General features: G+C 45.3%; 51 protein-coding genes and 2 pseudogenes (2 of these 53 cut by a window edge). 26 read left to right on the top strand and 27 right to left on the bottom strand.

Annotation, left to right across the window (positions count from 1 at the left end; genetic code table 11):
• On the bottom strand, positions 1-77 hold the start of the coding sequence (locus BM283_RS04455; RefSeq protein WP_090690085.1) for a transposase. Its footprint begins 241 nt before the window's first position; the window shows 77 of its 318 coding nt (coding positions 1-77); the start codon lies at positions 75-77; its stop codon lies beyond the left edge, outside the window.
• A 6-nt stretch (positions 78-83) separates the two neighbouring features.
• Complete coding sequence (locus BM283_RS18640) at positions 84-227, bottom strand: hypothetical protein (RefSeq protein ID WP_175492025.1); 144 nt, start codon at positions 225-227, stop codon at positions 84-86.
• 416 nt (positions 228-643) lie between these two features.
• Here BM283_RS18640 and BM283_RS04450 point away from each other — a divergent pair, with 416 nt between their 5' ends.
• From BM283_RS04450 to BM283_RS19245, 7 genes are all read left to right on the top strand, one after another.
• Complete coding sequence (locus BM283_RS04450; RefSeq protein WP_217646436.1) at positions 644-2,002, top strand: esterase; 1,359 nt, start codon at positions 644-646, stop codon at positions 2,000-2,002.
• A 608-nt stretch (positions 2,003-2,610) separates the two neighbouring features.
• On the top strand, positions 2,611-2,820 hold the full coding sequence (locus BM283_RS04445; RefSeq protein WP_139225189.1) for a hypothetical protein: 210 nt from the start codon (positions 2,611-2,613) through the stop codon (positions 2,818-2,820).
• On the top strand, positions 2,817-4,241 hold the full coding sequence (locus BM283_RS04440; protein WP_090690079.1) for a patatin-like phospholipase family protein: 1,425 nt from the start codon (positions 2,817-2,819) through the stop codon (positions 4,239-4,241). The genes BM283_RS04445 and BM283_RS04440 overlap by 4 nt, the downstream gene beginning before the upstream one ends.
• A gap of 893 nt (positions 4,242-5,134) precedes the next feature.
• Positions 5,135-6,532, top strand: a complete 1,398-nt coding sequence (locus tag BM283_RS19260) for a peroxidase family protein (RefSeq protein WP_090690076.1) — start codon at positions 5,135-5,137, stop codon at positions 6,530-6,532.
• On the top strand, positions 6,442-7,113 hold the full coding sequence (locus BM283_RS19255) for a peroxidase family protein (protein WP_090690074.1): 672 nt from the start codon (positions 6,442-6,444) through the stop codon (positions 7,111-7,113). The genes BM283_RS19260 and BM283_RS19255 overlap by 91 nt, the downstream gene beginning before the upstream one ends.
• On the top strand, positions 7,098-7,754 hold the full coding sequence (locus BM283_RS19250) for a peroxidase family protein (RefSeq protein ID WP_254776157.1): 657 nt from the start codon (positions 7,098-7,100) through the stop codon (positions 7,752-7,754). Before BM283_RS19255 ends, BM283_RS19250 begins: the two co-directional genes overlap by 16 nt.
• A complete protein-coding gene (locus tag BM283_RS19245; RefSeq protein WP_090690070.1) occupies positions 7,754-7,984 on the top strand; it encodes a hypothetical protein in 231 nt (76 codons plus the stop codon). Before BM283_RS19250 ends, BM283_RS19245 begins: the two co-directional genes overlap by 1 nt.
• Positions 7,985-8,006: 22 nt before the next feature.
• Here the strand turns inward: BM283_RS19245 and BM283_RS04415 are convergent, their stop codons facing one another.
• Complete coding sequence (locus BM283_RS04415) at positions 8,007-9,944, bottom strand: GMC family oxidoreductase (RefSeq protein WP_090690068.1); 1,938 nt, start codon at positions 9,942-9,944, stop codon at positions 8,007-8,009.
• 233 nt (positions 9,945-10,177) lie between these two features.
• Positions 10,178-12,895 carry a c-type cytochrome gene (locus BM283_RS04410; protein ID WP_090690064.1) on the bottom strand — a complete coding sequence of 906 codons (2,718 nt, stop codon included), beginning with the start codon at positions 12,893-12,895 and terminating at the stop codon, positions 10,178-10,180.
• Between the two features lie 461 nt (positions 12,896-13,356).
• Between BM283_RS04410 and BM283_RS04405 the strand changes: the two genes are divergently transcribed.
• The 6 genes and pseudogenes from BM283_RS04405 to BM283_RS04380 form a co-directional block, all read left to right on the top strand.
• Positions 13,357-13,812, top strand: coding sequence for a hypothetical protein (locus BM283_RS04405; protein WP_090690062.1), 456 nt, complete (start codon positions 13,357-13,359; stop codon positions 13,810-13,812).
• 35 nt (positions 13,813-13,847) lie between these two features.
• Positions 13,848-15,152, top strand: a complete 1,305-nt coding sequence (locus BM283_RS04400) for a hypothetical protein (RefSeq protein WP_090690059.1) — start codon at positions 13,848-13,850, stop codon at positions 15,150-15,152.
• A gap of 15 nt (positions 15,153-15,167) precedes the next feature.
• Positions 15,168-16,700 (top strand): Dyp-type peroxidase, encoded by a 1,533-nt coding sequence (locus BM283_RS04395; protein WP_090690058.1) that lies wholly within the window; start codon positions 15,168-15,170, stop codon positions 16,698-16,700.
• Positions 16,697-17,908 carry a catalase family protein gene (locus BM283_RS04390; RefSeq protein ID WP_090690055.1) on the top strand — a complete coding sequence of 404 codons (1,212 nt, stop codon included), beginning with the start codon at positions 16,697-16,699 and terminating at the stop codon, positions 17,906-17,908. Before BM283_RS04395 ends, BM283_RS04390 begins: the two co-directional genes overlap by 4 nt.
• 210 nt (positions 17,909-18,118) lie before the next feature.
• A complete protein-coding gene (locus BM283_RS04385; RefSeq protein WP_175492024.1) occupies positions 18,119-19,921 on the top strand; it encodes a patatin-like phospholipase family protein in 1,803 nt (600 codons plus the stop codon).
• 119 nt (positions 19,922-20,040) lie between these two features.
• A pseudogene (locus BM283_RS04380) lies at positions 20,041-20,217 on the top strand (IS5/IS1182 family transposase); the annotation flags it as partial.
• Positions 20,218-20,381: 164 nt separating this feature from the next.
• On the opposite strand, the gene BM283_RS04375 reads toward BM283_RS04380, so the two are convergent.
• The 10 genes from BM283_RS04375 to BM283_RS04330 all read right to left on the bottom strand — a co-directional run bounded on the left by BM283_RS04375 (position 20,382) and on the right by BM283_RS04330 (position 29,451).
• On the bottom strand, positions 20,382-21,317 hold the full coding sequence (locus tag BM283_RS04375) for a CysB family HTH-type transcriptional regulator (protein WP_090690050.1): 936 nt from the start codon (positions 21,315-21,317) through the stop codon (positions 20,382-20,384).
• Between the two features lie 36 nt (positions 21,318-21,353).
• A complete protein-coding gene (locus BM283_RS04370; RefSeq protein ID WP_090690048.1) occupies positions 21,354-22,427 on the bottom strand; it encodes a sulfate/molybdate ABC transporter ATP-binding protein in 1,074 nt (357 codons plus the stop codon).
• Complete coding sequence (gene cysW, locus BM283_RS04365; protein WP_090690047.1) at positions 22,417-23,298, bottom strand: sulfate ABC transporter permease subunit CysW; 882 nt, start codon at positions 23,296-23,298, stop codon at positions 22,417-22,419. The genes BM283_RS04370 and cysW overlap by 11 nt, the downstream gene beginning before the upstream one ends.
• Positions 23,299-23,308: 10 nt before the next feature.
• Positions 23,309-24,142: a sulfate ABC transporter permease subunit CysT gene (gene cysT, locus BM283_RS04360; protein WP_090690045.1), complete on the bottom strand. Its 834-nt coding sequence runs from the start codon at positions 24,140-24,142 to the stop codon at positions 23,309-23,311.
• A complete protein-coding gene (locus BM283_RS04355) occupies positions 24,139-25,035 on the bottom strand; it encodes an EAL domain-containing protein (protein ID WP_090690044.1) in 897 nt (298 codons plus the stop codon). The genes cysT and BM283_RS04355 overlap by 4 nt, the downstream gene beginning before the upstream one ends.
• Positions 25,032-25,904 carry an EAL domain-containing protein gene (locus tag BM283_RS04350; protein WP_090690041.1) on the bottom strand — a complete coding sequence of 291 codons (873 nt, stop codon included), beginning with the start codon at positions 25,902-25,904 and terminating at the stop codon, positions 25,032-25,034. Before BM283_RS04350 ends, BM283_RS04355 begins: the two co-directional genes overlap by 4 nt.
• A gap of 187 nt (positions 25,905-26,091) precedes the next feature.
• Positions 26,092-26,406, bottom strand: coding sequence for a DUF2325 domain-containing protein (locus BM283_RS04345; protein WP_090690038.1), 315 nt, complete (start codon positions 26,404-26,406; stop codon positions 26,092-26,094).
• Positions 26,407-26,457: 51 nt separating this feature from the next.
• A complete protein-coding gene (locus BM283_RS04340; protein WP_090690037.1) occupies positions 26,458-27,456 on the bottom strand; it encodes a sulfate ABC transporter substrate-binding protein in 999 nt (332 codons plus the stop codon).
• Between the two features lie 41 nt (positions 27,457-27,497).
• Positions 27,498-29,081, bottom strand: coding sequence for an alginate export family protein (locus BM283_RS04335; protein WP_254776155.1), 1,584 nt, complete (start codon positions 29,079-29,081; stop codon positions 27,498-27,500).
• Positions 29,082-29,211: 130 nt separating this feature from the next.
• Complete coding sequence (locus BM283_RS04330; RefSeq protein ID WP_254776153.1) at positions 29,212-29,451, bottom strand: YezD family protein; 240 nt, start codon at positions 29,449-29,451, stop codon at positions 29,212-29,214.
• 416 nt (positions 29,452-29,867) lie between these two features.
• Here BM283_RS04330 and BM283_RS04325 point away from each other — a divergent pair, with 416 nt between their 5' ends.
• A complete protein-coding gene (locus BM283_RS04325) occupies positions 29,868-31,238 on the top strand; it encodes a toll/interleukin-1 receptor domain-containing protein (protein WP_090690034.1) in 1,371 nt (456 codons plus the stop codon).
• A 3-nt stretch (positions 31,239-31,241) separates the two neighbouring features.
• Positions 31,242-34,766, top strand: coding sequence for an nSTAND1 domain-containing NTPase (locus BM283_RS04320; RefSeq protein WP_090690032.1), 3,525 nt, complete (start codon positions 31,242-31,244; stop codon positions 34,764-34,766).
• A gap of 415 nt (positions 34,767-35,181) precedes the next feature.
• Here the strand turns inward: BM283_RS04320 and BM283_RS04315 are convergent, their stop codons facing one another.
• Positions 35,182-36,042: a DUF4231 domain-containing protein gene (locus BM283_RS04315; RefSeq protein ID WP_090690028.1), complete on the bottom strand. Its 861-nt coding sequence runs from the start codon at positions 36,040-36,042 to the stop codon at positions 35,182-35,184.
• Between the two features lie 286 nt (positions 36,043-36,328).
• Here BM283_RS04315 and BM283_RS04310 point away from each other — a divergent pair, with 286 nt between their 5' ends.
• Positions 36,329-37,747, top strand: a complete 1,419-nt coding sequence (locus BM283_RS04310) for a TRAFs-binding domain-containing protein (protein ID WP_090690026.1) — start codon at positions 36,329-36,331, stop codon at positions 37,745-37,747.
• A 174-nt stretch (positions 37,748-37,921) separates the two neighbouring features.
• Here BM283_RS04310 and BM283_RS04305 read toward each other — a convergent pair whose 3' ends face one another.
• The 3 genes from BM283_RS04305 to BM283_RS04300 are packed head-to-tail and all read right to left on the bottom strand — an operon-like array spanning position 37,922 to position 40,279.
• Positions 37,922-39,676, bottom strand: coding sequence for a patatin-like phospholipase family protein (locus BM283_RS04305; RefSeq protein ID WP_090690023.1), 1,755 nt, complete (start codon positions 39,674-39,676; stop codon positions 37,922-37,924).
• A 9-nt stretch (positions 39,677-39,685) separates the two neighbouring features.
• Positions 39,686-39,856, bottom strand: coding sequence for a hypothetical protein (locus tag BM283_RS18635; protein WP_175492023.1), 171 nt, complete (start codon positions 39,854-39,856; stop codon positions 39,686-39,688).
• A gap of 33 nt (positions 39,857-39,889) precedes the next feature.
• On the bottom strand, positions 39,890-40,279 hold the full coding sequence (locus BM283_RS04300) for a tetratricopeptide repeat-containing protein (RefSeq protein WP_368086403.1): 390 nt from the start codon (positions 40,277-40,279) through the stop codon (positions 39,890-39,892).
• Between the two features lie 691 nt (positions 40,280-40,970).
• On the opposite strand from BM283_RS04300, the gene BM283_RS04295 reads away from it, so the two are divergent.
• On the top strand, positions 40,971-41,906 hold the full coding sequence (locus BM283_RS04295) for a zinc metalloprotease HtpX (RefSeq protein WP_090690019.1): 936 nt from the start codon (positions 40,971-40,973) through the stop codon (positions 41,904-41,906).
• 13 nt (positions 41,907-41,919) lie between these two features.
• Here BM283_RS04295 and BM283_RS04290 read toward each other — a convergent pair whose 3' ends face one another.
• The gene (locus tag BM283_RS04290; protein WP_090690017.1) at positions 41,920-43,071 is read right to left on the bottom strand and encodes a S1C family serine protease; all 1,152 of its coding nucleotides are present in this window, start codon (positions 43,069-43,071) and stop codon (positions 41,920-41,922) included.
• A 266-nt stretch (positions 43,072-43,337) separates the two neighbouring features.
• Here BM283_RS04290 and BM283_RS04285 point away from each other — a divergent pair, with 266 nt between their 5' ends.
• On the top strand, positions 43,338-43,781 hold the full coding sequence (locus BM283_RS04285; protein ID WP_090690015.1) for a DUF2147 domain-containing protein: 444 nt from the start codon (positions 43,338-43,340) through the stop codon (positions 43,779-43,781).
• A gap of 150 nt (positions 43,782-43,931) precedes the next feature.
• On the opposite strand, the gene BM283_RS04280 is transcribed toward BM283_RS04285, so the two are convergent.
• The 6 genes from BM283_RS04280 to BM283_RS04255 all read right to left on the bottom strand — a co-directional run bounded on the left by BM283_RS04280 (position 43,932) and on the right by BM283_RS04255 (position 50,155).
• A complete protein-coding gene (locus tag BM283_RS04280; protein WP_090690127.1) occupies positions 43,932-45,854 on the bottom strand; it encodes a GGDEF domain-containing response regulator in 1,923 nt (640 codons plus the stop codon).
• 484 nt (positions 45,855-46,338) lie between these two features.
• A complete protein-coding gene (gene greB, locus BM283_RS04275; RefSeq protein WP_090690012.1) occupies positions 46,339-46,932 on the bottom strand; it encodes a transcription elongation factor GreB in 594 nt (197 codons plus the stop codon).
• A gap of 25 nt (positions 46,933-46,957) precedes the next feature.
• On the bottom strand, positions 46,958-48,256 hold the full coding sequence (gene hisD, locus BM283_RS04270) for a histidinol dehydrogenase (RefSeq protein ID WP_175492022.1): 1,299 nt from the start codon (positions 48,254-48,256) through the stop codon (positions 46,958-46,960).
• Positions 48,257-48,321: 65 nt separating this feature from the next.
• Positions 48,322-48,969, bottom strand: coding sequence for an ATP phosphoribosyltransferase (hisG, locus tag BM283_RS04265; RefSeq protein ID WP_090690010.1), 648 nt, complete (start codon positions 48,967-48,969; stop codon positions 48,322-48,324).
• A 12-nt stretch (positions 48,970-48,981) separates the two neighbouring features.
• Complete coding sequence (locus BM283_RS04260) at positions 48,982-49,623, bottom strand: superoxide dismutase (protein ID WP_090690007.1); 642 nt, start codon at positions 49,621-49,623, stop codon at positions 48,982-48,984.
• Positions 49,624-49,711: 88 nt separating this feature from the next.
• Positions 49,712-50,155, bottom strand: coding sequence for an ExbD/TolR family protein (locus BM283_RS04255; RefSeq protein WP_090690005.1), 444 nt, complete (start codon positions 50,153-50,155; stop codon positions 49,712-49,714).
• 151 nt (positions 50,156-50,306) lie between these two features.
• Here BM283_RS04255 and purE point away from each other — a divergent pair, with 151 nt between their 5' ends.
• Genes purE through BM283_RS04240 form a run of 3 tightly spaced genes read left to right on the top strand, consistent with a single transcriptional unit; the run spans position 50,307 to position 52,855 of the window.
• Entirely contained in the window at positions 50,307-50,798 is a 492-nt protein-coding gene (gene purE / locus BM283_RS04250) for a 5-(carboxyamino)imidazole ribonucleotide mutase (RefSeq protein ID WP_090690002.1), read from the top strand.
• Positions 50,795-51,931 carry a 5-(carboxyamino)imidazole ribonucleotide synthase gene (locus tag BM283_RS04245; RefSeq protein ID WP_090689999.1) on the top strand — a complete coding sequence of 379 codons (1,137 nt, stop codon included), beginning with the start codon at positions 50,795-50,797 and terminating at the stop codon, positions 51,929-51,931. Before purE ends, BM283_RS04245 begins: the two co-directional genes overlap by 4 nt.
• Positions 51,932-51,964: 33 nt before the next feature.
• A complete protein-coding gene (locus BM283_RS04240; RefSeq protein ID WP_090689996.1) occupies positions 51,965-52,855 on the top strand; it encodes a phosphoribosylaminoimidazolesuccinocarboxamide synthase in 891 nt (296 codons plus the stop codon).
• Between the two features lie 12 nt (positions 52,856-52,867).
• Here BM283_RS04240 and BM283_RS04235 read toward each other — a convergent pair whose 3' ends face one another.
• On the bottom strand, positions 52,868-53,665 hold the full coding sequence (locus tag BM283_RS04235; protein WP_090689993.1) for a sulfite exporter TauE/SafE family protein: 798 nt from the start codon (positions 53,663-53,665) through the stop codon (positions 52,868-52,870).
• Positions 53,666-53,740: 75 nt separating this feature from the next.
• Positions 53,741-54,196 (bottom strand): EVE domain-containing protein, encoded by a 456-nt coding sequence (locus BM283_RS04230; protein ID WP_090689991.1) that lies wholly within the window; start codon positions 54,194-54,196, stop codon positions 53,741-53,743.
• Between the two features lie 329 nt (positions 54,197-54,525).
• On the opposite strand from BM283_RS04230, the gene BM283_RS04225 reads away from it, so the two are divergent.
• From BM283_RS04225 to BM283_RS04205, 5 genes and pseudogenes are all read left to right on the top strand, one after another.
• Positions 54,526-54,726 carry a type I restriction-modification system subunit M N-terminal domain-containing protein gene (locus BM283_RS04225; RefSeq protein ID WP_217646434.1) on the top strand — a complete coding sequence of 67 codons (201 nt, stop codon included), beginning with the start codon at positions 54,526-54,528 and terminating at the stop codon, positions 54,724-54,726.
• A gap of 71 nt (positions 54,727-54,797) precedes the next feature.
• Entirely contained in the window at positions 54,798-55,016 is a 219-nt protein-coding gene (locus BM283_RS04220; RefSeq protein WP_090689989.1) for a transposase, read from the top strand.
• 228 nt (positions 55,017-55,244) lie between these two features.
• Positions 55,245-55,442, top strand: a pseudogene (locus BM283_RS20470) (IS3 family transposase); the annotation flags it as partial.
• Positions 55,443-55,986: 544 nt separating this feature from the next.
• Positions 55,987-57,294: a cardiolipin synthase gene (gene cls, locus BM283_RS04210; RefSeq protein ID WP_368086401.1), complete on the top strand. Its 1,308-nt coding sequence runs from the start codon at positions 55,987-55,989 to the stop codon at positions 57,292-57,294.
• Positions 57,295-57,570: 276 nt separating this feature from the next.
• On the top strand, positions 57,571-57,671 hold the beginning of the coding sequence (locus tag BM283_RS04205) for a glutamate-5-semialdehyde dehydrogenase (protein WP_090689982.1). Its footprint extends 1,165 nt past the window's final position; 101 of the gene's 1,266 nt are visible here — the first part of the coding sequence; its start codon is at positions 57,571-57,573; its stop codon lies off the right edge, out of view.

The following is a 57,671-nucleotide window of genomic DNA, read 5'->3' as shown; positions in this document are numbered from 1 at the left end:
TGACTACGATGCCATCCTGCCCCATCGAGCGCTAGAACAATTCTGTCATTGGGATAACGTAATGATACTTCATCCAGAAATAGCTATCTGCAATGGCTATTAACCTGCGGCAGAATAAGCGTATCCAGTTCACCATCAGCCACAGAGACAGAGACAGAGACAGAGACAGAGACAGAGACAGAGACAGAGACAGCGGCATAAGCATAGACATATTCCTGAGTGATCATAGCCTGGCATAATGGTCGTATAGGTTGAGAGCGCCAGCACTGGCGTGTATCGGAAACTCACCCAAAGCGAGCTTCATCCTGAAACATCCGGCGCAATTGCCCTTCTGCCTGTGTCTGTCTTAATTCTTCTATTGTGCTTGCATTAACCAATAATTCCTTTGCTTGTTCCAACACTTCTTTACCGCTGCTACTCGCGCCATCACCCTATCTCCTTTCATAAGCTGCTTCTATTATTTTACTTATGAAGTAGAGATGGAATTACAGCTTTTATACTATGTCGAACCCATGTCAGGTAGTTAAAACTTCATCTGGTCGGATCAATAAATAATACATGACCCAAATCCAGAGGTTGATAATCGAGTGTAATATGAAATTAGGATTTGAGAATGTGGATTCTTTCTTAAGAAGGAGAAGAAATGGTAAAAAATCCAACTAACATTAATACCAAATCATGTATTCAATTATATTTAATTTTTTCTGTTTTTCTCATTATTAATGGCTGTGCACAAAATGATGCCTATCGAATCAATTTTGCCCCTTGCACATTTAACCAACCGGGGGATTGTTCACAGAACGCCTTACAGTATTATGCACCCAGCCAAGCAGCAGAATATCGTTTGGGATTTGTTGAATTTGATGATCAGGGTCAATTACGTCAACGTGAGCAAATGGAAGCAGTGCTCGACAATTATTTTACCGTTGCAGCAAAAGAGGATGTGCTGCTCATTCTGTTTATCCATGGGTGGCATCATAGTGCCAGACCCGGGGATGATAATATTCATGAATTTCGAAAATTGCTGGAAAAAATTGCTCATATCGAAAATACTAGTGCTAATCTTAATAACCATGCTCCTCGAAAGATATTGGGTTTGTATGTAGGGTGGCGTGGGGAATCAATTGAAATTCCGCTTCTCAATAAAATAACATTTTGGGAGCGCAAAAATACAGCTCATGAGATTGGTTTGGAGGGCGTCACCGAGCTATTGTTGAAAATGGAAGAAATTACTAATGTTAAAATGGGGATAGCATCTACTGAAGAACCTAAAACCCGCAATAATCGTCTCATTGTCATTGGCCACAGCTTTGGTGGTACAGTACTGTATACTGCATTGCAACAAATTATGGCTGATCGTTTTATTGATAGTCGCCCGAACAAAACCTATAGCGATGATGCCAAGGGTTTTGGTGATTTGGTGATACTAATGAACCCGGCATTTGAAGCAATACGCTTTGCCACGCTTTATGACATCTCACAACAAGATTGCCGCAACTATTTCCCCAGTCAGTTACCACGCATGGCGATTCTGACTTCAGAAAAAGATTATGCAACTCGTTTTGCTTTTCCGCTTGGTCGTTCTTTCTCAACCATATTTGAAACCCATACAACATCCAAGCGGCATCATTGCACCGCAAATGGACCAAAAGAAATATTCATTGAGCAAGGCGAAGCAGACCGAAATGCAATTGGTCATTTTAAACCCTATCACACTCACGAGTTGGTTCCTGCTACAACAAAGCAATTACGTAGCGATGATGCCAAGTATAGCCATCTGAAAAACATTTGGTCAAAACAAATCAATGAAGGCACTTTGCATTTTGAAGATGTAGATTTGATCCATCTCGGAAATACGAAACCATTGAACCCGTATCTCAATATATATGTCAATGGCAAACTGATACCAGATCACAATAAAATCTGGGGTGATAGCATAAGTAATTTTATTCGTGACCTGATTGTGCTTTCTTCTTTGCCTGTGCAAAATGGAAAGCATTAAATGATGGTGTTGTTGTGGATTAATTTCTTCGGGCTCGTTTCCCCGCTACTGGGGCGCAAAGTACTCGTCTATACCAATATTTTGCACAAGCCAGAAAAAATATTACGGTGCTGATATACATACCATCAGGTGTTTGCAGCGAAATATCGGTAGGCTATTTGATAATGCTGTGGATAAGATGCTACAAGATATTTGTCTTGAGCTGGAAAGTCATTACCAGCTGAAATTTCTGGAGATAAAACAAATAAAAATCATGTGCATTTTCTAAAGCAATTGATTTCCACCTACAGCGGTACAAAGCGGGTGCTGCTGATTAAGAGCATCAGGGCGCGGGAAATATTACGCTTGTGTTCTCATGTAAAAAGAATCGTCCGGGGTCTACAGGAGACTCTATTTCTTGAGAGGATAATATAATGAAAAAATAAGTAGGATATTCACCGGAGATTCGTGAATGTGAAATGGTCTTTTAAAAACAGATTTTCAAACTGAAGGTACATTTACTTTCAACGGTCTGTTAGACAATCTCCCGTTGTGCAGGAATAATCAATTATTCAGAGGTTCTGTAAACAGGAATGAAGGAGGAAGTCAGGATGGCTTTGGAGTTCATCGTGGTGCAGTACCCAGAAAAGCGGGAAGTGTTCATTGACGGGCAACTGTGTGGTCTGACGGATGCTACCCTGTACATACAAACAGGAACGCATCGGTTCCATTTGGGTGAACCGAAAAACTATCAGCCGAGCGAAATCGTACAAACTATCCGGAATACGAATCCACTAGAGCCTACGTTCATTCTGTTTGAGAAGGAGGTGAACACATGAAGTCAGCTATTCGCCTTTGTGTTGGTCTTCTGCTCGTGGCTGGGCTTTTCGCCTGTGCTACTTTCCCCGAAGACCCAAAACTTGAAAAGCACAATCCTACACAAGGATACCGCTTCGATAACCTGCATCCAGATGCCAAGAATACAGATAGTCTGTTTGTCATTCTGACCTTCTCGGGCGGTGGTACCCGTGCTGCTGCTTTTTCCTATGGCATAATGGAGGTGCTGCGCGATACCGAGATTATATGGGCTAATCAAACAAAACGCCTACTCGATGAGGTCGACATCATTTCCTCCGTATCCGGCGGTAGCTTTACCTCAGCGTATTATGCATTATATGGCGATGGACTGTTTGACGGCAGCTTCGAGCGTAAGTTTCTCAACAAAGATATTGAGCATGATTTGTTTATGCGCACCCTGTGGCCGATTCATTGGCTCAAGCTGGCTGGCTGGAGTTACGGAAGGAGCGATTTGGCTGCCGAATACTATGATACATCAATTTTTCATGGCGCAACCTATGCTGATCTTATCAAGAAAAACAGGCGGCCGTTCGTCATCTTGAATGCGAGTGATATGAGTATTGGAGAACCGTTTGCTTTCATTCAGGATCAATTCGATCTGATTTGCTCCGACCTGACTAAATTACCTATTGCCCGTGCTGTGGCATCGTCGTCTGCTTTTCCGGGTATATTGACTCCCTTGACGTACCGGAACTTTGCTGGCACATGTGATTATCAGGAACCGCAATGGGTCGAGCTCGCTAATCAAGATCACCGCATTGCTCCAGAACGGGCGAAGATAGCTGAACGCCAGCGAAGCTATTACTCGAATAACCCATGGGAAGTAGAAAAACGTTACGTGCATCTCATTGATGGAGGCGTGTCTGATAATATTGGATTGCGTGGGATTCTATTTGCACTTCAGAGTAGCGACTCGCCCTACAGCCTGCAAAAACGTATTAACAGACAGGAAATACAAAAACTGCTTGTCATCGTTGTCAATGCAGCAACTGATCCCGAGGCAAATCGCGATACCAAAGCAAAAGTACCGGGGTTGATTGATACGCTAATGACGGCAGCAACTATCCCATTAGATAGATATTCGTTTGACACGGTGGAAAGGGCGCGTGCCATTGCAAAGGAATACAATGATGCAGTACGCACCCGCAAGGCATGTGAAAGCATTCTTCAAAACACCTGCCCAGAAGCAAAGCTTCCAGGAAAAGATCTCTACGCCGTGGATATATATGTCAGCCATATCTCATTAGACCTTATTGATGATCCGAAAACGCGGTTTTACTTTAAAAACCTGCCAACTACATTCAAGCTTCCTGTCGACACAGTTAAGGCATTGCGAAGTGCGGCTGCTGAGCTATTACACAGTGATCCTGAGTTCAATAGGTTAAGAGAGCAATTGAAATAAATCCATGCGTGAAATATACGAAGGGATAACAGAACAGGTTAGATGTTTACGTCAGCTCCACAGCCACAGGTCGACGGAAACACACGGGTATGTGCACGCTCAAACTCTTGCAAGTGCTCCAACAGCAGTAGAAGCTAAACGAATAACTGGAATAATCCCAGAATGATGGTAACGGACGAGCATGAAAGGTTCCTGCACAACTTACCCGTTAGCCAACTAAAATGGTGTTAGATAAAAGATGGCTGGAGCAAAAGATACAGATGAGTTTAGGATCAATATAATTGATGCAGCGCTGAGTCAAGACAACGTACTGATGAAGTGATGCACTGATTGATGGGGAGAAGTTGTGACAAAATCTTAGAAGTTTATGCAAGCACGAACTATCGAATGGTGGAATTGAGCCAGCGACGCAACCAAACGAGATCATCACGCTTGAAATGAATGCTGAATGCAACGCTGTTCAGTTTGAGAAAGGTAGTCAGCCTGATATTCCTTGTACCGAAGAGCAGAATGCAGACCCAGATGCTACCTGACGCAAAAAAGCAAAAAGTCGTATTTCGGCTACCGCAGCTAGCTGGTGGTTGATACGCAGACAGTTATGTGCGTGCAGTAATACACGTCCCTGCTAACCTAAGTAAAATGATGCATTTCGTGGTAACCATCGATAGCGCGTATATCAAGGCAAATCAGGCATATGCCGGTAAAAGTTCAGCCAGTCATACCAATTTGCTGGCAAGTTGCTGTATTTAGTATATTGCAGCGCGGTGGTAAATATACACAGAGATTGTAGGTGATACTAACGCTCATGATGGTGCCTCCACCCCGAAGAATTTCTAAGCGTAATGGGTAAATTAGAAAGATAGTTAAATAAAAGCAGTCCGGAAAAAGGGAGAATGGATATTTTCTTTCATGCTCGTAGTAATGATTATTTGATTTATCCCTACTTCAGATATTGCCACTCATCACTGCTTTCTGCAATGGCAGGACTGCTTCTGCTCAGCGGTTGCAATACTTGGGATTCGGATCTGTCCTGCTTTGAGACTCTCCTGCAAGTTGATATTCAGCATGTCGCACAAACCAGAGAGCAGCGGTTTCTTGGCAAGGTCCCTGAAAAGCGAGCGCATTGTCTTGGTGGAGATCGTGCTGTTACGCCCAACCAGAGTCCCTGGCTGGACTGGCCAAATTTCTGGGCTACAGGTAATGGCTCATCACTATTCCCGCTTATTTTACTAGATGGCACGTTTTTCGGTCCCAATGCGCGGGGCATCAATGGCGCACTCTATGAACTAGAGTTACAACGCATTGAACTCATCAAGCTCAACCTTTTCGACAATAGTGGAACATACCAGGCTTATATCACAGGCCGTGATGGCAAGGCGGGGCCCGTGTTGCAAGTCTGGCCAGAAATGCAGCTGCCGACTCATCTCAATTACCAGGATGTGAAGAGTGGTCAAGAACAAGTCTGTAGGGGGGATTTAATCCGTTTCCGCACTGTCACTGGCATCTGCAATGATATTTACAACCCATTGATGGGTTCAACTCATCAGCTCTTTGCGCGCAACGTTCAGTTTGACACGACTTTCCCTGACCTAGGCCTCCACGAGTTGACCAGAAATCGCCATGGCGAACGATTAGCATTGCTGAAGCCCGATCCACAGGTGATTAGCCGGAAAATATTGACACGTATGCAATCTCACCCTGACAAATGCCAGAACGGTTACGGCTTGCTCAACAGCCCTGAAGAAGCCGAGTGTGATTACAAAAAGGCTCCAACCTTTAACGTGCTGGCAGCTTTTTGGATTCAATTCATGACCCATGATTGGTTTTCTCATGTTGATGAAGAATCCAGTCAGCCAGAGTGGATGAAAGTTGGTTGCGCGACTCAACGGGTCGAAAACAGCGAACAACCATTAACGGCGGAGGAGATCACGCAACTGGGCTGTCGGCCGAGTGACAGAATCAATGTTGCGCCTGTTGCTGACGACACGCCGCCCGAATCGTTTATGCATAATGATCAAACCTACCTCACACGCGCACCGAAGACCACACGCAATCATGTGACAGCCTGGTGGGATGCTTCACAACTGTATGGCTATGATGAACGATCTAGTCAGCGAGTGCAGCGAAATCCCCGAGATCCCGCCAAAATACTGCTGGTACCGGTGAGAGAGGGGGAGGTGAGGGCGATAAGGTTGGATACTTGCCGATCTTCGACGCTAGCGATTATATCAAGCCAGAATGGTCAGGTCAGGAATCTACCGCTTTCCCCGATAACTGGTCTTTCGGGCTGAGCTTCTTTCACAACGTATTTGCGAGAGAGCACAATGCTTTTATTGATGAATTCCACAAGCAGGCAGTGAAAACTCCCGATGCTGACAGCGGTTTAAGAAACCCAGGCAGACCAGAGGTCATTGTTCGCTATCAAGATGTTACACCGGACGAATTGTTTAATGTTGCCCGGCTGGTTGTTTCTGCTGAAATAGCCAAGATCCATACCATCGAATGGACGACGCAACTGCTGTATAATGAACCATTGTATCGAGGCATGAATGCTAATTGGCATGGTCTTTTTAATGAACATGCAGCGGTATCTGAGGCGCTAAGAGAAATCATCCGCCAACTTGATGACTTAGATGCTGCCAACAACAGTCTCTATACAGTTTTCGCAGTCGGAGCGGGCATCTTCGGGCTAGTAACCATCGCTATGAAGAAACACCCTTTTATTCTTTATTCGATCGCAGCAGGAAGGATCTCTGGGCACTTTCCAGCGATGATGACATCAACGGCGGGGTCAACCATTTTGGCTCTCCTTTCAATTTTTCCGAAGAGTTTGTCACCGTTTACCGGTTGCATCCTTTGCTGCCGGATCTGATCGAATACCGAGAATGGAATAAGGATCCGAATGTCATTCAGCAAAAAATACCTATTATTGATACGTTTCGCGGAAAAGCAACTGAGGCGATACGGCAGAAGGGCTTGGCGAATTGGGCGCTCAGCATGGGCCGCCAGCAGGCGGGAGAGCTGACGCTTCAGAACCATCCGCAGTTTTTGCAAAACCTGAAGATGCCGCATTTGCAATCGTCCACACAACAGATTGATATTGCCGCACTCGACCTCCTCCGCGATTGGGAACGAGGTATTCCGCATTATAACGAGTTTCGCCGGCAGTATGGGTTAAAGCAACTGATTCGTTTTGAAGACTTTATCGATCCGCGTTTGCGCGAGGATTCGCCCGCTCGACGCGAGCAGGAGCAGCTCGTGAAGACGTTGCGCGAGGTATACGGGCAACACCGCTGTGATGAATCCAAACAGATTACAAAGGCTCAACTGAACAACGATAACTCACCCATCAATGATTATTTAGGGCATCCAAACGGCCGCATGGTTTTGCTATTTCAGAAACTCAATTTGTTGTGTTCATTCTCAATGCTTCACGCAGACTTTTCAGCGACCGCTTTCTTACATCGAGTTTTCGCCCAGAATTTTATAGTAATCTTGGGGTCGAGTGGGTAATGCACAATGGACCGGGTCCGGAAAAGCTGGAGCAGGGGATGCCAAATGGTCACCAGCAGCCGGTCTCTCCTTTAAAGCGTGTTCTTCTGAGAACATTACCAGAACTGGAAGGTGAACTTGCAGGAGTAATGAATGTATTCGATCCTTGGGCGCGAGATCGGGGTAAATATTACAGCACTGAATGGGAGCCTCGGCGTGGTGCTGAGGGAGATAGTGCGTTCGCTAAGTAATCCCATGTGCGCATAAAGAAAATTACGAAACACGCTTTCTTGCATCTTCAATAATGATTTCACTGGCTTTCTCGCTAATCATATAGACAGCGCATACAATAAAGAAACCGGGTATTTTAGGGAATATCGAAGCATCCACGATGCGCAAGTTACTCGTGCCATAAACCTGAAACCGGTTATCAACGACTGCCATTTCATCGCTTTCTGGTCCCATTTTACAGGTACAGGAGGCATGATGCCCCCAAGCTTGATCTTTAATGAATTGATGAATTTCATCGCGGCTTCTGACTTTTGTTCCTGGAAGAATCTCCTCGTCAATTAAATCTCTGCAATGTTCAATGATGTTACGGACAGTTTCTACTCCCTCTGCTACTGAATCTAAATCTTTCTTGCCATCGCTACTCTCTAGGTCTTCAGGAAAGTAATTGAAATGAATGTCAGGAACATCACGTGGATCGTTAGACCGCAAGGTAACTGCGCCTGTGTTGCTGGTGTGCGCTTTAAGAATGGCCCAGGTAAAGATATTTTCTTTGCAAGTATCAGAGTGGTCGCCAGTCTTATTACACAGAGCATTAGGATAGCGATTATTTTCCTTACAAATGTCATTAGAGTATCCTGGATAGTATCCACTAAAATTTCCGAGCAATCCAAAAATCAATAGATCCGGATCACCATTTGGACGCTTAGAAGAGGAACGTGTGATGAGGGCAATCGTGGCACCGTTCGTTGTATAAGGTCCTTTTTCCTGCAGCCACAGGGCATATTGTGGATCTGGTTCTTCTCCAGGTTCAGGAGGGCGTAATTTCATTCCTTTAATCAGTGGAATATCTTCTTTAAGTTTTGTTACCACTCCTACTTCATAGCGATCCTGCAAATTTTTTCCTACACCTGGCAATTCTACTTTTACCTCAATCTTATGTTTTTCCAGCTCTTCCCGCGGACCAATCCCGGATAGCATGAGTAGTTGCGGGGTATTGAAAGCACCAGCGGCTATAATGACTTCGCGTTCCACACAAACTGTTTTTGCTTCGGACACAACTGCCTCGTTGTGCCGAGGATCGGCTCGATATTGATGAGCACCTACACGGTACTCCACACCGTAAGCTTTGTTATGTTCGTTGAGCAAAATACGTTGAACCAATGAGTGGGTTCTTATGATCAATTTGTCAGGGCATTGTTCACGAACCCGCAGGATGTACTCTCTGGTGCCTACCCGCTTGCCGTGTTGAGTAGTCAACGGAATTTTGTATAAACCTTCAGGAATAATGCGAATTAAACGCCAATCATTGGGATCGAAGCGAATAAGAAATTTCAGAATTCCTAGAAAAAAACGTTTTAGCGGATTCATCATGCGCCGGGATTCTAGTACGGTAGCGACCGTCAGTTTTGTGAGTACTTTGTCCTTCAATAGCATCCAGCGATTAGCTTGGTTAGTTGCCAACCAGCCATCAAATCCATGATGACTCCAGATTTTCCATCTTGGAACATATTCACAGCGTTCCAAGCGCTGGAAGTGCTTTTGCATATTTCGGCTATCCCAGCTTGGGTCATTCATTAGTTTTGCAATGTAATCCCAATCACTATTGTGGGGATACATCAGAACCATAGCATTATGTGCGGTGCATCCACCGAGTGTTCCTGAGCGAGGGTAGAGCACCCCATCTTTTTCTTTACTAAACTTATAATCCCGCTCTTGCTGAGTTTTGTCGTCGTAATGACGCACGAAGTAATCCCAGCGAAGAGCCTCATTTTCAGATGCGCGGGCATGAAATGCCGGTACTTTATAATCATACGGCTCATCATCGCCACCCGCTTCCAGTAACAATACACGGAAACCTTTCAAGGCCAGGTTGCAAGCAAGCGGTCCTCCACCCGCACCGGAGCCTATTATGATGTAATCAAACTTTTCGCAATCGTTACTATCGCTCTGATGGTCTTGCAAAGGGCCAGGCTTATCCACAAATTATCTCCAATATTATTCCAAAATTTTTGATAGATTTTTCCGGAAGAGCGTCATTGTACCGATAAACACCACAATCAATTTGTGCTTAATTAATCAAGAGCTTGGTTTGCAATACTTAGATGATTCTTTCTTCCGAAGAAGAAAGCTGGTTGAAAACCAAATAAGCTTAGAAATTCAGAAACACAGTGAATACCCCGCTGCTTATAGCGGGGTATCTCATTTATGAAAAATTACATGGTTTTAAGAAACTCAATCAAAGCACGCTTATCACTGTCATTGAGCGCCGTTCTGTGTTCCTCTGATGGCAGGTAATCCGTACCAAAATAATGCCCCCGATTGACCACAAAATCGGGGCATTTATTCACTTCCAGTAGAGGATCGAGTATGCCACTCAGGATTTTGCGCAATTCTTCATCGGTAATACTCTTTGGGTCTTCCTGTGCTTTCCACAAAGTAAAGATATCCCATCCAACGTACTTTAAGACATCCCACGACAGGGAAATTTTTTGACCTAGGTCCATTTCCATATTGATATTGGAAATCAGATTCACCGGGATACCTTCAGGAAATGGACCAAGTTCCAGTCCATCCCCAATAGGAAACATTCTTATATACCAAGGAAGATAACTCTTTAGTATTTTTAACTCGCTCCTTTCTGTGGTGCGGTCGATAATCCCGGGAACTTCTTTGCCTGATCGGGTGAGGTAGGTTTTTCCTTCACAGCTGTTTGCTGTTTCCGAGCCATAACCATATGTTCCTTCCTCAGTGGATGCACTTTCCTTCCCATCGTACTCAGCAGCATATAAATCTTTTTGATCACAGTAACGCTTCTCGGGCCACAGCAATTGCTCTATGCTGATCCGGAAGGATTTCATACGGTCTTCTATCGAGCCTGACCAATAAAATTTACCTAGCGTATTGTTTAGCAGGAACGGCGCGGTAGACCATATACTGGTAAGAGAAGGTGGCCGGATATAGCCACGCCCACCCTTATTGTCCTTGTCGTTAGGCGGTATTTCATAAAATGTTTGCTCACGAGTAATTGGATGGTGAATGATGGCCTCGCCTACCGAAGGCAGATTTTTGTAAGAAGTAGACGAAAAATTATCCCAGGTGTCTCCCTCGATGGCATTGGTCGCTATAGAAGCGCAGATATTGGTTTCCAGCAAAGTAACCGGCACGCGCAATTCAGTGGAAAGGAAATTTTCCTTAAGAAAATCTTCCTCTAATACAATCTTTGTCATTTTTTCCTTGAATTCAGCGGAATTGGTCCATTGCCAGTATTGGTTCCAGCAATTCAGGTAATCAGGGCCGACACAGCCGTTATTTGGGAAAAACTGGTATGCTTCCTCTGGCAATTTGCTTGAATGACAAGCAGCGCAGTTCTCGGCAAATACTTTTTTGCCGCGCTCGAGAGTTTTTTCATCATCGGTCAGGTAGCGTTCACCCCCAGGCGCATTCTTCAGATAATCAGGCGGGGTTGCAGCGAGAAAAAATAACGCGCCATCCAGAGTTTGTTGCTCAGTCGCTCGCCAATAGCTGGAATTTTGTTCTGCTGCTTTGATCGGAAAAGGTGTAAAAGGCTTGCCACCTACCAAAGGAGTAATATGCTGTAGCCATTCTTCACTAAATAAACCAATATTAATGAAAACACGATTCAGTGCGCCCAATCCACCCACTGAGTCTGCCCCATCCTTAAGCACACGTGGTGTCAGCACTTTATCAACCTCTTTTGATGCTTGGAAAAATGCTCTAAGTGGGCTGTCAGCAGGAACCTCTTCAAAATGATTGAACTGTTTATTACCTCGTTCACCATCGGTTAATTCTTCTTCTCCCCAACGTAATGCATGCAACATGCGTGCAGGAAGATTATAAATCGCGTTCATAGTACGTGGGTTGTTGATATAGTCGGTGGAAACAAGCGAGGTATCCAATGCGCCTGGTCGATTGGTATGGAGAACCTGGTAAGCGAAACTAGCTTTATCCGCCTCATATGCAAACACACGGTCAAACCAGAAATATTGCGCGCCTGGGTTGGAATTGAGATTGGCCCATTGTGGATTTTCCGGGTCTTGGGGTGGATTGGTTGGATTGGGTCCCACATGGCAGAAGCCACAAGACATCCCTACCCGGTAAGGTTTAATTAATTTGGGATCATTGTAGTATGCAGGATCAGAATAATATTTTTCTGCATCCCAGCGTTTTTTTGCTGCCTCATCAAAATCAGGGTTGGGAAACAAACGAAGGCCTACAATTCCGGTTGCATAGCCATAATAGGATCCCACAGGCACAGTCTTACCACGTGCCCCGATTTTAACGCCTGAATATTTCTTTTCGTTCTCGAAAGGATCGGCAGCACAATTCGGGTCTCGTACATCCAGATATAAACCGAAGCGATCCTCGCGGCCAACCAGCTTCCCTTCCGCGTCAATATTTTTCATAAAACACGGTTCATTGACGAGACCAAACCACTCCCATCGATGATCACGACTGTGCTTCCGATTCTTCTCCTGGAGCTTAGGGTGGTTCGATAATACTTTTAGCAGATCAAAGCTGCCAAAGCTCTGCGCATTCATGTTATCCCAGAGCTTGTCATTACCGCCCGTCCAAACAATCCAGTTGTTGCGGCCTTTGACGATACGGTTGACAGCTTCCTCAGGGGATAAAGGGGTAGTAGGAGACCAAAATGGTTGTAACGCTGCGACTATTTCATCAGGTTTTTGACTGATTCCATAATCCATATCTTTGAAATAATCCTCATCTGCCGCGGGGAAGCTTTCTGCAGATCTGTTCACACATTGCGCCTCGTCCATGACTGATCCCGACTTGGCCTTACCACCTTTGATACATTCGGTCGCGATGTTTAGCGATCGGTCGTCTGAGCATCCTGCAAGAAATAAAACTAAACTGAATCCAATAAAGGGCAGGATTTTTTTAAATTTTTTCATGGCAGTCTCCAGAATTAGTGATTGATCAAACATACTGGAATTCGAAGTTACCACTAGCAAAACACTTAAAATAATCTCTCTTTTCTTTCAGTAACTATATTACTTTATTTACAATTTTTACTATATAAATTTTAATTAAATAATCAATATGCATTTTGCAGAGATTTTTTTATCGCCTATTAAATTCTTGCACATTAAACAAACTTGGAATAAAGTCACCTAAAATAAATCTTTACAGATAAGCATAAGCGAGAGCGGGCTGCCTGTTATAAAAAACCATTAACAATCAAATAGACAGAAGAGAGGAGTAAATCTAGATTATTAGTTTGAAAAATATTTAATTGATTCTGAGCCTTTATCATTGTGTACGTGCTTTAGAGTTTCTTGGATTATTACAAATCAAGTGTTGTCAGGCATTTTGTTTACTTGTTTTTGATATCACTCTATGAGGAGTAACTAAAATGAACAATACGGTAAGAACTTGGTTGAGTAAATCACGTGAGGAATTAGATGAAATTTATCGTAATGCCAACCCAGGAAACATTCCAACTGGCGATACACAAGGCACAGCAATTCTGGCAGGATCAATCTTCTCAAAACTCGTGGCAGCCTTTGCCCGTCTCTTTGCTTGGCAAGGTAAAGTATTTGATTTATTTTGCCCAGGCGGTCAGGCTGGTGTTCTTGTCAACAAGATTACACCGTTTGGCCTGACATTCATTATTGCCAAGGTATATCGTGACAAAAGCTGGTTAGATGGGAAAGATACTATTGTCATCGATTATTCTAAAACTTCCTTCGTTGCTAAAGTGATCCGCGATGAAATTCGTGAGATCGAGCCTGGTGTTTATCTTGGGAAAGTATGGTGGGGTAAAACACGCGTTCTGGATTTTGCCCTGACACGAAATGATGCTAAATAAGAAATCATGTAAATGTTTACTTGAGATAGAAAACTATGACACCTCAATCTACCTTCATGATTGCCGCGACTGTGCGTGTTGGGCAGTTGAAAAACCTACGTACTTTGTTGGCTTCAATGAACAAAGTGCCTGGTCATGCTGATCCCGATAATAGCTTGATTCCATTCAGTCGTTTTAATCGCTTGCATTTTGCGCGCTTTGTCATCATAGAAGCCACTACAACACACGAAATTAAAGAATTTGGCGTAAAACCAAGACTTTGGCGACCGACTCTCGCCTTTCTGGGCGACATTGATGGAAATATGCATACTTTTTTGGCAGAACTTGCGGAGCAAGCAGAATCAGGCCTGAAAAAAATCTTTTCCCATTGCGATGATTTTTCTGAGGAAGATCAAAATTTGCTTGAATGGATGCAAGCACACACTATCAATCCCAAAGCAAATTATGTTAACTGGATTGGCCGAACGGTCAAACAAATACATGAAGAAGCTGCACTCCATCGAAGCCTGTCTACCTATTTACAGAAAATTGTTGATGATGTTGGCCGGGAAAATATCCGTATCTTACGACAAAAGCTGTTGTCACATGTCGAAATGGAAAAATATAAAGGTAGATTGACATTGTCACCACCCGAACCGACACCCACAGACTGGAAAATCCGCAATCTGCTGCATATGATTGGGGTGCCGTTAATTCTACTTCTGCTATCCCCGCTGCTGTTAGCTATCGCACCTTTCTTTGCCTTACGTCTGAGAATGCTGGAGCGTTCCGATCCCGAGCTCTTTATCCGGCCTAGCTATGAACATATCAATGAACTCTCAAAACAGGAAGACTGGGATGTCAGTAATCAATATAGCGTGTTTGGGGATGTGAAGCCGGGGTTGTTCCGTCTGCTGACTTTCAAATTTATACTTCTGCTGACCAACTGGTTTGCAAGACATGTATACAATCGAGGTTTTCTCGCTCGGATAAAGACCATCCATTTTGCGCGCTGGGTGTTCATAGACAATAACCACAGAGTTTTTTTTGCCAGTAATTATGATGGTAGCCATGAGAGCTATATGGATGATTTCATTAACAAGGTTGGCTGGGGTTTGAATCTTACTTTCAGTAATGCGGTAGGCTACCCTACCACGAGATGGATCATTAAAGAAGGTGCTCAGCGGGAGCTTGCATTCAAATATACGCAAAGGCGGCATCAAATACCTACAGAGGTCTGGTATAAGGCTTATCCAGGGCTAACAGCCGTTGATTTGGCACGTAATAGTCGCATCCGGCAGGGTGTTGAGATTCGTCAATCCAACGATGCGGAAATCCGTGAATGGCTCAGTCTGATCTGAACTGGGAGTATGGAAATGAAAAAATCAAACGATTTTGAATTCGATGATCTGCAGGGGTTGTTGCGCTTTGGATATGGAAAATTAACCGATAGCTGTTTCATGTTGCTGAATATTGCAAATGTTGAGGCAGCTAAGCAATGGTTGAAGACGGCACCCATCAGTAATGCTGTTACGATGGATTCTCCGCCTGATACGGCGCTGCAGATTGCTTTTTCTGTGCACGGTTTACGTATATTGGGAATAGGTGAATCAATTATAAGCGATTTCTCTGATGAATTCATTTATGGCATGACCAGAAATGAAAATTGTTCTCGACGACTAGGTGATATTGGTCGTAATACGCCTGAACGCTGGGAGTGGGGGAATGATTCGGTAACAACGATGCCGCATATCTTATTGCTGCTTTATGCCAAAAAAGGAAAGCTCGAAGCTTGGCGAAAAACTGTTGAAGATGAACGTTTTTCACAAGCATTTCAGCTACTGAGACAATTACCTACTTCAGATTCAGGGCGATTTGAACCTTTCGGATTCGATGATAGTATCAGTCAGCCCACGATTGACTGGACTTATCGGCAAAGCACAGACCCACATGAACGTGATCGTTACTCTAATTTATTGGCTGTGGGAGAGATGGTGCTTGGCTACCCAAATGAATATGGGCAGTACACTGCGCGACCACTCGTTGATCCCAAAAAAGACCACCTTGCAACCGATCTGCCAGATGCTGAAGATGATCTCACGCTGAAGGACTTTGCGCGTAATGGCACATATTTAGTGCTGCGAGAGTTGAGTCAGGATGTTCCCGGTTTTTGGCAATTTCTCGATAAGGCATCGGATTCCAAGCCGAAAAAACGCGAACAACTTGCTGCTTCGATGGTGGGGAGAGAGCGTAATGGTACACCATTAATTGCGGAACACATTCCAGGCATTTTACGCAAAGATCATGGTAATCATTTTACTTATGACTTAGATGCCAAAGGAAATCATTGTCCGATCAGTGCCCATGTTCGCAGGGCTAACCCTCGTACAAGCGACTTGCCAGGTAATATAACGGATGTGGGTATCATCGGCTTTATCCGCCGGTTGGCTAAAATCCTGGGGTTTGGGCAAAAACCCGAAGAAGATCTGGTTGCTTCCTCCCGTTTCCATCGTTTGTTACGACGCGGTCGCAGCTACGGTAATGTGCTTGCGCCGGAAGAGGCGATCAAACCGGATATTCCTGCTGCCAAACATGGCCTCCAGTTTATCTGCCTGGTAGCCAACATATCGCGGCAGTTTGAATTTGTCCAGAATGCCTGGATTGCAAATAGTAAATTTAATGGGCTGCATGAGGAACCCGATCCCTTGCTCGGGAACCGTGAGCCGCTAATGAGTGGGGAAGGTACCGATCATTTTAATCGTCCTGATCCATCCGGGCCGATGCGGAAAACCTGCCATTTGCCGCAGTTTGTTGCTGTTCATGGTGGTGGATATTTTTTTATGCCTGGGTTGCGTGCATTAAAGTACATTTCAGCCTTACCTGCTAACGGAGGTAATAGTTCATCATGAGGACAATCAAGGGTCGAATACTGAAAGCTATTCACAATTTCCTGATTCTGCTGCTGCGTATTGAACGCCGGTTAGAACCTTGGTTTCGGCCGCAGTGGGATTACCTTTTCCGCGAACCAGGCTCAAGATTTATCCAGTTTTTGATTAATCGGCGGCGCAAGAACAAGGATCTTAATCTTAAATTGGCTGAGGAAAGATTTGATCCTGATGAAGAAGAAAGTCTCAATAAAATTATCGACCTCATGATGGATCAGATGCGTGGACGCTTCAAGCCAGGAGGGTATGAGCGAGGTGGTAATACCAAAACACATGGTATTGTGCATGCTACGGTAACCATACGTGATGATCTGCCAGAACATTGCCGTAAAGGTATTTTTGCTAATCCATGCAGTTATCCAGCCTATGTCCGCTATTCCGGACCGGGGCCGAATGTGCCTGCTGATATTAACGATGTCGGCTTTCTGAGTATGGCGGTGAAACTCATGGGTGTCCCAGGTGAAAAACTCATGAGTGAAGAAAAATTTACGCAAGACTTTATCGCCACCAGCGGGGGCGCGACGTTTGTTACCCCCAATACGCGCGAAAACGCCAAACTCCAATACTGGAGTCTGGTGGATATGACGCTTTATTATTTCCTCAATCCTAAAGACTCCCATTTGCTTGACTTCTTCATGCAAAGTCTGTGGACTGCTACTCAGTATAATCCATTGGGACAGCGCTACTGGAGTTGCACACCTTATCTGTTAGGTGAAGGGCAGGCAATGATGTATTCATTTGTACCACAAACAAAAGACGTGGAAAGACAGATTCCTGGCCTGCCTTTTGGCACACCGCCATTCAATTATCTGCGGGAGAATATGATCAAGACGCTGAATGAGAAAGATATTGAATTTGATCTTATGATTCAAATACAAACGGATCCTCATTTAATGCCTATTGAAGATAGCTCAGTACGCTGGCCTGAAAAGCTTTCTCCGTTTATCCCCGCTGCCACCATTCATATTCCGAAACAAAAGTTTGATTCGGATGCGCAGTTTGAGTTTGGTAAACGATTGAAAATGAATCCTTGGCATTGCCTTCCTGAACATCGGCCATTAGGCAATATAAATCGAGCTCGCTTTAGAATGTATTATGAGTTATCCAAATTCCGCCAAGAAATGAATGAGACTACTCATCTAGAACCTACCGGGGATGAGAAATTCGATTAGCATTTTCTATGCCTTAAGGGTCGATTAGGCTCTTATCTGAGCTCTTCTTTATTGAAAGAAACTTGCAAGTAGTTTGTATAAAGCTTGTGGAATGATAGGATTGATTTTGATTATATCAATCTAATCTAAGCCATTTCCAAAAATTATTAGGTATCTAAAGTATCTAGAAAATATATATTTTAGTGAAATTCTCACTAAAGGGAGGAAATGATGAAAGCTATAGAAAGTAATCAACGCTTGGGATTAGCTTTATCGGGAGGAGGATTTAGAGCATCATTCTATCATATCGGCGTTCTTGCGAGAATGTCAGAGCTCGGGATGCTGAAGCACGTTGAATCCCTTTCAACGGTATCGGGTGGTTCAATAGTAGGGGCAGCTTATTATCTATTACTGAAAAACTTGCTGGAATCCAAAACTGACCATGAGATTACTGATTCGGATTATATTGAAATAGTGCAAAAATTGGAAAAGCATTTCCTAAGCGCGATACAAAAAAATTTGCGTATGCGGACTTTTGCTAATCCACTCAAGAATATGCGCATGAGTATGCCCAATTATTCCCGCTCAGATACTATAGGTGAGTTGTACGAATACTACATTTACCGACCATTGATAAACGTAGATAATCGCCGCATACGGATGAGTGATTTATTAATTCAGCCAAAGGGAGTAAAACAGCCCTTCCATCCGTGGGATGATGTAAACGGTAATCCTAGGCGTAAACACAAAGTGCCTGTATTGATGATCAATGCAACCAGTCTGAATTCCGGTCACAATTGGTACTTTACCGCCATGAGTATGGGTGAAGTGCCTCCACGAGATTTAACTTTCCGTGATATTGATAAAAAGGATCGATATCGACGTATGAACTATGATGAGATTGATGAAGCCTCCACTGGAAGGAAACCTTACTTTCTATTAGGAAATGCAGTGGCTGCTTCGGCGGGTGTGCCAGGCCTATTTCCACCTATGGCCATTTCTAATTTATATAAAGATCGTAGAGTACAACTTGTTGACGGTGGAGTTTATGACAATCAGGGAGTGGCAAGTTTGCTCGATCCTGATTGCGTATGTTCTGATTTTATCCTCAGCGATGCATCTGGCCAAATTGAGGCGATTAATAAACCTCGAACCGATCTGTTACCGATACTTTCCTTGACTACCTCCATTTTGTTGAGGCGAGTGCGAGAGGAGGTAGTCAACAATCTAATAAAAACCCGAGGTAAACGCGTTGCTTATTTCCATTTAACGCGTGGGTTATCTGCCAGAAAGATCGATTGGGCGCCCAGCGACAAAATAGAGATAGAGGCTGATTCTTTAACCTCCCAATTTGATGTTTCGGAGGAAGCGCAACATGCATTGTCAAAAATCCGTACAGATCTGGATTCTTTCACCGATGTGGAGGCTGGATGTCTGGAAGCGGACGGTTATCAAATGTCAAAACCAGAGCTGTTAAAATTGAAACCGTATGTATCCGCTCAACCTCTTCAAGCAAACTGGCAATTCAGTCAGTATCAACCTATGCTAAAAGCAGGTGATCCTGAAATACTGAATCAGTTGGAGCAAGGCCGCTATAGAATTTTCAAACCGCTAATGTACGTCATCAAGGGAACGACAGGTATGATGCAGTCATTGGGTTTAATATTAGTAAGTTTGCCTGTTATGCTAAGCCTTGTTCTCATCTTCTTTCTTGTTCACTATTTTCTAGAGAGCATGTTAGATATCAATATATGGAAGATTATAAGTGACCCAAAAAGCTTCCAACAATTCATGTTTGATGTGGCACCCGCTCTTTATTTGTTTTTAGTCGTAGTTGTTCTATCAAAAATTGCTGATCTACTTCTCAAAGGAACGGGTAAATGGATTACTATCTTCTATAAAATATTGAAGAGTCCAATGAAGTTCATTACTGGTTTATTTACTCGTCTTATTTTTCCTTGGGTATTTGCTATACCGATCATTATCTATCTTCATACGGTAGATAGATACTTTATTAGGACAATGGGAAAATAACCAAATATCCTGATCTAATTAAAGTTGGTTGACATTTTGAGATAAGTATTTCATAAATAGAAGCAAACTTGTAATATTGAGAAGCTTATATCCATTAAAACGAGTTTGCCATGCTCTGATTGATCCTCAAAGAGGAGTTCTGGCCGAAGCTAGAGAAAATTTTGCTTCATGAAGTGATGTATGACAAGCGCAATCTGCGCATGACGGTAGGAGGCGTGTTATACCGGATATGGATGATTGGTTGCCCGTGGCGAGACTTACCTGAAGCGTTCAGATGCTGGAATTTCATTTATAAATGATTCAATGCTTGATCTCCAGTAATTCTATTTCCCAATCAAAAATGACGCGAAGGCGAGCCGCAGACAGTATCAATAATACCGCAAGGGGAAGCAAGCCGACAAAGTCAGTTTTGATTGGGAAATGGAATAAGGACTTGCTAAAATTTATTATTCGCTGCGGTTTAGGGTATTTCTGATCTCAACCAAACGAGAGGAGATTCACTGGATTCCCTGAGCGTAGGAATGCAAAGCTCTATAAAATAATAGGCAAAATCGCGTAGATAACGGTTCTGGCGAATCGAAATGTAAGTGGTATTCTGTTCAAATAAGTGGGAGGCATCCAATTTGACCAGCATGGAATCTCGCTCTGGCACAAACGCTCCCGATGCAATAATGCCAATACCCAGTCCTAGTGCGACATAGGTTTTAATCACGTCGGCATCCAAAGCAGACATGGCAAAATCAGGCGCTAGCCCTGCCTGAGCGAATGTTTTATCGATCCTTGAGCGCCCGGTAAATCCGTGGTGATAGGTAATAATCGGAAATTCTACAATGGCTTCGAGCGTAAGGGGAGCGACCGACTGCAGCGGATGTCCTGCAGGTACGATAATGGCATGGTGCCATGTATAGTAGGGAAAAGAGATTAAATCGGCTGTGTTTTCCAATGCTTCCGTTGCGATACCAATATCTGCCTGGCCATCAAGCAACATGGATACGATTTCGCTTGGACTGGATTGGTGCAGCACCAGGTGCACCTTGGGAAATGCTTGCTTGAACTGCCGCACCATGGGAGGTAAGGCATATTGTGCCTGGGTGTGGGTCGTAGCGATCGTTAGCTGACCTTGGTCGTGCTGGCTGAACTGCTCAGCCAAGCGTTTGATATTTCTCGTATCCAGCAGGATACGCTCAACGATCTTGATCAGTTCTTTACCGGGCTCAGTTAATCCAATCAATCGCTTGCCTTTGCGAATAAATAATTCAATACCTAATTCATCTTCCAAATCCTTAATATGCTTGCTGACCCCGGATTGTGAGGTGAATAAGGCATTGGCGACTTCCGTCAGATTGTAATGCTGGCGAACAGTTTCACTTATGATACGAAGTTGCTGGAAATTCAATGGTTAAATCCTTTGTTAATATCGAATTGCGCTATATTAATGCAGTTGATGGGGGAACAAATCAAGACGGCGTGGTTTAATAAAAACCTGGTCCCCCTTGACTAACTGCAAGTCGCGGAATCTCTCCTTGCTGATTTCAACTTGAATGAGATTCTTGTTTTGGTTACCTTTTTGCACCAATTCTAGTTTGACGACCGGACCTACCGAGAGAATATGAACAACCTGTGCTGGCAATGCCGATTCTCCATTCATGACGCGGTCAACTTCAATATCGTGTGGCCGTACGTAGGCAACCGCAGCCAGATCTTCGGCCTCGGCGTGTTCAGGCGCATCGATTTCCACATCACCTATCCAGGCACGGCCCTGATGTATGCGGCCATGGAACAGGTTCACGTGTCCTAGAAATTCATACACAAACGGATTGGCTGGACGCTCATAGACTTCATCAGGTGTGCCAATCTGCTCAATGCATCCTTCGTTCATGACCACAACGCGATCGGAGACTTCCAGCGCTTCTTCTTGGTCATGGGTGACAAAAATGCTGGTAATATGCATCTCATCATGCAATCTTCTTAACCAGGTACGCAATTCTTTGCGCACTTTGGCATCCAGCGCGCCGAATGGTTCATCCAGCAGTAATACTTTGGGTTCTACCGCCAAAGCGCGTGCCAAAGCAATGCGTTGACGTTGCCCGCCGGAGAGTTGGTGGGGATAACGATCTGCCAGCCAGTCGAGTTGCACCAGTTTCAGCAGGTTGGTGACGCGTTCATGAATTTCCTGAACTCTCAAACGATTCTGTCTGGGGCGAACACGTAATCCAAACGCGACATTTTCAAAAATCGTCATGTTACGGAACAGCGCATAATGCTGGAAAACAAAACCCACCTGCCGTTCTTGAATAGGTTGACTGGTGGCGTCTTCATTATTAAACAGTACTTGACCTGAATCGGCTGTTTCCAGCCCGGCAATGACGCGTAGTAATGTCGTTTTGCCAGATCCTGAAGGCCCCAGCAGCGCAAGGAGCTCGCCTGAATGAATGTTCAGGTTGATGTCGCGCAATGCAGCAAATGAGCCGAATTGCTTGGAGAGATGACGTATTTCAATGCTCATGATTTAATTCTCCTTTTTGATGAGCTACTTTTGCCTCTAAGAAAGTTTTGATGATAAGTGTGATCAGGGCCAGCAATGCGAGCAGAGATGCGACTGCAAAGGAGGCGGCATAGCTGTATTCGTTATAGAGAATCTCAACGTGCAGCGGTAAGGTATTAGTGCTGCCGCGTATATGCCCCGACACCACGGAGACAGCGCCAAATTCGCCCATGGCGCGTGCATTGCACAGAATAATGCCATATAACAAACCCCACTTGATGTTGGGGAGGGTAATGCGCCAGAAGGTCTGCCAGCCACTCGCCCCCAATGCCACAGCTGCTTCTTCCTCTTCGGTTCCCTGTGCCTGCATGAGTGGAATTAATTCACGCGCAATAAATGGGACGGTCACAAAAATCGTCGCCAGGACGATGCCGGGTACTGCAAAGATGATTTTGAGATCGTGCTCGGCTAACCATGGCCCTAACCATCCCTGTAAACCGAAAACCAGAACATAGATTAGACCGGCAATCACGGGCGAGACTGAGAAGGGGAGATCAATCAGCGTGATCAGGATGTGCTTGCCACGGAATTCAAATTTGGCGATCGCCCAGGCCGCCGCGATACCAAATACCAGATTAAGTGGTACTGCAATGGCACTCGCAGTCAGTGTCAGTTTGATGGCTGCAATTGCATCCGGGTCCGTGATCGCAGCAAAATAAACATCGACGCCTTTTTTGAGCGCTTCATAGAATACCAAAAGCAAGGGTACAAAAAGGAATACTGTCAGAAACGTAAGTGCTATCGCAATTAACCCCCAGCGTACCCATACCGGTTCCTGGGTAAGAGCCGTTCGTTGTACTTTACTGGGATAAGTGATGGTGATCGTGGTCATGGCAAAATTCTCATGCTAATGCGTTGCGGCGGCGACTCCACCATTGCAACAGGTTGATAATGAGTAACAGAATAAAAGAGATCACCAGCATGACGACCGCAATGGCGGTGGCGCCGGTATAGTCATACTGCTCCAGCTTGGTAATGATCAATAATGGGGTGATTTCCGAAATCATCGGCATATTGCCCGCGATGAATATGACGGACCCGTACTCTCCAATAGCGCGCGCAAAGGCCAAAGCGAAACCTGTCATCAGTGCGGGGAAAATAGTCGGGAAAATGATGCGCAAGAAAGTCTGCAGCCGATTGGCACCCAACATGGCCGCGGCTTCTTCCAGTTCCGTTTCGATATCTTCCAGGACAGGCTGTACTGTGCGCACCACAAACGGCAACCCAATGAAAGTCAGCGCCACGTAAACACCAAGCGGGGTAAAGGCAATTTTGATCCCAAGCGGCTCAAGCACTCGACCAATCCAACCGTTGCCGGCATAAAGGGCCGTAAGGGCAATTCCCGCCACGGCAGTCGGCAGAGCAAATGGCAGATCGATCAGCGCATCGACGACTCGTTTGCCAGGAAAATGATAACGAACCAACACCCAGGCTACCAGCAGCCCGAATACCGCGTTGGTGAGTGCGGCGGCAAACGAGGCGCCAAAGGTCAGCCGGTACGAGGCTAGCACACGTGGTGTCGTCACGGTCGCCCAGAATTCCGGCCAGTTCAGTTCGGCAGTTCGAATGAATGCCGCCGAGAGTGGAATGAGTACGACCAGACTGAGATAAAGTAGGGTAAAACCCAGCGCGAGGTTAAACCCGGGTAATACGCTATGCTGTTTGAATGTACTCACTTATACTCCTTCTTAGATTCAAATTTTCTTGCCTCTTCCGGTGTTTGTGTCAAATTGGGATTCAGGGTTTCTTGGATCAGTCGAGGTGAAATGGTGTGAATGGCGCGCACTGGCTCGCTGAGAAAATGACCTTGCAAATAGTCAGCACCAAGACGTTTGGCAGTGGTTAACTGCTCAAATGTGGCAATATCCCATATCAGAACTTTCGATCCGAAATGGTGAGCAGCTTTAATGATGGCATCGATGACACGATAATTGAACAGATAGGATGCTTTGATCCGTATGATTTCCGGATATAAGCTACCTAGCTCTGGCATCCAAGCGTTATTCGAACTACTATGATAAGTAACTGCAATGGTGTAGCCGCGTAAGTGATAGTTGTTAATTACTTTCTGCAGTAACTCCCGGTTATGATTGATGGTGGGAGGAATTTCAATCGTAACTCGGGAGGTTTTCACCCCGATCAAATTAAGAAAATCTTCAAACGCACGCCCATGATCGACCTTAACCGTTTCCAGAAGAAGCGGGTGTACGCCTACAAATAACTTTTCGTCTGATCTGGCAGCTTTATTATTGAAATAATTGAGTGCGTGCACTGCCCGGCATAAGCGATCCAAATGAACCAGTTGCTCGTCATTTGTCGCTTGAGCAAAAACTTGCCAGGGCGAGAGTGAAATTTCTCCATCCGACTCTGAGCGGATATGAGCAGTGTGCCCTATCGTCTTATTTTGAGCCATATCGATAATAGGTTGAAAAGCGCTGGTTAACCTGCAACGATAAAATTGTCCACTTATCCAGCCACCTTGGTCTCGTTCCAGAGAGTAGTCTGTAGCCGATCGGATTAACTCAAATTCATCTTTAACTACAAAATTTTTGGGAGCAAAAATATTCATGGAAAAACTCCTGTTAATCCTGTTTTTTCTTTAATAAACTCCGGTGAAATCATATGAATAGCCCGTGCTGGTTTGCTGAGAAAATTTCCCTGCAGATAATCTACCCCAGCCTTGACGGCCTCAGCCGCTTGATCGGGAGTTTCGATATCGTAGGCCAGCACGATTGCACCAAAGCGATGAATGGTTTCTATCAGGGGCACTACTGCGTTATACCGTAACAGATCACCTGTTGGAATTCGCAAGATATCTGGATATAAACCGCCAAGCTCCAACATCAGTTCTAACATCCAGTCGTTACTGCCGCTATTAAAATGAGTTGCAATCTGATAGCCACGCGAGCGGTAGTTCTGAATGATTTTTCTGAGCATTTTCCAATCACGATTGATTTCACTCGGCAGTTCGATCACTACGCGTGAGGTGGGCACTTCAATCAGGTTCAGTACATGCTCAAATGCCTGGCCATGATCGTCTTTGACACTCTCCAATAATCGTGGCTGCACACTGACAAATAATTTACCTTTCTGATAGGACATATGATTAAAATAATTCAGGGCGTGGATCGTACGGCATAAACGATCGAGTTTAGCTATTGGGCTGTCTTCTGGTGTAAGAGCAAAAATATGCCATGGAGCTGTAGAGAATTGCCCATTTGATTCAGAGCGGGTATAAGCGATATGGCCAATGGTCTTGTTCTCGACAGTGCCCAGGATAGGCTGGAAAACACTGGACAACTGGCAATTATAGAAAGATCCTGTAACCCAACCTTCTTCGGAGCGTTGCACTGGATAGTCGGTAGCTCCCAGAATACGTTCGAGTTTACGTGACAAGCTCGCTTCGTTAGCAAAAGTATCAATCGTAGGAATAGACATGGAAAAACTCCTGTTAAATGAGGTATTGATCTGCGTGGCAGAAGTTGTTTCATTGTTGGGCGTGGTGGTCATTCCAGTTTCTATTTCTGCATAGTCAGCAGAGTTTTATTATGAGGAACGATTAATTTGATTTCTTCAAATCATTCACCGGGTCAAGATAACTTTTCTGCCACTGAAAACTCATTGCTCAAAAACTGTAGCAAGCACAACAGTCCTCATCAGTTTTTCCCCAGTGCAATAATTTATGTCTGAGCTCATGAATGGAATGGCGGCAATAAATGAGAGGTATGCCTTTACGGTTGGCCTGGTTTTTCAGTGAAATGGCCAGACTATGATTGACGTAATCGCACACCATGATAATCAGGCGGATATGATTAGAGAACGTGCGTTTTACGAATCCTTTCTTACGCCCATGCCAATGTTCGACTTCAGTATATCCCTGCGCAACCACTTGAAGTTTCAGCGACTCAACCTGATCACCGCCAACAATTAACACACTCATGTTTTTTTCCTTAAATGTTGTTTACGAGGGGGGTGCCCAACCCCTGTTTAGTTATTTCAGATAGATCTGATCAAATGTACCACCATCATCGAAGTGAGTTTTTTGTGCATTTTTCCAATTCCCGAATGCGTCATCGATTTTGAACAGCTTGATAGCTGGGAACTGCCTGGCATACTTTGCAGCAATTTTTTCATTAATCGGCCGGTAGAAATGTTTAGCAGCAATCTCCTGGCCTTCATCCGAATAGAGGTACTGGAGATAAGCTTCAGCGACTTTGCGTGTGCCTTTCTTGTCGACCACCTTGTCGACCAGAGCAACAGTAGGCTCGGCAAGGATACTGAGCGAAGGGACAATGATCTCAAATTTATCCTGGCCATATTCCTTAAGGGCCAGGAACGCCTCGTTTTCCCACGAAATGAGCACATCGCCGATACCGCGTTCGATGAAGGTCGTGGCTGAACCCCGTGCGCCGGAATCCAGTACAGGTACATTTTTAAAGATATCCGAGACAAATTCTTTTGCTTTGGCTTCACCAAAATACTGTTTGCCGAATTCCCACGCCGCCAGATAATTCCAGCGCGCGCCCCCGGATGTTTTGGGGTTAGGGGTGATCACCGCGATGCCTGGTCTGGCGAGATCATTCCAGTCCTTGATGCCTTTCGGGTTGCCTTTGCGTACCAGAAAAATGATGGTTGAGGTATAAGGTGAGCTGTTATGGGTCAACCGTGTTTGCCAATTGTCCGGCAGGAGCTTGCCATGCGCTGCGATGGCATCGATATCTGCCGCCAATGCGAGCGTGACCACATCAGCATCCAGCCCATCAATCACAGAGCGTGCCTGTTTGCCGGAGCCGCCATGTGATTGTTTGATGGTCACCTTCTCGCCAGCCTGTGCCTGCCAGTATTTGCTGAAGGCGGGATTGAATTCCTGATACAGCTCGCGTGTTGGATCGTAGGAAACATTCAGTAGCGCTTTGTCGGCAAATGCGTTACTGCCAATCAGTAAGCTTGCTGCCAACAGGGGGATCTTTAACCATTTAGTTTCTTTCATGTTTTTCCTTTAATGTATAAGTTTGAGTAATTTGAACACGCTTATTTAAATGCTCGGATGGAGACTTCCACGTAGAAAAAATTTGAGCTGTCTCTGGATTCTCCCAAAGCTGCCATTTGCCGGTTTTTGGTAAATTCCCCATTCATAAAATGCGAATACCCGATAGTGGTGTCGACTAGCGATGTTAATTTGTAATTGACGCGTGCATTGATCGATTGCCCGATAAAGTCGCCGCTTTGGCCGGTTGCATCGCGGTTGAAAGGGTTAGGGGTTGAAATGTTTAACAGATTGTTAAATCGATCAGTGTCACTGGCTAGCCAGAACCAGCTATAACCGCCGTCGATGGACACATCCTTATGGGGTGAAAACTCAAATACTATTTTGGGCGCTTTAATGTTTTCCATCACGATATAGTCATCAGGTGACCAGGGGCGGGCAAATCCAAAGAAGCGTTCAAAACGATTGTCGACATGGTCTTTAGGATTGCGGTCACCACTGACAAAACCATAAAACGCGCTGAGCCTCGGTTTCCAGTCATGCTTAAAGGTATAGCCAAACTCAAGCAGATAAGACCAGGCTGATTTTTTTAGGCCGTTATCTCGGCCAAACTGATAGATGGTGTGCAGATCAAAATCGATATTGGTCCCCGGCAGCACCCCATAAGCACGGATGGCGGGTGAATAGATGTCGCGCTCTGGTTGACGTCCCTCTCTATCATCCTGCTTGAGGCCCATGAAATAAGGCTGGATTGTGATGACGTCAGACCACTTGCGCCAATGACCAATGGCACCGTAAAACCATTGGCTTTTGTTGCGCCCATCAAACTCATCAATGTCACGAATGACTGGCTGCACGCCCCAGGAATCGAATTCCCAATCATTGGCTTCCTGCCCGAAGGTGACGCGAAAACCTTCAAAATTATTGGTGGTATTGCGCCATTGGTTGTTCCCGAGCAAACGCCGGTCTACCGCCTCCCAAGCCATGCGCCCACCACGAATTCGGATTGGGCGGTTATTTCCCAGATCATCTTTTCCCAGCGCATCCTTGAAGTACAGTTCACCATAGGTTTGAATCAACTCATATGGATTCCAGTCACGGTTATCTCTGGGAAATTCGCTGTTATAACCGCGCGAATCTTGAAATTCGACTGCCATCCGGAACGGATCGAGAATATTTTTAATCCCCACGTACGCGCGGGTGCGCAGCAGGAAGGGATAATCCGTTAAGAGATTGTTGCGCCGAATATCGCCATCACGCAACTCAAACCGTGTCCGATGATCCACGCCAAAATCCAGCCAGTGGAGATCCTTGAATAGGGGATATTCAGTCTTGGCCATATTACGCACATAGCGAGGGGGATCAGATTCAGGTGTCGTGGCATAGCTGCGTGCACGCTGAAAATAAGTGGTCTTTTGGGGCGTTTCTGGTTTTGCGGCTGCAGGTTGTTCCTTGGGTTTGATGGCCCATTTATAGGGGTCACCTCCAGTTGCTTGTGCTATTTGCAACATAGGTTGCTCTACTACTTGAGAATTTTTAAGCAATACAGTGCTTCCATTTGCTTGAATTGAGGCAAGAGGCAACATGTTTGCTGTAAAAAGCAAAATGATTCGCCAGGAATAGTTCATTCATCTCTCCCCAATGTCTTTCCGGTCATCCGGTCAAGCCATTGCTGTTTATTTTTTTCTTTCTCCAGTCTTCTGGTCGAGGTGATGTTAAGTTTCTGAGCAAACATAATTGAATTAAATGACTAATGCGTTATTTGGTTTTTTGAATAGGATCAGCGTGACGGATGCGAATTTTTTCACGACACTCGATCTGCATGACTTGACCATCATGAATAATGATCTCGACTGAGCCAAATTGAATACGGGCAATCGCTCGCAGAATCTCCTGCTTGATATCCTGGGGAATCAATTGACTGCTTTGTGGTGCCGTGTTAGGTATCATTGCATTGAGAGAGTGTATTATTTTATGGCTACGCACTTTAACAGTCATTCTTTATGCGTAGAAATAATATTATTTCATTTGTTTATCACTTTTTTGTATATGTCAACTGACAAAAACTGATGTGCTGCCAAGCATGCAGAAAAAGGAGGTACAAAATCATTACAAGTGAGTTGTAAAATTCTTGCTTGAGAAGATCAATGAACCATTGGTAAACCACGTGCTTTTGCCGGTTTGGTCGGGTAACAGGTATGAGATGGTTAATGAGTTGCTCGCTTTCGCTTTTATAAATTCGAGATTATGCCGGGTGGCACGGCACATTAGTGCTGCTGATTAAAAAGCGTAAGAATATGCGTTTCTACTCGTGGTATTAAAAGGTTAATGCGGCAGTATGGTAGACTTTAGCCATGGTTGCTGCTCTCATAACATCCACTCCCCTTGACATATAGAAAAACGGTAAACACGCAATGAACGAAAGAAGCTGGGACCGTTTACTGAAATCGATCGAAGATGGATTGGTGGTGCCCGTGCTCGGTGCTCAAACCCTGATTGCCCCAGGCAGCAATGGTTCCTTTCAGGCGCAGGTAGCGCGTCAACTTTTGGAATTTTATAACAGTGAGCCGGGTAGTCATCCGTTGCCGCCATTTCGCGAATTAAATGAGGTGGTCACGCGCCTTAAGCACGATCATCCCATACAGGACCTGTATGGCGATATTCATGATGCCATCGAGAAACTGGCGCCCAAAAGTGAAACAGCCATTCCGGAACCGGTCAGACAAATTGCCGCGATTACCCATTTCCGGCTGTTTGTAACGCTTACATCGGACGATTTGCTCGCCCGTAGCCTGAGGACACGATGCGCAGTTAATGAGATTGTGCATTCTCCCTATCTGCCCACGAGCGAAGGCACAGATTTGCCCACTGACTGGTTATCGCGCCAGGGAGAGGTGTACTTGCTCTATATGTTCGGTAAATCACGGCCTGCACCCATGTTTGCCATTCACGATGAAGACATTCTGGAATATGTGCATAACATCATTGCACGCGGCAGCCATGTCCCGATCAAGTTTTTTGCCGAATTGCAGCAGCGTAATTTGCTGTTGATTGGCTGCAATTTTCCTGGCTGGCTGAACCGGTTCTTTCTGCGTCTGACTAACCTGCATCGACTGTCGAATACGCAAAGAAAACGCGAATGGATGATTGAAGCATTAAAACCGGAAGAGGAGCTGATCTATTTCCTAAAAAGCTATAGCGAGGGAACAGAAGTTCTGTCTGATATTTCACCGGCAGCATTTATCGCCGAATTGCATCAGCGCTGGCTGGCGCGTTATGGCGAGACAGCGGCGTTAGCGCCTGCGCAAGCTGAGGTTGTTCCTCATAATACGCTGTTTTTCATCAGCTATTGTCGTGCGCCAGATTATTCTGCCGCCGTTAAGCTGGTTGAATCGTTGAAGTCGCTGGGTGTGGCAGCTAACGAAATCTGGTTCGATAAATCCGTGATCGAACCAGGACAAGATTTTCGGGAATGTATTCTGAACGGCATTCGCACCTGCCGTTATTTCGTACCAGTCATCTCCAGTTCGGCTGATCAATTGGACGAAAAATTCTTTCGACGTGAATGGAACGAAGCGCTAGACCGGAGTAAATCGATCCAGGGAAGAACTTTTGTCGTTCCCGTCATCGTCGATCAAACTTACGATCCGGAACAATATCAGCGTGTGCCGCGTCAATGGAAGGATGCCTTGCATTTTGGTTATGCGCCAGCCGGTCTTCCAGATGAGCAGACGAATGCGTTATTGAAGAAACTCATTCGGGCTGAGCGACAGCGTAGCGTTTAAGCGATGAATATCCCACGCCAACCTTTGTTAGCTAACGCTCCTGAATCAGCTTCTAACAGCGGTGATTCAAAGACAGGTACTATGCTCACCGCGCAATCGCCGTGGCCAGGGCTGGCAGCTTACAGTGAGAGTGCAAATAACTTCTTTTTTGGCCGTAAAGAGGAAGCAGCCGAATTATTGCGCATGATTCGGCTGGCGCCGCTAACCGTTCTCTATGGTAAATCCGGCCTGGGTAAGACATCCTTATTACAGGCAGGGTTGTATCCATTATTGCGGGCTGAGCATTATTTACCTGTTCATCTGCGGCTCGATTTTGCACCATCGGCGTTATTATCGCCACTCGAACAAGCGATGCAGAAATTGCAGGATGCGCTGACCGAAGCAGATGCAGAATATCCAGCGCCGGCAAAAGAGGAAAGCTTATGGCACTATCTGCATCGTCGTGATCTCGAAATCTGGAGTCGAGACAATTATCTGCTGATCCCGGTACTGGTATTTGATCAGTTCGAAGAAATTTTTTCTCAAGGAGAGAAAACACCTGATCAGATTGAGCATATTCTGAATGCGTTAGCCGATTTGATTGAAAACCGAATTCCGAGTGAGCTCACCATTGGGGATGACAGTCGGCGTGCTCTGTCTGAGTTGGCATTGCAGGCGCAACGCTATCGTATGGTATTGTCCTTTCGTGAAGATTTTCTTCCGGAAATTGAAGGATGGCAGGGGCGAGTCCCCTCTTTATTGCGCAACCGCTTGCGTTTGCTGCCCATGTCCCGTGAGCGGGCCATTGAGGCGGTCATGGCTGCGGGCGCGGCTGTGCTGGCAGCGGGCGTGGCTGAACCGCTGATTGATTTTGTCGGCAATCTTGATTCTGCCACAAGCGGTGTACTACCAGTGATCGAACCGGTATTGCTGAGTTTGTGTTGCTATCAGCTTAATCAGCGTCGCTCACCGGATGGGAAGATTGATATCGCACTATTGCGCGAGGCTGGCCAAGATATTCTTCAGGATTTTTATCACCAGGCATTGACGGGTATGCCAGCAGCTGTTTCAGAGTTCATTGAAACCCATTTGATTCAAGGAAATCGTTATCGCAGTAGCTATCCTGTTGAGCAAGCGTTGCAGGATGGGTTTCTGACAAGGGATCAACTTTCACTGCTGGCAAATAAACACCGGCTGCTACGTATTGATCAGCAGTCAGGCATCAATCGGATAGAGTTGATTCACGACCGGTTGGTCAGTGTGGTGAGTAAAGCTCGTGACGAACGCCTACGGCAGGCGGAACTCCAGCGGCTTCAGGCTGAGAAGGAGGAGCAGCGGCGCCGGATGGTGCTCGAAACTGCACTGGAAAAACAGGCGGCGGCAGAAGCACTGGCAGCAGAACGGCTCAGGGCCACAGAAAGGGCACTAGCAGACGCTGCACAGTTACGCAAGCAGGCGCGACAACTGCAAGGCGCCTTATTGACGGTCATTATTTTGTTCGGAGTGGCAGGCTACGGGCTGTATCATGCCAATTTTGAAAAAAAAGAAAGAAAGCTGGCGCAACGCGAAGCCCTTAGCTTGCGTTTGGTGTCTGAAAGCCTGGATATCTCGAATGGCATTCGTCCAGGCGGGGATGAGCGTGCCCTGCTGCAGTTGCTGGCAGCAAAACAAATCGCACCTGGCAACAAAAAAGTGGATGCGGCACTCATCACGACATTGAACAGAACATCCAATATCCAGAAAATCTGGAATACAGTCACTCCGGTTAGTGCGGTTGCATTCAGTCCAGATGGTAGGCGTTTGTTCTCTGCTGGTGATGATGGGGTATTCAAAGGGTGGAGTATTCAGACGCACCCATTACTCGAGGAGCCGATAGCTATCAGTGAGAAAGGTGTGATCAGTCTTGCCTTTTCACCTGATGGCAAACGGCTGGCAACAGCTAATGCTGGTGGAACGCTGCGTGTATGGGATATCAACACCGCGCAACCCATCGGTAATAAGTTAGATGGGTTGCCAAGCGAAGAACCCATCTACAGTATCGCTTTTTCCCCTGATGGTAATCAGTTGATGACGGTAAGTAAGAGCACGTTTCGGCTATGGGATCTTCGGACGGGTGAATCAATGGGTGAATCATTGCTGGGGCATGAGGGTGCCATACGCAGCGCTGCCCTTTCTCCTGACGGTGGTCTGGTGGTGTGGGGTGGCGAGGATAAAACACTGCGGCTATGGGATGTTCAGACAAAAAAGCTGATGCAGGTATTAACTGGGCATAATGGCGCCATTACCAGCGTTGCTTTTTCACCTGATGGCGCACGATTGGTTTCGGGCAGCGAGGATAAGACTTTGCGACTGTGGAATACCCGTACTGGCCAACTCATTGGTGAGCCCATGCGTGGACACGAAAGTGCGGTGGTCAGTGTGGCATTCTCCCCAGACGGAAAGCAAATTGCATCAGTCAGCCGTGATGCGACACTGCGGCTATGGGACGCAAGCAATATTCAATTGATCGATGTGCCGTTGCAGGGGCACGAAGATATGGTGACGAGTGTGGCTTTTAGCCCGGATGGCAACCGCATTCTCTCGGCGAGTGATGATAAAACCTTACGTTTGTGGGATGCAAGTATGGGTCAGCCGATTGGTGAACCGATGAAAGGACATGAAGGCACGCTCAATGGCGCCGTGTTCACGCCTGATGGCACACGCATTGTTTCGGCTGCCAGCGATAAGACCTTGCGGCTGTGGGATGCCGTTAACGGCAAGCAAATGGGGCAACCATGGTATGGCCATGAAGACGGTGTAGAAACGGTCGCAATCAGTCCTGATGGCATGCGGGTTGCGTCAGGAGGGAAAGACAATACGGTGCGCGTGTGGGATGCACAGACTGGTCAACCGATCGGACAACCGATGCAAGGACATGCAGAAATGGTCAGAAGTGTCGCTTTCAGTCCGGATGGTGCATTTATAGTTTCTGCCAGCTACGATCATACCTTGCAGCGATGGGACGCGAACAGCCAACAACCTGTAGGGGAACCTATGCGCGGACACAAAGGGCCTGTGGTTAATGTCGCCTATAGCCCGGATGGGCAGTATATTGTCTCAGGCAGCAAAGATAAAACGGTGCGACTATGGGACGCCTATACCGGTCAGCCTGTCGGTGAGCCGTTACTAGGGCATGAAGCACGTGTCAATAGCGTTGCCTTCAGTCCTGATAGCCATCGTATCGTTTCAGGCAGCCACGATATGATGCTCCGGTTATGGGATGTCAACAATAGCCTACCCATGGGCAATCCGATGCCCGGACATCTGGGATGGGTATCGAGCGCTGTGTTCAGTCCTGATGGTATCCGCATCGTTTCGGGCAGCGCCGATAAGACGATACGTCTGTGGCCAGCGACGGTAACCTGGAGTGAGACACTCTGCAATAAACTGACACGCAATATGAGTCAAATGGAATGGCATGAGTGGGTATCGCCCGAGATCAAATATCAGAAGCAATGCCCTGATTTGCCAGTTCATGAAGACAAAGCTTCCTCGAATGAAACATCATAGAATTTATCTTAGAATCTGTTCAAAGTTTTTTGTTTAACGGAAAAAATACGATATTTGCAGGATGAGAGCACGTTATCCAAGTGATATTAGTCGCGAACAGTTCCAGCAGATGCGCCCGCCACTGGAAAGCGTACAAGAAGATCTGTCCGCGTCAAACCGATTGCTACGAAGTATTTTGTGTAATATGGTACCCACTCGAGAGTGGGTACCAGGCAAATTTCCGAAGTGGCGTACGCTCCATTCCCATAGGAGTGAGTTTGCCGGCGCAGGCACTTAGAGAAATCAGGTTAGTGAGGCCAGTATGATTCTATTTTTGATTTAGAAATGGAATTAGGAGTTGTCAAGTAGCCTCTGTCATGATTTCCTCACCATAACAATAGTATGAATTGTTCAATCCCATCACTATTTTCAGAACTTAAGATTCTATCCATAAACCCATCCAGGCACTGTTTTCTGCGGCCAGCACGGTTTCACATTCTTTTACCCAATCGGTTGATGTTGCTTTATCGATCTGCGTTTTTAGCCTGATGTTTTCAAGCCGATTGGCTGTTGCACGGTATATCGGAATCAGTTTGTCAAAGCGAGTTGCTTCCAGATGCGATACCACGACACCACCTAGCGTGGTTAGCACAGCGGTAATGGCTGCCAGATCAATATTCAGAAGGGGGGATGCGGCAAGTGCAGCAATAATGGCAGCGATGAGTGAAAGCATCCATTCCAGAGTATGCAATCGTTGGGAGTAGGTGTTATATCGTGTCGATCGATCGCGGTAATACTTGATTTGCTTCTCGACCCGTTGCTCCATATATTCATTTAGGCTGAGGTCCTGCCTGGGGCAACTTCCCAAACCCTTGGCTGTCTGCTCAAAAAGAAGCAGATCATTTACCTTATTTTCAATCTCACCCTTCTGATCCAGCAGAATTTTATCGCGTGTTTGAGGATCATGGTATGGGGCAGTCTGGGTAGCGTAGAGAAAAGCCTCTCTTTTTAATGCTTCCGACGCGATGCGTACACGCGAGTGGCGGTCAAGGACATCTTTGTTCAGCCATCTTGCCGTGATAAACGTGACAAATGCAAGACTGATCGCACTGAGTACAGCCAGATAATTGGCAATGCCGGGGTTAATTTGCTGGACTGCGAATGCGGCAAACAAAGCACCCAGGAATGAAGCGATAAAAGTTGAATAACGTGCGCGATCGGTGGCTGATTTTAGGGCATTCGCTGTTTCTGACCAGATTGCCTGACGGTCAGCTACGCATTCCAAGATGGACATCATAAAGCCTCTCTTTCTTCCGAACAGTTGTAAACAGGCACTACCGGCGCTAAATAACTTCCTAGCTATTCAATTGTAATACGATAATGTATTGTGACGTTGTTTTAAAGTGAGCTTTCGCATAAAACAGGTGAAAAAATATTTAATCGTTAAAAGTGCTTGCAGATGGCGATCACGCTTATTACAGTGTACTTAAAATCGATATCTGGTATTCGCTGCAACAGGTGAAGCCGCTCGTTTGGGTGGCATTGAACGATCCTAATCAGTTATTTACATAAAAGGTGTTGCCATGAATCCTTATTGTTTCGTTATCACCTCGTTCGGTAAGAAAGAAAACCTCAATGACCTGAGGTCGAAACAGTTGGCGGGGCAGAATGATCCCGTGCAGAAGATTGATTTCGATAAAATCTACGATGATCTGATCAAACCTGCCATTATTAAAGCGGACCTGGAGCCCTTAATAGAAAGAGAAGAAAAGGGCTTCGGGTCTATTCACAAGACGATGTATGAAAAAATCATTTTATGTGAATTCTGCATCGCAGATCTGACTAATTTGAATCCGAACGCCTTTTATGAGCTCGGTATGCGTTATGCGGTTAAACCGTTTACCACGATTCCGATTATCGCCTCCTCTCATTTTCCGCTGCCTTTCGACATTGGTTCTAACCGTACCTTTCCCTACCAGGTGGACAAGGATTTTAATCTGTCTGATAAAGAAAATGACATAAACAAGCTGGCGGATATCCTGCAGCATGCCAAGAAGAACAGGTCAACCGACAGTCCGCTATATGACATGATCAATGGTATTGCTTTCCAAAATGCAGTGGCCCATGAAAAGACGGATATTTTCAGGGAGAGGGTCAAATACGATGAAGCAATTAAAAAGGAATTGGCCTATGCCCGTAATTTAACAAATGATGACCCGAGCAAGATCAAATCGTTACGAATTGAGGCTATTAATCGGGTGATTGATAAATATAAGCCGCTTGAAAACATGGAAACAGCCGTATTGATTGATATCATGATTTCCTACCGGAACATTGAGGCCTTCAATGAAATGTATGACTTTATTAAACAATTACCCCGCTATGTGTTTGAAACCGTGATGGTGCAGGAACAATATGCCTTTGTTCTCAACCGCAACGCTGGCAAAGCAAGATCCGTTGATGAAGTGATGATACAGGAAGCTGAATCAGTTCTGAGAAAGCTGGAACAGGAAGGGAAGGCGAGTAGTGAATCTTATGGCATTTGGGGAAGAATACACAAAGACAAGTTTGAAAGGGCCTACAAAGCCGGCAATATCAATGAGGCTAAATTCTATCTAAAGAACGCCTTAAAGTATTATGAAAAGGGATTTGAGTCTGACCCGCGTGATGCCTATCCGGGTATCAATTATGTCACTTGCCTGGAATTGCTGGGAGAAAGGGAAAAAGCGCTGCGTTTAGCGCCTGCGGTAGAGTATGCCGTATGTGCCAAGATGAAACGAAAGACACCTGATTACTGGGACTATGCAACCTTACTCGAATTGGCGGTGATCGAAACTAGATATTCCGAGGCGGAGACATTTTTTTATGACGCTAAACCTATGGCAAGCGAAAGCTGGATGTTTGGTACCACAAAGGACAATCTGAAGAAAATCCTCAATTTCAGAAAAGCACGAAATGAAAATACCGATGAGTTGGAGAAAATTATAAACTTATTCGGTTAGCCAGCAGAGGTTTGCTAGCCTTGTAAAGTATTATATCGCTGACAAGAATAAAACTCTGTCCAATAATATAAAGCGCACTTCAATATACATACGTCCTTGAGGTTCAAGGGCGTATGTAGTGGCATCATTTGGTTTATGGCTTTAGTTTTAACAATCGATCCAGTCTACCTCGGGCTAGAAACCATCGATCAACCAAGTAGAGGTGGATGTGGCCAAAATATAGCCTATGGCAGCAATGGCAAATTTAAGTAAGGCGCTTTTCGCTTCGTCCCCTGGGCTTAGCCAGCGGGATATCGGTAGAAGAAAGCCAATGAGTGCCATAATACTCAAGGTAATCAAAGCCCCCACTGAAAATGCCGGAATAACCGTTGTATCCCAAGCCAGCACTATCAGAATACCCAAACCCACCAGGACAAGCATCCCAGTGAGTGCAGCCAGAATCTTGTAAACCAGTATCAAATCCCATGCTTTAAAGAAAAGCTTGCGTGCGACATGCAATTGCAAATTTAGATCTTTGCTTTGAGCATTAGTATCTGGTTGCAGTGCAAGGAGGGGTTCCAACGGCCTGAATGACCACTCTACTTCAGCCGCGTCAATCTGATAGCTACCCCAAGTGCCGTGATTGCCCTCTTTGCGGTGTTGTTCCTGCAGCAATTCAAATTCGCGCTTGGCGATTCGGTAGCCGCTCGCCATCAATGCATACGCTTCGACTTCAGTAAACACATCCAGATCAGTACGCATGCCGGCAATCTTTTTTTGTAATTCCCGATCCACCCCATAGGAAGTTACGTTGCTTACTGGTTTTGCTGGTATCTGCGGATCCTGGCAGTTAACCCAGTCTAGCGGGGCCGTTTCCAGTTCTTTCTTTGTGTGGACAAAAAACAAACCATTTAAAGCATGACTATCCAGGCGATTGAGTAAATCCAGATATTCAGCTTCTCGCACCCGGTCCTGCAGAATACGGTTAGCGCGTAAAACTGCACCTACAGGCGTATCGGATGGGTTATGAACATCATTCATCTGTCCACTTGCATCACTGCATAAAATACGAGTACAACCTTCATCGAGCAGACCAGCTACACCCTGGTTATCATGCACGCCACCATCCACAAGTCGAACAATGCGATCTCGGTAAAGGCCGGAGATAGTGAGAGGTTCAAGCAAACCCGGCACACAAGCCGATGCAGCGACGGCATAGCCTAGGCGGTATTTTTGCAAATCTTCAGGTGCATCTTCGTAATACATACGCCGATAGCGCTCGTTGGCATCAATTTCTTCCTCGATCAAGCTAGGTGGCTCGCCCATCGAGCGGGCAGTAAACTGCCAGTTGTGACCGGAATTGAGGGAGGTGCTGTTAAGGACTAATACGGGAACTTTGGCGCGTCGTAACCAGTTGGAAAATTTCGGTTTAAATGAGGCTGCATCGGATTCGTCCTTTGGCTGCACCAACAATTCAGCCATCGTTCGTGGTGAGTCATAAGCATGGCCATCGTTTACTTTCTGATAAAGCTCGGATTCATACAGCTCACCGAGCCGATGACTGCGTGAGTAGTGTTTTTTGCGAAAAAGGACATCCAGATTATCCTTCAGCCTTGCGAAAGTTTTCATTCTGATATTGGTCTGGACACTTTCCAGAAATTTTTCTTGAATTCTTCGGATGATATCGATGTAATCCTCGCGCGTAATTTCATTGTCTAATTTGGTTTGCAGCAAATTTTGCACTTCAAGGTAATAATATACGCCAAGAATGCTGCCGCCAGACACAGTAGACAAAGCCTCCACGCTGCGCAGGGCGTCGATTTCCGCTAACCGTGCCATCACGCCTAAATCGAAAAAGGAGGCACGGAACCCTCCGCCCGAGAGCGCGAGCTCAACTTTACCGGTGCCTGTTGCAAATGCCCGCAATGCGTTTTCTTTACCTACCACCACAGAGAGCGCTTACCAGGCTGGATGCCAAGCAGCGGGATTGTCTGTTTCTTGAGGGATAGCGCTCCCTTGCAGATTTGTGATTTGCAGCAGTTGGAGAAATAAGGTTTGTTGTTGCCAGGGGTCAGGTTTGGTTTCATTTGCCTTGGAAAGCCATTCACCGGCTTTCGCATAATCCTGCATGCCAAAATATGCTTCAGCCAGCGTAACTTGATACTAGAAGAGATTTTCTTTATCTAGGTTTTGATCTTCAGCTAGCTGTGTGGATATTAGCTCAGCAATTTGCTGCCGTAATTCTGTTGCTTCTTTTTGCAAACGCTTTGCTTCATTTAACGAAGTACCGCTGCGTTGTGCAATGAGTCTAGCTCGATTTGCCAGCACATCCAGAATAAATGCGGCATTGATGCCGCCATATCCCATATCCTGTTGTCGGTTGCGCTCAAAAGCAGCGCGGTAAAAAGACAGAGATTCATGCAAATCCTCTAATTGGCCAAATTGCTGCCATTTGCGTTTGTATATGGCACCTCCCACACCCAGGGTTTCCGCATTCTTGTTGTTAGGGTCGCGCAAACCAATTTCTTCCAACAGAACCAGAGCTTGATCCAGACGCGTCCTAGGGGGAGTTCCTCGTTTTTATAGAGGCACTGAGCTTGTTGCTGGATGATCCAAACCTCATTCTGGGCAGTATTTTCTTGCCACCACACTTTTTCTGCTCCATCTGCTTGTTGGCTGCTTTCCTGCTGACGCAATATGCGTTGTTTATCCCGCGCCAGATTTAATAATTTACTTGCCCCATAGAATGCTGAGTGTTTTTTCAGGGTTTTGACATACTGTTTGACTTGCTGAATATCATCGGGGCACCCCTGTTTTTGGATTCTTTTTGTATTTCTGTAACGACCAATTCCTGCATCTGCTCAGATTGATGTGCCATGAGATTCCCCTTTCACTTTTTGCTTATGCCAGATTTTTGAATAGCCGACAGCAAGATTAACCGATAATATTAGTTGTGCGAGGTGGATATCTAGCGTTCAGCCAACTGTACATTCCAAATTCTGATTAAATTACATTGAACCATGATCAAATGTGTTTTTCCAAAGTGTTATAGCAATAACAAACTGCAGGGGCTCTGGATCAGCCCTGTTTTGTCAACCCAACAGGGATAGCTGGGAGCAAAGTAGCGTATCTTTACCGCACAAAACTGGCGTCGGATTCATGAATATTGTATCGAATGTTTTTTGCCGGTGCATTACTCAGATATGGATAGTAATTACCGGATGGGAGGCAACTGGAATAGATTATGTTAAGTATTCGTGCACATTCTTGGCTTAACCGCTTACAAACTCTTCTGTTAGTTTGTTTGTTGCTGGGTGTTTTTATTCTCGCTGGCTGGTTATTATTTGGCGAAAATGGTTTATGGATAATTGCTCTGATCAGTGTGATCATCGTGTTGATGGAACCTGCATTAGGTTCGCGATTGACGTTGGCACTCTACCGTGCCCGTCCCATTGCACGCCACGAAGCGCCGGAATTATGGCAAATCATGACGTTTCTCGCAGTACGCGCTGAATTGAATAATGTGCCCACGCTATACTATGTTGCAAGCCCCATGGTCAATGCATTCACAGTCGGTAGTCGGCAGCAGGCTGCTATCGCGCTTACTGATGGTTTGTTGCGTCATTTGTCGACACGAGAACTTGCTGCTGTGCTGGCGCATGAAACTGCTCACGTTGCAAATGGCGACCTTTTAGTGATGGGTTTAGCAGATTATATTAGTCGTCTGACAAGCATATTGTCACTGATTGGCCAGATACTGTTATTTTTGGCGCTACCTTCTATACTATTCGGTTACGCAACCATTAACTGGGCTATGCTGCTTCTGCTACTTTTCTCACCCCATTTGGTTGTGCTATTGCAACTGGGGCTTTCGCGGGTACGGGAATTTAACGCTGATCTGAAGGCGAGCGAACTTACCAAAGATCCCGAAGCGCTAGCATTGGCGCTTGCCAAGATCGAACGAGTCAGTCAGTCCTGGCGTTCCTTATTGTTTCCTGGCTGGGGCAATCCTCAACCTTCCTGGCTCAGAACACATCCCGCGACGGAAGAACGCATTAAGCGTTTACTGTTACTTCGCGCTACTCCCACTATTCAGTGGCCTGCTCAGCCCATTTCATTTACATCGCATGGGCGGGTACGTTCTTCACCGCGCTGGTATTTTGGTGGCTTCTGGCGTTAGCACAGTGCCAAGTTTACGCGCCTGGCTGGAGAATGACGTCGGTCTCTCTTGTTTTACCATCGCGCATGATGGTCAGCTGCACTCGATCGCCCACGTTGAAATCATCTACCATTGCTAACAGCTTAGAGACGGAATCTACCTGCTTACCTTGTATGGCTACGATCACATCTTTCGGAATAATGCCGCCATCCGGCGTTAAGGTGGCGCCTTTCAAGCCCGCTTTATCAGCTGCTGAATCAGGGGTTACACGAAACACGACTACTCCCTCAATATTCAGCATGGCTGTAACACGTGCGTTGAGGCGTTCATCGACTTCAATGCCCAGTGTCGGGCGTATGTATTTACCCTTGGCGATGAGTTGGGGTACCACACGCATCATAGTGTCGACCGGCACAGCGAAGCCGATACCAACAGATGCTCCACTTGGACTATAGATTGCTGTGTTAATGCCAATCAGACGCCCGGCTGAATCCAGCAGAGGTCCGCCCGAATTTCCAGGGTTGATAGCTGCATCGGTCTGAATTAAATGTTGAATGGAAGTGGTACCGCTTTCGCTAGGGAGCGAGCGATCCAGTGCAGAGATAATACCTGTGGTCAATGTCCAGTCGAGTCCGAAAGGATTACCAATGGCAAAGACTTTTTGTCCTACTTTTAAATCATGACTGGTGCCTATTGGAACAGGAGGAGGGCGTTTAAAGCCTATACCGATTCTTAAGACGGCTATATCATGTGCTGGACTCACACCTACCAGCGCAGCTTTATAATCACGCCCATCAGCCAGCTTAACCGTTGCTTCACTGGAACCCTCAATCACATGGAAATTAGTAACGACATGACCAGCATCATCCCAGATAAAGCCCGAGCCTGTACCTCTAGGAATGGCAAAAATATTGCGTGTCCAAATATCTTGAACTAGCCTGGATGTTGAGATAAATACCACCGAGTCACGGGATTTTTCGAAAAGCTCAATAGTTGCACGTTCGTCTGCGGCAAGGTCGCCGCGTGCAGTCACCGTGCGAACACTACTATATTCAGGTGTGAAAAGTGACTCGATCATGGGCAGCGACTGCCATAGCAGCATCAAGATAATAACAGCCAACGTCAACGCTGCCAGTCGACGCACAAAGAAATCAGAACCTGGAGGGCGAGGAGGGATCGGGCGCATAATTGATTTCTCTTAGTAATGAAAATGATTTATGACTGAGATAAGACCTGGGACACTACATTCTAGTAAGAAAGCTTACAGCTGAACAGTGAAAATAGTCTTATAAAAATTGAAAAAAAACTATGGTTGCACGATTAGCTATAAGTCTATGACATGTCTTCTCATTTTTTGGTATATTGAGCAAATAGCAGCGAGTTCTTATCTGGCGATATCTGATTTTGCTAGGTATTTTTACTTTTTAAAATAAATTTTATAGACAGTACGCCATGCCATATTCGATTATGATCTCATTATTTGTCATCCTGACATTCCCAGCACTCCTGTATGCTGACAGCAATAAGGAGGTGACGGGCTTGTGGTTAAGCAAAAAAAAGGACGTTGCCGTGCGATTAGAGTATTGCGATAATGAGAATTTGTGCGGCCACATTGCCTGGCTCAGCCCTGAAGCCAATACAGAAAATCCGACACTCTGTGGTACTAAAGTATTGTGGAATATGCGATCAAAAAAGGGTGACCCTACTGAATGGGTAGGAGGTACCCTTTACAAAGCGGATGAAAATAAATATTACAGTGCCAATTTACGTCTGACAGATGAAAATACTATCAATCTACGTGCTTATATCGGTATTCCGATGATTGGCAAGACTAAAAGCTTGACCCGCACAACAGAAAGCACGCATCCACCTTGTCATTTATCGGCTAAAGATTAAGTTATTATTCAATCCTTATCAGGCAGTAAAGTTGATTATTCCATTTCCGAATCAAACGTGACGCGAAGGCGAATCGCAGAAAGTATCAATCATACGGTAAGGTGAAGCCGACAAAGTCAGTTTTGATTGAGAAATGGAGTAAAGAATCTCTCAGCAAAAATTAGAGCTAATCAGTTGATTTTCAATGGCTAAGTAAACTCTGTCTCTTCCGGCATTTTTAGCCGCATACAGGGCTCTATCTGCTGCTTTTACCAGCTGTTCGTCACTTTTCATCCCTGCATCTTTTAAGGCAATGCCGATACTGATAGAAATCTGAATACGGGTTTCATCAATATTGATTTCTTGCATTTTTACATGCTGACGTAGCCTTTCTGCGAGAGGAAAAGCAGATTTCGCATCGGTGCAGCCATTCGGACAAATCATCAAAAACTCTTCTCCTCCTATACGGCAAAAAATTTCTCCCTTACGGGTAATATTTCGGATGGAAGTAGCCACTTCTTTGAGTACCCTATCACCGATGGCATGACCATAGGTATCATTGATTTTTTTGAAATGATCAATGTCGATCAGCATGACTGCGATGGATTGACCAGAACGGTTAGCGCTATTCCAGGCTCCAGTTAATGCTTTCATGCCAGCACGACGATTAGGTATGCCGGTCAGCATATCGGTTAATGCATCATGCTTGAGCTTATGGTTAGTGACAGCCAATTCAGCGGCAAAACGTTTGAGATGAAGTTGGTCACGTTCCCAAGCCTCTTGTAGTTTTCTATAATGCCAGGCAGCATGTAATCTGGCACGAAAGGCGGGAACATTGACGGGTTTTGTCATATAATCATTAACCCCGGCTTCAAAAGCCTCTACAATTTTCTTATCATCTTCGTAGCCCGTAAGCATGATGATGTACATATTTTGACCCCAGGCTGTAGTGCGTAAGGCTCGAGTTAGTGCCAGACCGTCCATGACTGGCATAGCCCAGTCTGTTACGATAATATGAGGCATGATATCCATGGCTAGTGATAATGCCTGTTTGCCATTAGTGGCTGAGAATACAGTGTAACCCAGCATATCGGCCAGCACCTCTTCAGCCGTTTCCAGACCGAATGGATCATCCTCAACTAAAAGTACCTTCCAAGGAGCATCGCTCGTTGTCATTTCCAGGTAGGGTACAGAAGCGCTGAGCATATTATGGAAAGACGGGAGATTGATGGTTTCTATCTGAAGTATTTTTCCATAAGCATGCCATTCCTGAGTAATCTGGTCTATAAGGTTGCCAAATGATTCTGTGTCAAGACCAATTTTTCCACTGAGTAACATAAGCTCAGAAATTCGAACAGTACGCTCTGATTCTGAAGCTAGTCCAAAATCAGCGATTTGTTTAGCTAAATGTATCAGGTTCACGAGTTGAAATGGATAAGAACCTTCAGAAAAACCCGACTCTGCGGGTACTTCATGGTAATAAACCGCTTCTACTAAAATCTTGGGAAGGCCAAAATCACTCAACAGGGTTGCGGTTAATTCGTTGTGATCTGTCTGCAAATACTGCTGCTCAAGTGTAGCCAGAGAAATACTCGAGTTTTGTTTTTGCTTGATTATTAATGCAGCATATTTATCTGGATGAGTGGTAGCCAATGCTAAACACCCGATACGTGCCATTAAACCACAAGCAAATAGCTCATCTTGTGTGCAAATTCGAGCTGTTTTACCTAATTCCTGCATAGCAAGCGCCATTAACAGCGAATGTGACCAAAATTCTTGATAATCAAACCCATTAGCAGAACCACTTCGAAATTGATCTATTAGTGAAAATCCTATGGCTAATTGCTTGATAACGGGTATACCCACAAGAGAGACCGCCTCTGATAGGGAAGTAACAACATGGGTAGCCTGGTTTGATACATTAACTAGATGAATAAGGTAACTGCAGAGCACTGGATCAGTTTGAATGAGCCTGGCAATTTCACTGTTTGTCGCATCTTTTTGATGGCAAGCTTTTAATAATGCCTGTGTGGTTCCCTTGAAACTGAGAAGTGATGAGCTAAATTTTAACTCATCACTATCAGCTATTCTCATAGCATGATTCATTTGATTCCTTATATAGCTGTTACGGTGAAATCAAGATTTTCTGGCCGAGTAGTGATTGCTCGAATAATAGTAAGATGAGCTTAATCATCAAGCAAACTATCTGTAATATTCTGATGAATCTTGATATTACTAAAGTATTACTAAGGAAGATATTGTAAATATTTCATGAAATTATGATATATATCAAAATAAGCTTATGCAATCTGGTTTATAATATGACCGCGATATATTTAATTATATAAAGCATTATCCAATTTAAGTATACTATGATAAATAATTATCAAATCGATAATTCGATGGCAAATTAGACTTTATTTAATTATTTTGGTAACACATCCAAATAAATCAATTTATATTAAGTTCATTTCTATAATTAAATTCAATAAGTTATGATTAGCGTGGTATGAGATTCATAAATTAACACATAGCGGCATAAGAGACCTGGGTGGGGAAAACTCAATTCGAAAGAGAGTTATTCTGAGGTAACAGGTTTAAAGGGCGGAATAAAAATTGGTTGATAATCGACTGACAGGATATCGAGTCTCTCGGTGCCGGCAGGTGTGAGCAGAGTAACAGTATCACCTTCCCGCGCAGAAATCAGCGCGCGCGCTGCAGGAGAGATCCAGCTGATATAGCCGCTCAAGGGATCGGTTTCATCCATTCCGACAATAGAAACAGTTTTTTCATGGCCGTTTTGATCAGCATAGCAGACAGTTGCACCAAAAAAGATGCGTGAGGGATCTTCACGTGGTGCTGTCGGATCGATGATTTCAGCCATATCCAGCCGTTTGGATAGAAAGCGTAGCCGCTTGTCTATTTCACGCAAACGTTTCTTCCCGTAGAGATAGTCGCCATTTTCAGAGCGGTCTCCATTGCCAGCGGCCCATGCCACCATTGCAGTCACATCGGGTCGTTCTTTATTAAGCAGCCATAAATATTCTTCTTTCAGACGAGCATAACCACCTGGAGTAATATAGTTTTTGCTAGCAGGCGGGAGTGGCGAAAGAAATGCTTCTTCATCAAACTCGTCAGCTGTATCCGTTTCTTTGACAAATGCTTTGCTCATGTAAGTATTGCTCTGTTTCAACGAATTATTTACAGCGAAATTCAGCAGACATGGCATGGGCTTGTAATCCCTCGCCTCTGGCCAGAGTAGCCGCAATCGCACCCAGTGTAGAGGCGCTTTGCGGGGATACCTGGATCAGACTGGTGCGTTTCTGAAAGTCGTAAACACCCAAGGGTGAAGAAAAACGCGCCGTGCCGGAAGTCGGCAACACGTGATTGGGCCCGGCACAATAATCACCCAGTGCTTCACAAGTATGATGTCCCATAAAAATTGCACCGGCGTGTTTCAATTTGTCAATCCACTGCTCTGGATTGGATACGGATAACTCCAGATGCTCGGGGGCAATCCGGTTGGCGATGAGGCAGGCTTCCTCTAAATCGCGTACCTTGATCAAGGCTCCCCGTGCTTCCAGTGAGGCGCGAATGACCTCTTTTCGAGGCATGGCTTCAAGCTGCCGGGTGATGCTTGCCGCCACTGCATCAAGAAAATCTTGTTCAGGGCAAAGCAATATGGCTTGCGCCTGTTCATCGTGCTCGGCCTGGGAAAATAAATCCATGGCGATCCAATCGGGCTCAATATTGCCATCACAAATCACCAGTATTTCTGAAGGGCCCGCGACCATATCGATACCCACCAGACCGAACACAAAGCGTTTGGCTGCTGCTACATAAGCATTGCCAGGTCCTACGATTTTATCGACTTTAGGTATAGTCGCTGTACCATAAGCCAAGGCACCGATTGCCTGAGCGCCTCCTATGGTAAAAATACGATCGACTGCAGCAATGGCTGCGGCAGCAAGCACCAGGTCATTTTTTTCACCATGGGGTGTGGGAACGACCATAATCAGCTCGTTAACACCCGCCACCTTGGCCGGAATAGCATTCATCAGCACAGAGGAGGGATAGGAAGCTTTGCCGCCAGGTACATATAGTCCTACGCGATCGAGTGCAGTGATTTTCTGCCCCAGCAAGGTGCCATCTGGCTCAGTATAGTGCCAGGATTGTGATAATTGTCTTTCATGATAGAGACGTATGCGCCGTGCAGCTTGTTCCAGTGCCTCTCTTTCGGCGGTTTGAAGCCGCTGTAAAGCGTGTTGCCAGACGTTTTTAGGCAGTTCAATCTCGCTAATCGAGGAGAGCTCTAAATGATCAAAGCGACGAGTATAATCAAGTAATGCATCATCTCCACGCTTTTTGATATCGGTCAGGATATGGTTGACTGTGTTATTAACGGTTTCATCCTGCGTGCTTTCAAAAGCCAATAAAGCGTGCAGGGCTTCATCAAATGTAGCATCGGTGGAAGACAATCGATTGAGTTTTATCATATCACTATGGACTCTGAAGAATAATGGCAGTAGGCAACGAGGATACAAGCATCCCTGCCTCTGCTTTAAACGGTTTTAATGGCTGTTTTAAATGCTTCAAGCAGCGGTTGAATCGCTTCACGCTTTAGTTTGAGCGCTGCCTGATTAATGATCAATCGTGCTGAAATGGTCAGGATCTCTTCCACCGCTTTCAAGTGATTGGCTTTCAAGGTGTTACCGCTCGACACGAGATCGACAATGGCATCTGCCAGACCGACCAACGGCGCAAGCTCCATTGAACCATATAATTTGATGAGGTCGACATGCATGCCCTTCTCAGCAAAATGATCGCGCGCAGTTTTGAGATATTTAGTGGCAACCCTTAAGCGGGCACCTTGAAAAACTGCTGATTCATAATCGAAATCCTCAGGTACGGCGACCATCATGCGACAGCGGGCAATCTGTAAATCGAGCGGCTGATAAAGACCCGCGCCACCATGCTCCAACATGACATCTTTCCCGGCAACACCCAGATCAGCTGCGCCATAATGCACATAAGTCGGTACATCCGAGGCGCGTACCATGATAAGACGCACCTTCGGATTATTGGTTGCAATGATCAGTTTCCGTGAGGTGTCGGGATCGTCCTGTGCGACGATCCCGGCTGCTTTCAGAAAAGGCGCGGTATCCTCGAAAATACGCCCTTTTGAAAGTGCAATGGTAATATTTGTCATAAATCCGAGAAATTAACGCAGGTTTGAAGCAGCAAATTCCCAATTGATGAGTTTATCGAGAATTGTATTGACATAATCAGGCCGTCGATTTTGATAGTCGAGATAATAGGCATGCTCCCAAACATCAATAGTCAGCAAAGGTCTGCTATTTTTGGTAAGGGGCGAATCTGCATTGCCCGTTTTGAGAATAGCCAGTTTATCTCCTTCCTGCACCAGCCAAGCCCAGCCACTGCCAAATTGCGTGACGGCGGCATTGGCAAATTCCTTTTTACAGGCGTCCACGCTATCAAATGAGGCTTCAATTTTTTGTTTCAAACTGGCAGGAGGCTCGCCACCACCTTTAGGGATGAGACTATGCCAATAAAACATATGATTCCAGACTTGAGCAGCATTATTGAAAATACCTGCTTTATCTGCCTGACCTGCAGTGGCAGTGATGATATTTTCCAGTGATTGTCCAGCCAATGCATTATTATCTGCTAGCAATTTGTTCAAATTATCAACGTACGCTTTGTGATGCTTGCCATAGTGGAAGCTCATGGTATGGGCAGAAATAACCGGTTCCAGTGCATTATCTGCATAGGGGAGGGGAGCAAGGACATAAGTGTTACCGGATTGTGCAGCTTTAGAAAAATTTTCCAGATTAGTGCTCATTTTTCTTCCTTTAAAAATGAAATTGAACAAAGAAGCTATTGGCATATGATTAATAATCGATCAAGAAAAAATATTATCCGAAGTTAAATTACTTGGGGTTATTTTTTGCTTCTGTAGTTTCTGTCGTAAATGTCACCTGATTGTACCCGGCAAGCCGAGCAGCTTCCATGACCTTTATCACCGATTGATGGGCGGCCTTTGCATCTGCAGTAATAATGATAACTGGATTTTTCTCATCCTTGGCGGCAGATTGCAATTCATTGCGTAATCCCTCAGTGTTAGAAAAGGTTATGGGTATCCGATTGATGGTGTAGTTACCTGTTGCGCTTACGGTCACATCAATGGTATGAGGTCGTTCGCTTTGTTTAGCAACTTCCGTAGTGGTTGTTTCTGGCAGCGTAATCTCGAGATCGGCATATTTCGAGTAAGTCGTGGTAATCACCAGAAAAATCAGGATGACCAGTAGGACATCGATCATCGGAACAAGATTGATCTCCGGCTCTTCTTTTTTTTGACCCCGCTGAAAATTCATAGAGTTGCTTGCCAGTTAATAGGTGCTAAAGCGTGAGATTACCACAAGATGTGGAATAAACTGTTAAACATCCAGCTTCAAAATCAAATTCTAGTTTATTATTACCACTTTCGTCATTATTTAAGATTGTTAATCCAGTATTCCGTTCTGAATGGATAATCCATTAGTCAGTATTGTCATGGGCAGTAGCAGTGATTGGAACGTCATGCAACAGGCTGCCCGGATCCTCAAAGATTTTGATATCCCGCACGAAACCTTGATCGTGTCAGCGCATCGAACACCAGATCGTATGTTTAAATTTGCAGCTACAGCAATAGAACGAGGTATCCGATGCATTATTGCAGGGGCAGGGGGGGCGGCGCATTTACCTGGCATGATCGCGGCCAAAACCACTTTGCCGGTACTCGGAGTGCCAGTGACTTCCAAGCACTTGCAAGGAGTGGATTCGCTACTTTCCATTGTGCAGATGCCAAAGGGAGTGCCCGTTGCCACTTTTGCCATTGGTGAAGCAGGCGCAGCCAATGCCGGGCTTTTTGCTGTTGCATTACTGGCGATGGGAGACAGCACACTGGTCAAGCGCCTTGAATCATTTCGAGCAGCGCAAGCAGATTCAGTGGCTGCCATGACTTTGCCTGAATCATGAGTAGTATTATTCCCGGAGCAATGCTGGGCTTGCTGGGCGGTGGCCAGCTTGGACGCATGTTTACCATGGCAGCACAAAGTATGGGCTATCGCGTAACGGTTTTGGATCCTGCTGAAGGCAGCCCTGCTGGCAGTATCGCTGAACGGCATTTATGCGCGGACTATCATGATGTGACTGCTTTACATGAACTCAGTACTACCTGTGCAGGCGTCACCACGGAATTTGAAAATGTGCCTGCGGACGTACTGCGGTTTCTGGAACAACATTGTGTCGTGAGTCCCCCTGCGACAAGTGTTTCTATCGCACAAAACCGCCTGCTGGAAAAACAGTTTCTAGCAGCCAATGGTTTTTCGGTTGCGCCCTTTTTAGCGATTCAAAATAAGGATGATTTGTCGGCTGCAATCGATGCGCTATTTTTTCCTGGCATCCTTAAAGTCAGCCAGTTCGGTTATGATGGCAAAGGGCAGGTAAGAATCCATACTTCTCATGAATTATCGGATGCTTTCACTTACTTGCAACAGCAGCCTTGTGTGCTGGAGCAATTGTTACCCCTTGCATGTGAGATTTCCGTGATTGTTGCGCGTGACTTTGATGGTGAGATCAGCCTGTTTCCAGTAGCTGAGAATCAGCATATGCATGGCATTCTCGATATGAGTATTGTTCCTGCCAGGATACCAGAAGGCATTGTGCAACACGCCAAAAAAATAGCCACTGAGGTAGCGATTAAACTGGATTACCGCGGGGTGCTCTGCATCGAGTTCTTTGTGCTTACCGACGGGCGGTTATTTATCAATGAAATTGCGCCCCGTCCGCACAATAGTGGCCACTATACCCTGGATGCCTGTATTACTTCGCAATTCGAGCAGCAAGCTCGGATATTGTGCCGCCTGCCACAAGGAAGTACTGCGCTGCACACGCCGGTCGTGATGGTGAATTTGCTGGGTGATCTGTGGCAATCAGGAGAACCGGATTGGAATAAGGTATTAAGCAATCCCAATGCCAAACTCCATTTATACGGCAAACATGAAGCGAGGCCGGGCAGAAAAATGGGGCATTTTACGGTGCTCGCTGATACGGTTGAACAGGCTTTGCAGCAAGCAGAAGCGATCAAGGTATCGTTAAAAAATTGCTAAATTATTATTGAAGAATTTAATTAAAATTGATCCATGACTCATACCATTGCCCTGTTTGAAACTAACCTGAAAAGCTTGCCTTTGCTGCATCGGGGCAAAGTGCGTGATATTTATGCAGTTGATGAGAATAATTTATTGATTGTTCAGACCGATCGTCTGTCAGCATTCGATGTGATATTGCCAACACCGGTCCCTGGCAAAGGTAAGGTCTTGACGAAATTATCCAATTTCTGGTTCAAAAAGCTGCATCACATCCTGCCTAATCATTTAACCGACATTTCGCCTGAATCTGTGGTAGCACCTGAAGAGCGCGAGCAGGTGATCGACCGCGCCTTTGTTGTCAAACGATTAAAGCCGTTGCCGATCGAGGCAATCGTGCGCGGTTATATTGTCGGTTCAGGTTGGAAAGATTATCAGCGAACAGGAGCCATCAGCGGCATTATGTTACCGCAAAATTTACAGGAAGCAGAAAAACTACCAACAGGCGCTATTTTTACGCCTTCTACCAAGGCAGTGGCAGGGGCCCATGATGAAAATATTTCATTTGAGCAATGTGAACAGTTAATGGGGCAAGCGCTTGCTCAAGAAGTGCGCAGCAAAACAATCGCACTGTATACTGAAGCCGCCGATTATGCCGCTACCCGCGGCGTGATCATCGCTGATACCAAATTCGAATTTGGCCAGGATGGGGCAGGCAATCTCTACCTGATCGATGAGGTGTTGACCCCAGATTCATCACGTTTCTGGCCGGCCGATCAATACCAGCCTGGGAAAAATCCACCAAGTTATGATAAGCAATTCATTCGTGACTGGCTGGAGCAGCTCAAGTGGAATAAGCAGCCTCCTGCACCTGCTATTCCTGAGGACATTCTTACCCAAACGATAGAGCGATATGAGGAAGCGTTATATCGATTAACCAAGTAAAACTTACTAATCCTAAAACAGATTGAACAGCATTTTAGTGCCCAGGAAATAAAGCAGTATCACAAATATTTTTCTAAGCGTGGCTGTTTTCATCTTATGCGTAATTTTAGCTCCGAGTGGAGCAGTCAGCATGCTGGCTGCCGCAATCCAGCCGAGTGCGGGCAGATACACATAACCCAAGCTATAGTCGGGTAGCGGCTGCGTCAGCAACAAGCCATTAATGATGTAACCCATAGTGCCTGCTAATGCGATCGGAAAACCTACTGCAGCCGATGTGCCAATCGCGTATTGCAGCTTGACATTACACATGGAAAGAAAAGGCACCGTCAGCAGACCTCCGCCAATCGCGACCAGGCTGGAAAGTGCGCCGATCAGACTACCTGCTGCCACCATACCAAATTTACCAGGTAGAGCATGACGGGAAGTGGGTGTAATGTTAAGCCACATTTGTGTTGCGGCATAATAAATGAAGATGACGAAGATGATACCTAATGCCTGAGTGGACAGTTGTCCAGCAAGCGTAGAGCCTGTCATGGTTCCCAAGATAATGCCCGGCGCCAGATACTTGACGACCCACCAGTTAACCGCCCCATACGCATGATGCATGCGCAAGCTGGCAAGTGAAGTGAAGATGATCGTGGCCATAGTGGTACCGAGTGCCAGATGCAAAATACGGTCCGACGGAAAATCCTGGGCGGTAAAGATATAAGCCAGCACAGGGACAATGACTAAGCCGCCGCCAATTCCCAGCAAACCTGCGAGAAAACCAACCCCAGCGCCGAGCGATAAATAAATTAACCACCATTCCATGCTATTTAGCTAAGGTATTCAGCTTAAGTTTTAGCAATAAAAATGGCATCGCTGCAAGCGATAAAAGCAACTTGCTCATAATATACCCATAATAAATGCCCATTCTGCCGGGTCGATGGGAGTGATGGATAAGCGATTGCCTTTTTGCAGGATTCTCATATTGGCGAGTTCGGGGTGACTGCGTAATTCCTTGAGGGAAAGTAGGCGGGTTTTTTTGACGAGCGTGACTTCTACATTAAACCATCGAGGGCTTTCTGGCGTGGCTTTGGGGTCATAGTATTTACTTTTAGGATCGAACTGTGTGACATCGGGATAAGCGAGCTTGGAAACTGTGGTGATGCCGACAATACCGGGCTCGGCGCAACTGGAATGATAGAAAAACGCCTGATCACCAACCTGCATTTGATTACGCATAAAATTACGCGCCTGATAATTTCTTACCCCATCCCATGCAACGGTCTGCCCGGGCCTTGCCGCCAGATCATCAATGCTGACTTCTGTTGGTTCGGATTTCATTAACCAGTAACGCATTTACTTTCCCTCTAACGAATCAGGCCGTTTAATTGGCCCAAAAAGTTTAAAAATAATCGATACCTTCGTCTGCCGTATACAAACGATGTACCTGGCATCTGCTGAAAAGAATCCCTGGTACACAGCCCCAGGCAATGCTTGTTTTCTTTCTCAATGGTTAGTTAGCTTGGATTATATGAAACTTTGGTGTACATTTCAGTGCAATTCTAGATTCCTCAGTAAAAGGAACCATGTTCAAATCCACGAAGAAATCTTAACGGATCTCCTGAAAAAAAACAGCCTAAAACAGGTAGTGCACACTATTCAGATGGCAGAGCAATAACTTGTCCATGAAGCAAGAAAAAATTACTCTTTCCCAACTTGAAAATTTTCTTTTCAAGGCCACCGATATTCTGCGCGGCAAGATGGATGCGAGCGAATTCAAGGAACTTATCTTTGGTATGCTCTTTATCAAGCGTCTGCCCGATGAACTCGACCGCAAACGCGCCTATCTGCGCAAGACCACTTTCGCCCTGATGTGGCTACACTAAACTGGACACATTCCTTAAAATAACTGAAAGAAGGAATGTGTTTAAAATGATCTGACAAAAAACCAAAGTCTATACAGCTGACAGCTGAATTTAGGGAGTCCTCGGTAAAGTTGGCCATAGAATCGGGTAAACCTGTAGCCCAAACCGCCAAGGAAATTGGTGTGAATGAAACCACCTTGCATCCTTGGACAAGTAAATACAGTCGTCCGATTGATAACATAAAGGCAGTGCGCACTGACGAGCATCCCTATGAAGAGCTAAAGCGGCTAAAAAAGAGGCTGCCCGACTAACCGGGGAGCGCGACCTATTAAAAGAGGCTGCCGCGTACTTTGCCGGGGGGCAACGGTGAAGTAGCCTGGATCAAACCGCATCAGGGTGAATTCGCCGTGTTATCGATGTGCCGGTTGTTACAGGTCTCGCAGAGTGCCTGCTATGATTGGCTGCATCGAATTCCTTCCTTCAGGGAACGAGAAGATGGGTAACTCAGCGATATTTAAAGTATTTAAAAAAGCCGGAATACATACGGCACTCGCCGTCTCAAAATAGCTATGTCTCACCAGGGTCAATCCGTGGGTCGGCGGCGAATAAGCCGGCTAATGAAGGAAGCCGGACTGGTCTTTAAAACCAAACGTCGATTTAAAGCCACCCCCATTCAAAGCATGAATTGCCTATTGCGCCTGCTTACTCGGATCGTCCTTTCTCCAGAGATCAGATAAATCAGGTATATATGTGGGCTATCTCACTTATATTCATACCCTGGAAAGCTGGTTGTATCTGGCGGTCGTGAAAGTGTCTTACAACCGGGAGCGATTGCATTCAGCTAATGGATATATAGCACCCGTTGAATTCGAGTTGCAGCAAAATGTTACTTAACTTTTTGTCCGGAAAAGTGTTGACACATCAGTATTTAACGGTTGATGGACGCAAAAAAAACCGTTGATAACTTCCGTTCCAAGTCTCCTCTCTATAAAGTACTGCCCTTCACGAAAACTGGGCTAGATTGTTACCTCTATAAAAAAACACCTGTCTATAATGTGGCGTGGGAACAATGCTCAGGCTTACCTTGCACAAATAAGCTAACCGCTGAGGATATTCGCTGAGTCCACTTTTTCATTCATAAAATTAACAAAAAGCTGCTTAGAGGGAAAACTAATGTATTTAAAGAAAATCAGGTATATCAAGATTGTTAGGCTTCTAGCAGTTCTTTGCCTGACCCTTCTTATAGGGTGTAGCTCAACAATACCCCTCATAGTGCCAGACATGGCAATGCAGTCATCGCATCCTGTACAACTTTTTGACGCGCATGGACCCTTATCTCAAAAGCAGAGTAACGAGATTCTTTCCAGACTGAAAAATAATGACGTAGAGACCCATATTTTCGATAGGCATCTGGCATTCGCATCGGAAATTGTCGATAGTCATCTTATGGCAGGCAACAAAGTAGAGTTGTTGATAGATAGTCCAGACACTTATCGATCCATGTACGCTGCCATGGAGAATGCCAAGGACCATATCAATATGGAGATTTACTTTATCAAGAATGATGAAATTGGTAATCTTTTTGCTGAACTATTAATTAGAAAACAAAAGAGCGGGGTACAAGTAAATCTCATTTATGATAGTGTGGGATCTATTGATACACCCCGTGAGTTCTTCGCTTCACTGAAAGAAAATGGTGTTAATGTCCTCGAATTCAATCCTGTCAATCCACTTATTGCCCCAAAAAACTGGCAGGTTACCCGACGTGATCACCGAAAACTTTTGATCGTTGATGGACAGATTGCTTTTGTGGGTAGTGCCAATATCAGCACCGAGTACTCGAGAGGGTCACTCGTCAAATCTAAATCAACCGCCAGATCTAAATCAACCAGAAGTGGGAATCCGTGGCGAGATACCCATGTGCAAATAGTGGGCCCAGTGGTGAGTGAATTTCAGAAGCTGTTCATGTCCATATGGAATGAGCAAAAAGGTGAACCATTGGCCCAGCGAAATTATTTTCCTGAGCTCACTAATAAGGGCTCTGAGGTAATACGCGTGATCGGCAGTTCGCCAGAAAAAGATTATAACCCGATCTATGTAACTTTGCTTTCGGCTATTAATAGTGCAGAAACCCAGATCTTTCTGACTAGTGCTTATTTTGTGCCAGATCCGCATTTGCTTGCTGCATTAAAGGCAGCGGCTAAGCGCAGAGTAGACGTGAGAATATTATTACCCGGGAAAACAGATTCAGCCCTGGTGTATTATGCGTCGCGTTCATATTTTGATGAGCTATTGAGCGCCGGTGTAAAAATTTATGTGCGGCAAGATACATTATTACATGCTAAAACTACGCTTATAGACGGAGTATGGTCGACTATAGGCTCAACTAACCTCGATTGGCTTAGTTTCCTTAACAACCAGGAAATTAACGCAGTCATCCTGGGGCAGGATTTCGGTACGCAAATGCAAACATTATTTGAGAATGATTTGAAATCTTCCAAGCTCGTTACGTTAGAAAAATGGAGAAAACGTTCCATCAGTACGCGCATCCTGGAAAGGGCGGGGCGTTTGTGGGCACAATGGTTGTAAGCCGTAAGTCTATTAGTAAGACTATTAAGATGCCGAGTTTTTTAGTTGCATACATTTAGTTTGTACTTCACCAGAATAATCAACTTTATCGATTAGAGTGGATTTGTCTGCATCCAAAAAAGCATGTGACATATCAATACGCCATGTAAAATAATGCGCTATATTTCTTATTAGCTTTGGATAGAATCAATTATTTTTAAAAATTAGAGTGAGAAAAATTTCTGATTTCTTAAGATGCTGTCCATTTCGAGCTACTGCTCACTTTGGAGTTACTTGATGGATATCACAAATATTAAAGTTTACATGCAAGCGGTTGGGCAGAATGCCCGAACTGCTTCGCGTTTAATGGCAAAAGCGGATACGGCAAGCAAAAACCA

It is taken from the genome of Nitrosomonas sp. Nm34, from assembly GCF_900113925.1.
Lineage (GTDB): Bacteria > Pseudomonadota > Gammaproteobacteria > Burkholderiales > Nitrosomonadaceae > Nitrosomonas.
The sequence above is the reverse complement of the archived record's forward strand: the minus strand, read 5'-3'. Positions and strand labels throughout refer to the sequence as shown.

Coding starts and splice junctions, on each gene's coding strand:
- BM283_RS18640 (WP_175492025.1), bottom strand. CDS start 227: ATGATCACTCAGGAATATGTCTATGCTTATGCCGCTGTCTCTGTCTCT.
- BM283_RS04450 (WP_217646436.1), top strand. CDS start 644: ATGGTAAAAAATCCAACTAACATTAATACCAAATCATGTATTCAATTA.
- BM283_RS04440 (WP_090690079.1), top strand. CDS start 2,817: ATGAAGTCAGCTATTCGCCTTTGTGTTGGTCTTCTGCTCGTGGCTGGG.
- BM283_RS19260 (WP_090690076.1), top strand. CDS start 5,135: ATGGATATTTTCTTTCATGCTCGTAGTAATGATTATTTGATTTATCCC.
- BM283_RS19245 (WP_090690070.1), top strand. CDS start 7,754: ATGCACAATGGACCGGGTCCGGAAAAGCTGGAGCAGGGGATGCCAAAT.
- BM283_RS04410 (WP_090690064.1), bottom strand. CDS start 12,895: ATGAAAAAATTTAAAAAAATCCTGCCCTTTATTGGATTCAGTTTAGTT.
- BM283_RS04405 (WP_090690062.1), top strand. CDS start 13,357: ATGAACAATACGGTAAGAACTTGGTTGAGTAAATCACGTGAGGAATTA.
- BM283_RS04400 (WP_090690059.1), top strand. CDS start 13,848: ATGACACCTCAATCTACCTTCATGATTGCCGCGACTGTGCGTGTTGGG.
- BM283_RS04395 (WP_090690058.1), top strand. CDS start 15,168: ATGAAAAAATCAAACGATTTTGAATTCGATGATCTGCAGGGGTTGTTG.
- BM283_RS04390 (WP_090690055.1), top strand. CDS start 16,697: ATGAGGACAATCAAGGGTCGAATACTGAAAGCTATTCACAATTTCCTG.
- BM283_RS04385 (WP_175492024.1), top strand. CDS start 18,119: ATGAAAGCTATAGAAAGTAATCAACGCTTGGGATTAGCTTTATCGGGA.
- BM283_RS04370 (WP_090690048.1), bottom strand. CDS start 22,427: ATGAGCATTGAAATACGTCATCTCTCCAAGCAATTCGGCTCATTTGCT.
- cysW (WP_090690047.1), bottom strand. CDS start 23,298: ATGACCACGATCACCATCACTTATCCCAGTAAAGTACAACGAACGGCT.
- BM283_RS04355 (WP_090690044.1), bottom strand. CDS start 25,035: ATGAATATTTTTGCTCCCAAAAATTTTGTAGTTAAAGATGAATTTGAG.
- BM283_RS04350 (WP_090690041.1), bottom strand. CDS start 25,904: ATGTCTATTCCTACGATTGATACTTTTGCTAACGAAGCGAGCTTGTCA.
- BM283_RS04345 (WP_090690038.1), bottom strand. CDS start 26,406: ATGAGTGTGTTAATTGTTGGCGGTGATCAGGTTGAGTCGCTGAAACTT.
- BM283_RS04340 (WP_090690037.1), bottom strand. CDS start 27,456: ATGAAAGAAACTAAATGGTTAAAGATCCCCCTGTTGGCAGCAAGCTTA.
- BM283_RS04335 (WP_254776155.1), bottom strand. CDS start 29,081: ATGAACTATTCCTGGCGAATCATTTTGCTTTTTACAGCAAACATGTTG.
- BM283_RS04330 (WP_254776153.1), bottom strand. CDS start 29,451: ATGACTGTTAAAGTGCGTAGCCATAAAATAATACACTCTCTCAATGCA.
- BM283_RS04325 (WP_090690034.1), top strand. CDS start 29,868: ATGAACGAAAGAAGCTGGGACCGTTTACTGAAATCGATCGAAGATGGA.
- BM283_RS04320 (WP_090690032.1), top strand. CDS start 31,242: ATGAATATCCCACGCCAACCTTTGTTAGCTAACGCTCCTGAATCAGCT.
- BM283_RS04315 (WP_090690028.1), bottom strand. CDS start 36,042: ATGATGTCCATCTTGGAATGCGTAGCTGACCGTCAGGCAATCTGGTCA.
- BM283_RS04310 (WP_090690026.1), top strand. CDS start 36,329: ATGAATCCTTATTGTTTCGTTATCACCTCGTTCGGTAAGAAAGAAAAC.
- BM283_RS18635 (WP_175492023.1), bottom strand. CDS start 39,856: ATGCAGGATTATGCGAAAGCCGGTGAATGGCTTTCCAAGGCAAATGAA.
- BM283_RS04295 (WP_090690019.1), top strand. CDS start 40,971: ATGTTAAGTATTCGTGCACATTCTTGGCTTAACCGCTTACAAACTCTT.
- BM283_RS04290 (WP_090690017.1), bottom strand. CDS start 43,071: ATGCGCCCGATCCCTCCTCGCCCTCCAGGTTCTGATTTCTTTGTGCGT.
- BM283_RS04285 (WP_090690015.1), top strand. CDS start 43,338: ATGCCATATTCGATTATGATCTCATTATTTGTCATCCTGACATTCCCA.
- BM283_RS04280 (WP_090690127.1), bottom strand. CDS start 45,854: ATGAGAATAGCTGATAGTGATGAGTTAAAATTTAGCTCATCACTTCTC.
- greB (WP_090690012.1), bottom strand. CDS start 46,932: ATGAGCAAAGCATTTGTCAAAGAAACGGATACAGCTGACGAGTTTGAT.
- hisD (WP_175492022.1), bottom strand. CDS start 48,256: ATGATAAAACTCAATCGATTGTCTTCCACCGATGCTACATTTGATGAA.
- hisG (WP_090690010.1), bottom strand. CDS start 48,969: ATGACAAATATTACCATTGCACTTTCAAAAGGGCGTATTTTCGAGGAT.
- BM283_RS04260 (WP_090690007.1), bottom strand. CDS start 49,623: ATGAGCACTAATCTGGAAAATTTTTCTAAAGCTGCACAATCCGGTAAC.
- BM283_RS04255 (WP_090690005.1), bottom strand. CDS start 50,155: ATGAATTTTCAGCGGGGTCAAAAAAAAGAAGAGCCGGAGATCAATCTT.
- purE (WP_090690002.1), top strand. CDS start 50,307: ATGGATAATCCATTAGTCAGTATTGTCATGGGCAGTAGCAGTGATTGG.
- BM283_RS04245 (WP_090689999.1), top strand. CDS start 50,795: ATGAGTAGTATTATTCCCGGAGCAATGCTGGGCTTGCTGGGCGGTGGC.
- BM283_RS04240 (WP_090689996.1), top strand. CDS start 51,965: ATGACTCATACCATTGCCCTGTTTGAAACTAACCTGAAAAGCTTGCCT.
- BM283_RS04235 (WP_090689993.1), bottom strand. CDS start 53,665: ATGGAATGGTGGTTAATTTATTTATCGCTCGGCGCTGGGGTTGGTTTT.
- BM283_RS04230 (WP_090689991.1), bottom strand. CDS start 54,196: ATGCGTTACTGGTTAATGAAATCCGAACCAACAGAAGTCAGCATTGAT.
- BM283_RS04225 (WP_217646434.1), top strand. CDS start 54,526: ATGAAGCAAGAAAAAATTACTCTTTCCCAACTTGAAAATTTTCTTTTC.
- cls (WP_368086401.1), top strand. CDS start 55,987: ATGGCAATGCAGTCATCGCATCCTGTACAACTTTTTGACGCGCATGGA.